Source organism: Nocardioides zhouii (assembly GCF_004137345.1).
Classification (GTDB): domain Bacteria; phylum Actinomycetota; class Actinomycetes; order Propionibacteriales; family Nocardioidaceae; genus Nocardioides; species Nocardioides zhouii.
Map to the genome: position 1 here is coordinate 115,344 of NZ_SDWV01000007.1, position 56,797 is coordinate 172,140.

Consider the following 56,797-nt stretch of genomic DNA (forward strand, 5'->3'; position numbering starts at 1 on the left):
GCGACGTCGTCGGTGAGGTTGGTGGCCATCACGCCCGAACCGACGACGGTGGCGACGAGCAGCGCCGTGCCCACCAGCTCTGCGGTCGCGCGGGCAGCCAGGGACGGGGTCATACGCCCCCACCGATGAGGGCGGCCACGTCGGCCAGCACCTCGCGGCGTACGGCGTAGTAGACCCACACGCCACGCTTGGTGCGGTCGAGCAGGCCGGCGTCGTGCAGCACCTTGAGGTGGTGGCTGATGGTCGGCTGCGAGAGGTCGAAGGCGTCGTTGAGGTCGCACACACACGCCTCGCCGCCCTCGCTCGCCGCGACGATGGACACGAGCCGGAGGCGGACCGGGTCGGCGAGGGCCTTGAGCAGCGGGGCGACGCGCTCGGCCTGGTCGGTGGACAGCGGCTCGCGCAGCAGAGGCGAGCAGCAGGCGGCCGTCTCGACCGGGGTGAGGGTGAGCTGAGACTTCGACACAGATCAATATTGACAGATGTCGATGTCTGGTGCAATCTCAACACATCGACAACCATCGATATGGCCATCCTGATGAACGGAGCAACCCATGTCCCGCCTGCAGCTCGCCCTCAACGTCGACGACCTCGAGGCGTCGATCGCGTTCTACTCCGCACTCTTCGGCGCCGAGCCCCACAAGCTCCGCCCGGGCTACGCCAACTTCGCGATCGCCCAGCCGCCGCTCAAGCTCGTGCTGATCGAGAACCCCGGCAAGGGCGGCAGCGTCAACCACCTCGGCGTCGAGGTCGAGGACGTGGACACCGTCGACACCGAGCTCACCCGCCTGGCCGCGGCCGGCTTCGCGACGACCGAGGAGCGCGACACCACGTGCTGCTACGCCAAGCAGGACAAGTTCTGGGTGCAGGGCACGCCCGACGGCGAGCGCTGGGAGGTCTACACGATCACCGACGACCTGACCGACGTGGTGATCGAGGAGTCCCGCGAGCACCTGACGGGCCCCTGAGTCCGGGCTCACACTGCAAAGGATTCACCGGAACACCACCCGTCCCGCTAGTGTTGACGCAGAAGTCGCCCGGCCGGTCTTGCCCCGGGCGCAGGTCGTCGCTCGAGCAGTGACACCCTTCCTCAGTTCCTTGAGGCACGTACGCCGCAGCACATACAGCGGCTCACGGTGGCGAGACGCCAACCGAAAGCTACTCACATGAACTTCGCCGAACTCGGCGTGCCCGCTTCGCTTGCCCAGATCCTGGAGCAGCAGGGCATCACCACTCCCACTCCCATCCAGGCCGCGACGCTGCCCGACAGCCTCGCCGGCCGCGACGTCCTCGGCCGTGGCCGCACCGGCTCCGGCAAGACGTACGCCTTCCTCCTTCCGCTGGTCGCCCGCCTCGACGCGAGCAAGATGCCGGCCATGCCGCGCAAGCCGCGCGCGCTGATCCTGGCGCCGACCCGCGAGCTCGTCGGCCAGATCCACGCCGCGCTGCAGCCGCTGGCTCGCGCTGCCGGTCTGTCGTCCGTCGTCATCTACGGCGGCGTCGGCCAGAACCCGCAGACGACCGCGCTCAAGAAGGGCGTCGACATCGTCATCGCCTGCCCCGGCCGGCTCGAGGACCTCATGGGCCAGGGCTACGCCGACCTGTCCGCCATCGAGGTCACCATCCTCGACGAGGCCGACCACATGGCCGACCTCGGCTTCCTGCCCGGCGTACGCCGGATCATGGACAAGACGCCCCGTCAGGGCCAGCGGATGCTGTTCTCCGCGACCCTCGACAAGGCGATCGACGTCCTGGTCAAGCGCTACCTCGACCAGCCGAAGACCCACGAGGCCGACTCGGCCCAGTCGCCGGTCGCGACCATGCACCACCACGTGCTGCACCTCAGCCGCGAGCAGCGCGTCCCCGTGCTCGTCGACCTGACCAGCGCTCCCGGCCGTACGGTCGTCTTCACCCGCACCAAGCACGGCGCCAAGGCCCTGGCCCGCCAGCTCAACAAGAGCGGCGTGCCGACCGTTGACCTGCACGGCAACCTGTCGCAGAACGCGCGCACCCGCAACATGGAGGCGTTCCACTCCGGCACCGCCACCACGCTGGTCGCGACCGACATCGCCGCCCGCGGCATCCATGTCGACGACGTCGCGCTCGTGATCCACGCCGACCCGCCGACCGAGCACAAGGCCTATCTGCACCGCTCCGGACGTACGGCCCGCGCGGGCAACGAGGGCACCGTCATCACCCTCATGACCGACGAGCAGGTCCGCGACGTGCGCGACCTGACCCGTCTGGCCGGCATCAAGCCGACCACCACCAAGGTCAGCGGTCCCGGCCACGCGATGCTCGAGCAGCTCGCCCCCGGTGAGCGCAGCACGCCCGGCGGCCTCACGATCGACGTCCCGACGTCGACCGGCGGCGGTGGCCGCTCGAACGGCGCCAACGCCCAGCGCAAGCGCGCCCGCAGCACCGGCCAGACCAACGGCCAGTCGCGTCGGGGCAACCCGACCAGCTACACCAGCGAGACCCCCGGCTCCGGCTCGGGCTCGACCGGTGGCGGCCAGCGTCGTCGCTCCGGCGGCGGCTCGACCGGCGGCGGTCAGGGCGGTGCCCAGGGTGGCGGCCAGGGCCAGGGCGGTGGCGGCAACCGCCGGCGTCGCTCCGGTGGCGGCGGCCAGTCGGCCGGCACCTCGACCGGCGGTCGCGCGCACAGCGCGTCGTCGTTCAGCCGCGGTCGCTGACACTTCTCGAACGAGTCCTTGCCCTTGAGTCTCCTGGAGACTCAAGGGCAAGTCTCGTTCCAGGGCTGCCGTCGGAATGCCTCGCGATCCTCGGTGGTTCACCCTTCAACCACCTGAAGGAGCGCCATGACTGACCTCGACGGCACGTTCGACCACACCGTGCTCGGCACCCGCGAGCACCCCTCGCTCGGCCTCGACACGTTCGGCGACGCGCCCCTCGACGGGGCCCCGGGCAACCACGCGGCGACGCTGCGCGAGGTGGTCGCCGAGGCCGTCCTGGCCGACCGCGTCGGCATCGACTACATCGGGCTCGGTGAGCACCACCGCGCCGACTACGCGATCTCCGCGCCCGACATCGTGCTCGCCGCGATCGCCGGGCAGACCGAGCGCATCCGTCTCGGCACGGGTGTCACCGTCCTCTCCTCCGACGACCCGATCAGGGTGTACGAGCGGTTCGCGACGCTCGACGCGGTGAGCAACGGCCGCGCCGAGGTGCAGCTGGGCCGCGGCTCGTTCATCGAGTCGTTCGGCCTGTTCGGCCTCGACCTCGGCGACTACGACCGGCTCTTCGAGGAGAAGCTCGACCTCTTCGCCGCGCTCCAGCACGAGCAGCCGGTCTCGTGGGAGGGCAGCATCCGTACGCCTCTCGTCGACCAGCCGGTCTACCCGACCACGACCGCCGGCAAGCTGCCCGCCTGGATCGGCGTCGGCGGGACGCCGCAGTCGGTTGTCCGCGCGGCCCGCTACGGCATGCCGCTGATGCTTGCCGTGATCGGCGGATCGCCCTCGGCGTTCGTCCCGTTCGCCGAGCTCTACCGCGAGGCGCTGGGCCAGCTCGACCTGCCCGAGCTGCCCATCGGCATGCACTCACCGGGGCACATCGCGGCCACCGACGAGGAGGCGCGCGAGCAGCTCTTCCCGCACCAGGCCGAGCTCGTCACCCGCATCGGCCGCGAGCGCGGCTGGGGTCCGTACAGCCGGATCGCCTTCGAGCAGAGCGCAGCCCCGCAGGGGGCGCTGTTCGTCGGCTCGCCCGAGACCGTCGCCCAGAAGATCGCGTGGGCGGCGCGCACGCTCGGCCTCTCGAGGTTCCAGCTGAAGTACTCCGTGGGTGCGCTCCCGCACGACCAGCGGCTGGAGTCGATCCGGCTCTACGGCGAGGAAGTCATCCCGCGCGTCCGTGAGCTCATGGCCGCCTCCTAGGCTTGGTGACATGCGCACCTTCATCCAGCGATCGCTGTGGGACGTCGTCCCGCGCGACCAGCGCGACAGCGACGCCGCCTTCCGGCGCCGCCAGGTCGTTGCCGCGATCGTGGTGCTCGTCGGAGCCGGCGTCCTGGGCTGGTCGCTGCGCCTCGAGCCGGGCGGCAACACCTTCTACGTCGCTGCGATCGTGCTGGCCGGGGTCTGGGCGGCAGGCGCGTTCCTGTCCGGTCGTCTCCACCTCGGTCGGATGGCCCGCAGCAACGAGGTCTTCGTCCGCCCGATCCTGGCGCCGATCATGCTCGGGCTGCTGCTGGTCGGGGTCTTCGTCCTCGGCGCGCTCGTCGTGCGCGAGATCCCACCGCTGGCGACGTACGTCAGCTCCGTCCTGGAGTACGCCGACGAGGGCTCGCTGACCCTGCTCGCGATCATCACGTTCTTCAACGGCATCGCCGAGGAGCTGTTCTTCCGGGGCGCGATGTACGCCGCGATCCCGAAGCACCCGGTCTTCTGGACGACCCTCGCCTACGTCGTCGCGACGCTCGCCACCGGCAACGTGATGCTGGCCTTCGCGGCCATCCTGCTCGGCGTGGTCTGCGGCCTCGAGCGCAGGGCCAGCGGCGGCATCCTCGCGCCGATCCTGACCCACATCACGTGGTCGCTGTCGATGCTCTTCCTGCTACCGCTTCTCTTTGCCTAGGGCCGCCGCCCGCTCGGCCAGCGCACGGCGTACGGCCTCCTCGTAGGTCTGCGGCTCGCCCGGCACGACCTCGCGGATCGAGGTGTCTCGGACCACGACCTCGGTGGACATCGAGTCGATGAGGTTGCGCCCGGTGGTGACGTCGACGTCGGTGACCAGCGCGAGCCAGCGCGACGAGAGGCCGGGCGTGAGGAGCGGGACGACGACGATCGGGAGCTTGCGGCCGTTCATCGCGAGCGCGACGCCCTGCAGCATCTCGCGGTAGGTCAGGGTGTCCGGGCCGCCGATCTCGAAGACCCGGTCCAGCGCCTCGTCCTGGCCGACCACGCCGGCGAGGTAGCGGACCACGTCGTCGATCGAGATCGGCTGGGTGCGGGTGCCGACCCACTTGGGCACGACCATCGCGGGCAGGTTCTTGACCAGCTGGCGGGTGAGCTCCCACGAGATGCCGCCGTGGCCGACCACGATCGCGGCGCGCAGCACGGTGACCGGCACGCCGTCGGTGCCGAGCAGCCCCTCGACCTCGCGGCGCGAGCGCAGGTGGGCCGAGAGCTCCTGGCCCTCGTCGCCGAGCCCGCCCATGTAGACGATCTGGCTGAGCCCGGCCGCCTTCGCTGCGGCGCTGAAGTTGCGCGCCGCCTGCGCGTCCTTGCGCTCGAAGTCGGGGTCGTCGAGCGAGTGCACGAGGTAGATCGCGACATCCACGCCGTCGAGCGCCGGCCGCAGCGAGTCGGCGTCCATCACGTCCGCGCCGACCGGCTCACCCGGGCCGTCGTACGTCTCCGGGTGCCGCGTCATCGCGCGTACGTCGTGCCCGGCGTCGATCAGTGCAGGGACGAGGCGGCGGCCGATGAAGCCTGTCGCGCCGGTGACGAGGACGGTGGTCATGGGTCCATGCTGTCAGCCGCGCCCAGCGGGCTGCCTCATCCTGCGGGGGAAGTCCGTCCGCGACGGGCGTCGAGCCGCGCCATCGCCGGTGTCGCGGTGATGCCGTGGAGCAGCACCGACACGATCACGGTGAAGGCCACCGTCGACCACAGCCACGACTCGTCGGCCAGCTGCTCGTGGCTCGCGGCGTACGCGAGGTAGAACAGCGACCCGACGCCGCGGACCCCGAAGAACGCGACCGCCATCATCTCGCCGCGGTCGAGTCCGCCCTCGCTCCGCTCGTCGCGGGGGAGCACGGCCAGCGCGACCCAGCCGGCCAGCGGGCGTACGACGAGCACGAGGGCGAGCGCGACGACGACGCCGCGCCAGTCGAGGTGCTCGAGCAGGCCCTGGGTCATCGCCATGCCCAGCACCAGCAGGACGAGGAGCGTCATCAGTCGCTCGAGGCGCTCGACGACGGCGTGCATCGCGCGCTGGTAGGAGTGGCCCCGCTCGGACGCGCGGAGCCGCATCGCGCAGGCGAAGACCGCGAGGAAGCCGTAGCCGCCGACCAGCTCCGCGGCGCCGTACGACGCCAGCAGCGCCGCGAGCGCCAGGAGCGGCTCGCCGTGGTCGGCCAGCCGCAGGTTGTCGCTGCGGGAGTGGAAGGCCTGCCGACCGAGCAACCAGCCCACGCCGAGCCCGACGGCGACGCCGAGCGCGATCTTGCCCAGGACGTACCACCCGACCCAGGCGCCGGCGTCCAGCGCCGTGAAGCCGCCCGCCAGGAGCAGGAGCGCGAGGTGGACGAACGGGAAGGCGAGGCCGTCGTTGAGGCCGGCCTCGGCCGTCAGCGAGAACCGGATGTCGTCGTCCTCCTGCTGCCGGTCCTCCTCGCCGTCGGGATCGTCGACGTCGTCGGTCAGCGGCTCGCCGACCTGGACGTCGGAGGCGAGCACGGGGTCGGTCGGGGCGAGGACGGCGCCCAGCAGCAGCGCGACAGCCGGCGCGAGACCGGCCACCCACCACCCGATGACCGTGACGCCGAGGATCGTGAGTGGCATCGCGACCAGCAGCAGCCGCCACACCGGCGACCACGCGCGCCAGCAGGCCCACCTCCGGAGGTCGAGGGGTCGGTCGATGGCGAGGCCGACGCCCATCAGCGAGACGAGCACGGTGAACTCGGTGACGTGCGTGATCAGGTCGCGGTGGTCCTGCGGCTCCATGCTGACGTCGCCGGCGAGGGGGAGCAGCCCCATCGCCATGCCCACCGCGACCAGCACCATCGGCGGCGACAGCGCGATGCGTCGCGTCGCCTGCGGCAGGACGATCGCGAGCAGGAGGGACAGACCGAGCAGGAAGTAGACCGCGGCTGCAGTCATCGGGCCCGCGGGGCAGGGGTCTGGGCGTCGGGCACGCGCCCACTCTCGCAGCGCACGGAGGCTGCTGTCGTCCGGTGACCACCCGGATGGGCGCGGTCGCGCCTGTCGCGTCGATCCGGGCCCGACCCCGATGATGAGTCTGTGCACTCGCCGCGACCTCCGACCGCGGTCCTGCTCGTCGCCGCGGCGGTGCTGCAGCTCCTCGGCCAGCTGCTCCTCCGGCTCCCGTCGGCGCACGCGCCCGGTGCGGACGAAGCCTCTGGCGCGTGGGTCGTCGCCCACGTCGTCCTCGTGCTGGCCGCGCTCTCCCTGCTGGCCGCCATGGTCCTCGTCGCCCGGGTGGTCGGGTCCGGCCCGCTCACCTGGCTGGGCCTCTGCCTGGCCGCCGTCGGCCAGGCGCTGACGCTCGCGGTGCTCGGCATCGACCTCGGGCTGGGGTCCGCGCCGGTCGACGTGATCCGCGCGCTGGACACGTGGGACTTCCTCGCGGTCGCGGGTGCCGTGGTGCTGCTGCTCGAGCTCCGCCGGCGTGGGCGAGTCGGGCCGGGCGTCGAGCCGGCACTCATCGCGCTGGCCGTTCCGTCCATCGAGGGGCTGGTCCTTGTCGCAGCGGTGGCCGTCGTCCTGGGGTTCGGTGCGCTCGCGGTCGACCTCGTCCGCGGGCGCGGGCGCAGGCACCGGGCGTACGCGTGGCCGCCCGTCGTGACCGTCGTCGCGTACGCCGTGGCAGGGTCGGTGAGCTGGCAGCGTGCGGCGCTCGCCGTCGTCGTGCTCGTGTGGACCGTGGTGGCCCTCAGGTCGCAGCGCCCGGCGGCCGAGGTCTAGCGGGGGCGCTTCCCGTCGTACGTCGCCTGGCTCTCGTCGATCGCCTGCTCGTAGGCCGTCACGAGACCGGCGATGGTGAGCGGCTTGAGCCGGTGGATGAACTCACGCAGCTGCTCGGCGGTGTAGCCGGCCTCGCGGAACTGCGGCCACACCATCGCGCGGACGATCTCCGACAGTTCCTCGGCGACCTGGCGCCCGTGCTCGGCGTACACCTCGATGACGGCCTGCGCCGCCTCGGGCGAGATGCCCATGCCGGAGAGGCCGCCGGGGACGTCGACGTCGCGGTCGCCGGTGATCGGCGCCAGCAGCGAGAGGTGCCGCGCGATGTCGGACGGCGTCGCCGAGTCCGGGATGCGCTCGACGTACTTCTCGATCGCGGAGAGCGTGAAGCCGTGGCCCTGGAGCTCGCGCACGAGCTCGAGGCGGGCGACGTGGTCGGGGCCGTAGTAGCCCGACCGACCGCGGCGTACGGGCGGGGGGACCAGGCCGCGCGAGGCGTAGAAGCGCACGTTGCGCGCGCTGACGCCCGTACGCTCCGTCAGCTCGTCGAGCGTGAGCAGCTCGGCCTCCACCTCGACCTCCACTGGTCCCTCCTCCGTGACGCCCGACACACCTGTTGGACTGTGACAGTAATGGTGTCACAATCGCTGGCATGGCAGAAGCATTCGTCTACGACCACATCCGGACTCCTCGTGGCCGCGGCAAGGCCGTCGGCTCGCTGCACGAGGTCAAGCCGGTCGACCTGGTCGTCGGACTCCTCGACGAGCTCAAGACCCGCAACCCCACGCTCGACACCGGCCGCGTCGACGACGTCGTGCTCGGCGTTGTGACCCCCATCGGCGACCAGGGCGGCGACATCGCCAAGACCGCGGCCCTCAAGGCCGGCTACCCCGAGACCGTCGCTGGCGTGCAGCTCAACCGGTTCTGCGCCTCCGGCCTCGAGGCCGTCAACCAGGCGGCGCAGCGCGTGCGCTCGGGCTTCGAGGACCTCATCATCGCCGGTGGCGTCGAGTCGATGAGCCGCGTGCAGATGGGCAGCGACGGCGGCGCCTGGGCGATGGACCCGGCCACCGCGCTGCAGACCGGCTTCGTGCCGCAGGGCATCGGCGCCGACCTGATCGCCACGATCGAGGGCTGGAACCGCGAGGACGTCGACGCGTACGCCGCCGAGTCCCACCACCGCGCCGCGAAGGCGTGGGCCAACGGCTACTTCGACGGAGCCGTCATCCCGGTCAAGGACCTCAGCGGCGTGACCGTGCTCGACCGCGACGAGACCGTTCGACCCGACACCTCGGTCGAGGGCCTCGCCGGCCTCAAGCCCTCGTTCGCCGGGATCGGCAAGGACGCCGGCTTCGACGACGTCGCGCTGGAGAAGTACCACTGGATCCCCGCGATCGACCACGTCCACCACGCCGGCAACTCCTCGGGCATCGTCGACGGCGCTGCCGTGATGGCGATCGGCACCGAGGAGGTCGGCACGTCGCTGGGGCTGACCCCGCGGGCCCGGATCATCTCGACCGCCGTGTCGGGCGCCGACCCCACGATCATGCTCACCGGCCCGGCCCCCGCCGCGCGCAAGGCCCTCGCCCGCGCCGGCCTCGAGGTCGAGGACATCGACCTCTTCGAGATCAACGAGGCCTTCGCCGCCGTCGCCATGCGCTTCATGCGCGACCTCGGCATCAGCCACGAGATCACCAACGTCAACGGCGGCGCGATCGCGATGGGCCACCCCCTCGGCGCCACCGGCGCGATGATCCTCGGCACCCTCGTCGACGAGCTCGCCCGCCGCGACCTCAAGCGCGGCCTCGCCACGCTCTGCGTCGGCGGCGGCATGGGGATTGCGACGATCGTCGAGCTCGTCTGACCTTCCTCTCGGCCCGGGGTAGTCCAGTGAGAATTGGCTGCCCCGGAGCCGCGAGCACGACCACTTGCCACTGGACTACCCCGGCAGACAGGACCTCCGCATGAGCACGACCCAGACCCAGACCGCCGTCCGCTACGACCGCGACGCCGACGGCATCGTCACGCTGACCCTCGACGACCCGAACACCAGCGCCAACACCATGAACGAGCTCTACCTCTCGTCCATGGAGGCGGCCGTCCGGCGCCTGTACGACGAGCAGGACGACGTCACCGGTGTGGTCCTGGCGAGCGCCAAGAAGACTTTCTTCGCCGGAGGCAACCTCAAGAGCATGGTCACCGCGACCCCGGACGACGCCGACGAGATCTTCGCGATGGGCGAGGCCGTGAAGTCCAGCCTGCGCCGGCTCGAGACCTTCCCGCGGCCCGTCGTCGCGGCGATCAACGGCGCCGCCCTCGGTGGCGGCCTGGAGATCGCACTGGCTGCCAACCGCCGCATCGCCGTCGACGACCGCTCGGTGAAGATCGGGCTGCCCGAGTCGACGCTCGGCCTGCTGCCCGGGGGCGGCGGGGTCACCCGCGTCGTACGCATGCTGGGGTTGCAGTCCGCGCTGATGGACGTGCTGATGCCGGGCACGCAGTTCGACCCGCAGGGTGCGCTGGCGAAGGGCCTCATCGACGAGGTGCTTCCGACGCGTGAGGAGCTCGTGCCGGCCGCCAAGGCATGGATCCTGTCGCACCAGGGCGACGAGGACGCGGCGAAGAACCCGTGGGACCGCGCCGGCTACAAGATGCCCGGCGGCACCCCGAAGACCCCGGCGCTGGCACAGTTCCTGCCGGCGTTCCCCGCGCTGCTGCGCAAGCAGACCAAGGGCGCCATCTACCCCGCGCCGCGCGCGATCATGAGCGCAGCGGTCGAGGGCGCGCAGGTCGACTTCGACACCGCGTCGCGCATCGAGAGCCGCTACTTCACCAACCTGGTCGTCAGCCAGCAGTCGAAGAACATGATCCAGGCGTTCTTCTTCGACCTCCAGGCGATCAACTCCGGATCCCTGCGTCCGCAGGGCATCGAGCGCTGGCATGCCACCAAGGTCGGCGTGCTCGGCGCCGGGATGATGGGTGCCGGCATCGCGTACTCGTGCGCCCGCGCCGGCATGCAGGTCGTGCTCAAGGACGTCTCGCTCGAGTCGGCCGAGAAGGGCAAGGCGTACACCGGGAAGCTCAACGCCAAGGGCATCGAGCGCGGCAAGCTGACGCAGGAGAAGGCCGACGAGCTGCTCGGCCGGATCACCGCCACCGCCGACCCTGCGGACCTCGCCGGCTGCGACCTAGTCATCGAGGCCGTCTTCGAGGACCCGTCGCTGAAGGCCAAGGTCTTCGCGGAGGTGGCGCCGTTCGTGAACGACGACGCGCTGCTGTGCTCGAACACCTCCACGCTGCCGATCACCGAGCTCGCGGGCGGCATCGACCGTCCCGCCGACTTCATCGGCCTGCACTTCTTCAGCCCCGTCGACAAGATGCCGCTGGTCGAGATCATCCGCGGCAAGGAGACCTCCGACGTGGCGCTGGCCAAGGCGTACGACGTCGTCCAGCAGATCCGCAAGACGCCGATCGTGGTCAACGACGCCCGCGGTTTCTACACCTCGCGGGTCATCGGCACCCAGATCAACGAGGGCCTGACGATGCTCGCCGAGGGCGTGCACCCGGTCTCGCTGGAGCGCGCCGCGACGTCAGCCGGCTTCCCGGTGGGGCCGCTGCAGATCAGCGACGAGCTCAACATGGAGCTGATGGCCAAGATCCGCAAGGCCACCGAGGACGCCGCCGCACGCGACGGCGTCGACCTGGGCGACTACCGCGCCGGTGACGTGATCGCGACGATGATCGGGCTCGGTCGGCCCTCCCGGCTCAAGGGCGCGGGCTTCTACGACTACGACGACAACGGCCGGCGTACGACCCTGTGGCCCGGGCTCGCCGAGACGTTCCCCACGGCTGGCGCTGGAGGGGGCGAGCAGCAGGTCCCGATCCGCGACGTACGCGACCGGATGCTCTTCATCGAGGCGATCGAGACCGCGAAGTGCTTCGAGGAGGGCGTCATCACCTCCGCCGCCGCGGCCAACATCGGCTCGATCATGGGCATCGGCTTCCCCGCGCTGACCGGTGGTGCCGCCCAGTTCATGACCGGCTGGCAGGCGCTCGACGAGACCGGCCACGGCGTCGGCCCCATCGGGCTCGCCGCGTTCCTGGCTCGCGCCGACGAGCTCGCCGAGGCGTACGGCGACCGCTTCCGCCCCACGGCGTACCTCCGCGACCTGGCAGCGAAGGGCGAGTCCTTCCCCGCCTGACCGGGCACTTCCTCGCGCTGAGGGACGCTGACCGGGCACTTCCTTGCGCTGCTACCGCGAGGAAGTGCCCGGTCGCTGCATTTCACCGCGAGGAAGTGCCCGGTCGGCGAGAATGTATGGGTGAGCCAGCCCCCGCCCCCCGCGGTCCTCGTCCGCGACCTCCACGTCCGCTTCGGCGACGTCGAGGCCGTCTCGGGTGTCGACCTGAGCGCCGACAGCGGGCAGGCGACCGCGCTGCTCGGCCGCAACGGCGCAGGCAAGTCGACCACGATGAAGGTCCTCGCCGGAGTGGTGCCGCCGACCGCCGGTGAGGTCACCGTGGGCGGCCACGACGCCGCCTCCGACGCCCTCGGCGTGAAGCGGGTCGTCGGCTACTGCCCCGACGTGGGCGGCCTGGTCCCGCGGGCGACGCCGTGGGAGCACCTGCAGCTCAGCGCCCGGCTGCGTCGGATGGACGACTGGGAGGAGCGCGGCCGCGACATGCTCGAGCGCTTCGAGCTCGGCGATGTCGCGCACCGGGTCGTCGGCGGGTTCAGCCACGGCATGAGCCGCCGGCTCAGCGTGGTGCTAGCCGCCCTGCACGAGCCCTCGGTCCTGTTGCTCGACGAGCCGTTCGACGGCGTCGACCCGCTCGGCGTCGAGGCCACCCTGGAGGTCGTGGCCGACGCGCGCGCCCGCGGTGCCTGCGTCCTGCTCTCCACCCACTTGCGCGACCTCGCCCTCGAGGCCTGCAGCACGGCGGTCGTGCTGCGCGGCGGCAACCGCGTCGCCGCCATGCAGGCCGGCGAGCTCACCGGCGAGGCCTACCGTGCGCTCCTCGACTGACGGCTGGGCCGATGCGCTTCGCGACACCGGCCACCTGGTCGCCTTCCGCGCCCGGACCGTACGCCGCCGCAGGGCCTCGGCCGTCGGCCTGGTCGTGGTCCTGCTGCTGACCGCGGGCTTCGCGGTCGGGCCGAGCTCCTTCGACCTGCACACCTCGGGGTCCTCCGCACTCGACCGGGCGGTCTCTGCGCTGGAGGGCAACCTCGGCGGCACCTTCGCCGGCTTCCTGCTGCTGGCCATCAGCGCGGCGATGGGCAGCGGCGGCGGTCGCGAGCTGCTGTCGCGCAGCGAGGTCGCGATCCATCCCGTCAGCCCGGTCACCGAGCACCTCGGCGCCCTCCTGCTCGCGCCGCTCAACCTCGCCTGGCTCGTCCAGATGTGGAGCCTGCTCGCGATTACCGCGCTCGTCACCCCGCCCGAGCGGCTGCTCGGCGCCCAGCTGGTGGTGCTCGCGTGGGTGCTTGCCGCGACGGGCATCGGCCAGGCGATCGGCTGGACGGCGGAGGGAGTGCGGCGTACGACCCATGGCGTCGTCGTGGTCCGCGTCGTCAGCGGCGTGGTCGTGGTCGTCCTCGCCGGACTGCACCTCGCCGGGGCCCTCGGCCCACTGGTCCGCTCGCTCCCGACGACGTGGATGGCCGAGACGGCCCAGACCACGAGCTGGCCCGTGGCAGCGCTGCTCCTGCTGGCGCTCGCAGTGGTCGGCGTCGTCGTCGGCGCCCGCCCGGCGGCCTGGGCCCTCGGGCTGCAGCCGCGCGAAGAGCTGCGCGTCCAGTCCGGGGTGCACGAGGCGCGCCACGCGCCCGCGCCGCGGTGGGGCTCGCCCGACCGTGCCCTCCTGCGTCGGCTCGACCGAGGCTCGGTCTGGCGCTCGGTCGGCATGCGTCGCGGACTCCTGGTCCTCGGCATCGGTCCCGGCCTGGTGGCGCTCGTCGCCGGACTCCAGTGGAGCTCGGTGATGTTGCTGCCCGGCCTGACCGCGAGCGGCGCAGCGCTGCTGTTCGGCGTCAACGCCTGGTGCCTCGACGGCAAGGGCATGGTCTGGCGCGAGACGCTCCCGGTGTCCGCGGCCGACGTGTTCGACGTACGAGCGCTCGTCGTCGCCGAGTGCATGGCGATGGTGTCCGGCGTGACCGTCGTGCTCGCGCTGCTCCGCAACGGGCTGCCGCCTCTCGTCGTCGGCGCGGCCGTCCTCTCGTGCTGGCTCGTTGTGCTTGTCCAGGTCCTCGCGATCGTGATGTCGTGGTCGATCCGCGCGCCCTTCTCCGTCGACCTCTCCTCGCCCCGCGCGACGCCGGCGCCGCACGCGTCGATGGCGGCGTACGCCGGCAAGCTCTCGCTCGTCACCACGCTCACCGGCATGGTCTTCACGACCATCTCGACCGGGCCGTGGGCCTGGCTCCCTCCCGCCATGGCCGTCCCGTTCCTCGCCTGGTCGACCGTCCGCCTCGTCCGCGCCCGCCGTCGCTGGCTCGCCCCCGCCGAGCGGGCCCGGGTCGTCCTCACGGTCGCGGCCGTCTGAGGGCTGCCCGCTTGCAGGAGTCACCGCTGAAGCGGTGACTCCGTCGCGGGTAGGCCGTTGCAACGGCACAGCAGCGCAAGACTTCCCCCAACCGCCCCTCGGCGGAGGGATGCTCAACGGCATGCATACGTGGTATACATACCCGGTATCCACTGCTCACGGGGGGCGGCGGAGGGTGACCACGGAGGCGCGGATGTCGATCCGGCAGGCGATGCTGGCGATCCTGGAGCAGGGGCCGATGTACGGCTACCAGCTGCGGGCCGAGTTCGAGCAGCGCACGGGGGAGACCTGGCCGCTCAACATCGGGCAGGTCTACACGACCCTGACGCGCCTGGAGCGTGACGGACTGGTCGAGGTCGTCGTTGAGGAGGCAGCGAGCGGGAACGCCGGGCACGGGGGTGCCGGCGAACCGCTCGGATCCGACCGTACGCACGTCTACCGCGCCACCGAGGCCGGACGGAGCGAGGTGTCGGCGTGGTTCGCCACGCCGGTGCCTCGCTCCCAGCCGCCGCGCGACGAGCTGGCCATCAAGCTCGCGATCGCCGTGACGCTGCCCGGCGTCGACGTCGGCTCGATCATCCAGCGCCAGCGCAGCGCCACGATGACCTCGCTCCAGGACTACACCCGCCTCAAGCGCACCGGCCGCGCCGCGACGCCCCAGGATTCCGCCGACCTGGCCTGGAGCCTGGTTCTCGACTCGCTCGTCTTCGACGCCGAGGCCGAGGTGCGGTGGCTCGACCACTGCGAGGCCCGGCTGCGGCGCGCGGCGGTGGAGCGTGGAGACGTACGCACGGGCGCCGCGAGCGCGAACAGGACCGAGGGGGCTCCCCGATGAACGCCGTCCTCCACCTCGCCGCCGTCTCGCGCGTCCACGGCCAGGGCGCGACCGAGGTCCACGCCCTGCGCAGCGTCACGTTCCGGGCACGCCCCGGCGAGCTCGTCGCCGTGATGGGTCCGTCGGGTTCGGGCAAGTCGACCCTGCTGACCCTGGCCGGCGGCCTCGACGCCCCGACGTCGGGCTCGGTCTGGATCGAGGGCACCGACCTGGCCTCGCTCGACAACGCCGGCCGCGCGCGCATCCGGCGTACGTCCGTGGGCTACGTCTTCCAGGACTTCAACCTGATCCCCGCGCTCACGGCCGCCGAGAACGTCGCCCTGCCCCGCGAGCTCGACGGCGAGAAGTCGAAGATCGCGCGCCGGCTCGCGCTCGTCGCGCTGGAGGAGGTCGGCATCGTCGACCTCGTCGACCGGTTCCCGGACGAGATGTCGGGCGGCCAGCAGCAGCGGGTCGCGATCGCCCGCGCCATCGTCGGCGAGCGCCGGCTGATCCTGGCCGACGAGCCGACCGGGGCCCTCGACACCGACACCGGCGAGGAGATCCTGCGACTCCTCCGGGCCCGCTGCGACGCCGGCGCGGCCGGGGTGATGGTGACCCACGAGGCCCGGCACGCGGCCTGGGCCGACCGGGTGGTCTTCCTGCGCGACGGCGTCATCGTCGACGAGACCGGCGCCGACGAGCCGGAGACCCTGCTGGCAGGGGAGACGAGGTGACGGGCTGGCGCCCGGCCCTCCTCATCGCCTGGCGCGACGCGCTGCGCCACAAGGGCCGCAGCGTCCTGGTGCTGGTGATGATCAGCCTGCCCGTGCTCGCTGTCAGTGCGGCCGCAGTGGTCATCAAGACCGGCGAGGTCAGCGGCATCGAGGGCGCCGAACGCCGTCTCGGAGCGGCCGACGCGCGCATCCTCACGGAGGGCCGTGGACGGATCGTGCAGGCGCCCGACGTCAGCAACGGCGAGTGGAGCTTCATCGGCGAGGCCGACTACGACAACCCCGCGACGGAGGACGACGTACGCGGTGTGCTGGGCGCCGACACCCGACTGCTCCCGATCACGAGCGGCTGGTCGCGGGCGCGGCTCGGTGATCGGGTGATCGACTTCTCGACGACCGGCGTCGACCTGTCCGACCCGCTCACCCGCGGGCTCTTCGACCTCGAGACCGGCCACCTGCCCCAGGCGCCCGGCGAGGTCGTCGTCAACGACGCGATGATCACGAAGGGCTTCGCTGTCGGGGACGAGCTCGAGGTCGGCGGCACGACCCTCACCATCACGGGGGGAGGCCGCGACGCGACGGACCGTACGCAACCGATCGTCATCGGCTCCGTGGAGGACCTCGTCGACGAGTCGACCAACCGCCGGGAGTGGCTCGTGGATGCCGGCGGTCCGGTGTCGTGGTCGACGGTGCAGGAGCTCAACGAGATCGGCGGCGTCGTCACCTCACGCGCCGTGCTGGCGGACCCGCCCGACGTCGCGTCGATGGCCGAGCAGATGGGCTACGACACCGGGCAGGACGAGATCTTCGCGATCGTCGCCCTGATCGTCGTGATGGCGCTGATCGAGGTCGTCCTGCTGGCCGGGCCGGCGTTCGCGGTCGGGGCCCGACGCCACGCCCGCACCCTCGCGCTGATCGCCGCGTCTGGCGGTACGCCCGCGCAGTCGCGGCGCGTCATCCTCGGCAGTGGCGTCGTGCTCGGGCTCGTCGCCTCGGGCATCGGGCTGGTGCTCGGCATCGTGGCCGGCTGGGCACTCCTGCCGCTGGTCCAACGGTTCAACGGCGAGTGGTTCGGCCCGTTCGAGCTGCCCTGGCTCTACCTCCTCGCCATCGTCGCCTTCGGGCTCCTCTCCGCCCTCCTCGCCTCGGCCGTGCCCGCCTGGCTCGCCAGTCGCCAGGACGTCGTGGCGGTGCTGGCCGGACGTCGCGGCGACCGCAGTCCGCGCGCGTCGACGCCGGTGGTCGGCCTGGTGCTCCTCGGCGTCGGCATCGCCGCGTCGGCGTACGGCGCGGTCACCTCCGACAGCGGCAACGGCGCCCTCTGGATCGCCGGCTCGGCCGTGGTGTCGGTGCTCGGGATGATCCTGGTCGTGCCGGTGGTGGTGTCCGCCGTCGCGCGCGTCTCCGGTCGGCTCCCGCTCACCGCGAGGTACGCCGCCCGCGACGCGGCGCGCCACCGTACGCGGACCGTGCCGGCCGTGGCCGCCGTCGCCGCGACGGTCGCCGGGGTTGTCGCGCTCGGCATCGCGAACGCCAGCGACGAGCGGCAGAACGAGATGACGTACACGCCGCAGGCCCAGATGGGCGCCGGCTTCATCTCCTGGGGCCCCGACCTCCTCCCGGGCGAGGAGCTCGCCGACGCCGCCACCACCTGGACGCGGTTGGAGGAGGTCGCCCGCGCGGCCGCCCCCGGCGTCGAGGTGACCGCCGTGCAGGGGCTCAACGACGTCTACGACCCCAACGGCTACACCACGACGTTCATCGAACCGGCCCGCGGCATGCAGGACACGTGCTGCCTGTCGGTCTACGGCCCGACCGTCACCGTGGCCGACAGCGCTGCCGACCTCGGCATCACCGGAGCGACCGCCGAGGTGGTGGACCGTACGCTCGCGGCCGGCCGCGCGATCGTCTTCACCGGCTCCCTCGACGGCGAGACCGAGGCGACCGTGCGTCGCGAGACCTGGCGCCCGAACAGCGACGAGTCGGACGTCGAGACCACGCCCGGTGTGGCGGCCCAGCTGGTGCGATGGGACCCCGCGGACTCCTCGCCGGCACCGACCAGCGCGATCCTGCCGACCGCGCTCGCCGACGAGCTCGGCCTCGACGTCACGACGGTCAGCCTGCGCCTGACCGGCGACCTCGACGAGGCGAGCGAGACCCGGATCCGCGAGGACGTGCGGGGCGCCGTCGACGGGACCTACCTCTACGTCGAGCGCGGCTACGAACGCCCCGACGAGGCGGTGATCATCCTCCTGGTGCTCGGTGCGCTCGGCGGCGTGCTCATGCTCGGCGGCACCCTCACCGCGACGTTCCTCGCGCTCTCCGACGCCAAGCCCGACCTGGCCACGCTGTCCGCGGTCGGCGCGGCACCGCGGGCGCGGCGGCGGGTCGCGGCGGCGTACGCCCTGGTCATCGGCGTCGTCGGCGCGATCCTCGGGGCGGGGGTGGGCTTCATCCCGGGCATCGCGATCTCGCGTCCGCTGACCGCCGGGTCGGGCAGCAACAGCGCGGCGCCCGACGGTCCGTTCCTCGCGATCCCGTGGCTGCTGATCATCACCATCGTGGTGGCGCTCCCGCTGCTGACCGCCGCCGTTGTCGGGCTGACCGCCCGCTCGCGGCTGCCTCTGGTCGCCCGCCTCGACTGACCTCCCTCGCTTGTGCGCTGGGTATCTAGGGACAATCTGGTAGGTGAAACGGGGGTTCTGCCCACCAGATTGTCCCTAGATACCCAGCCGGGTGAGAAAAAGTCAGGCTTGACTGTTTGTTTGTACGACGGCAGGCTGGGGTCGTGACCTCACAGGCCCAGGCGACCCGGGTGCCCCAGGCGGACCGGACCCGCGCGATGCGGGCCCGGCTGCTGGAGGCGACGGTGGAGGTGCTGGTCGAGCGGGGGTTCGCCGGCACGTCGACCACACTTGTCTCCGAGCGGGCGGGCGTGAGCAGGGGAGCGCAGCTGCACCACTTCCCGACGAAGAACGATCTCGTCGTCGCGGCCGTCGAGCACCTCACCGAGCGCCGGGGCGCCGAGCTGGCGGAGGCCGTGGCGCAGCTGCCGGCCGGCGGCCGCCGTACGCGCGCCGTCGTCACGATGCTCGGTGACCACTTCGCCTCCCCGGTCTTCGCCGCCGCGCTCGAGCTCTGGGTCGCGGCCCGCACCGACGAGGCGCTGCTCGCTGCCGTCGCGCCGCTGGAGCAGCGGGTCGGGCGCGAGGCGCACCGGATGACCGCCGCCGCCCTCGGTGCCGACGAGTCCAGGCCCGGCGTACGCGAGCTCGTGCAGGCGACCCTCGACCTGGTCCGCGGGCTGGGCCTGGCCTCCACCATCTCCGATGACTCCGCCCGCCGGCGCAGGATCCTGCGCGAGTGGGCCGACGTCCTGGACCGCGAAATGACGAGGAACTGAACGATGACTGATGTGCTCACCCAGGTCCTCGACGACCTCGCCGCCGAGGGCGACCGGCTCGACGCCCTCGTCGCCGGCCTCGACGACGCCGGCTGGCACACCGCCACGCCGGCGCCCGGTTGGGACGTCGCCGCGCAGGTCGCCCACCTCGCCTGGACCGACGACGTGGCGCTGAAGGCCGCGACCGACAAGGACGCCTGGGACGCCGTGGTCCTCGACGCGATCGCCGACCCGGAGGGCTACGTGGACCGGGAGGCCCTCGCGATCGCCCGGGACGCCGACCTCCTCGGTCGCTGGCGCCGCGCCCGCACCGACCTGCGCGCCGCGCTGGCGGCGTACCCACGCGCTGAGAAGATGCCGTGGTTCGGCCCGCCCATGTCGGCCACGTCGATGGCGACCGCGCGGCTGATGGAGACCTGGGCCCACAGCCTCGACGTCCACGAGGGGCTCGGCGCGCCCGTCGAGGACACCGACCGGATCCGGCACGTCGCGCACCTCGGCGTGCGTACGCGCAACTTCGCCTTCGGAGTGCACGGCCTCGACGTCCCGACCGAGGAGTTCCGGATCGACCTCGTCGCTCCGTCCGACGACGTGTGGAGCTGGGGTCCGGACGACGCCGCCCAGACCCTGACCGGCAGCGCCGCCGACTTCTGCCGCCTCGTCACCCAGCGCGTCCACCGCGCCGACACCGACCTCGTCGCGACCGGCCCCGACGTCGACCGCTGGCTCGGCATCGCCCAGGCCTTCGCCGGCCAACCGGGCGAGGGGCGGGCGCCGCAGTGACCGCGCGGCATCCCGAGAAATCGGCACTGAGGATCGGCAACTGCTCCGGCTTCTACGGCGACCGCCTCTCGGCGATGCGCGAGATGCTCGAGGGAGGCGAGCTGGACGTCCTCACCGGCGACTACCTCGCCGAGCTCACGATGCTCATCCTCGGCAAGGACCAGCTCAAGGACCCCTCGCTCGGCTACGCCCGCACCTTCGTCCGCCAGGCTGAGGACTGCCTCGGCCTCGCCCTCGAGCGCGGCGTGAAGATCGTCAGCAACGCCGGTGGCCTCAACCCCGCCGGCCTCGCTGATCGGATCCGCGAGGTCGCGACCGGCCTCGGGCTCGACCCGCAGGTCGCCCACGTCGAGGGCGACGACGTCCGCGACCTCACCGCTTCGATGGGAGTTGGCACGGGCGCCCTCACCGCCAACGCCTACCTCGGCGGCTTCGGCATCGCCGCCGCGCTCACGGCCGGCGCCGACGTCGTCGTCACCGGGCGCGTCACCGACGCCTCGCTGGTCGTCGGCCCGGCCGTCGCGCACCACGGCTGGAGCGCGACGTCGTACGACGAGCTGGCGGGCGCGGTCGTCGCGGGCCACGTCATCGAGTGCGGCACCCAGGCGACAGGCGGCAACTTCAGCGGCTTCCTGAGCCTGCCGGATCGACAGAAGCCGCTGGGATTTCCTCTGGCCGAGGTCGCAGCCGACGGCTCGAGCGTCATCACGAAGCACGCCGGCACCGGCGGCGCGGTCACGGTCGACACGGTCACCGCGCAGCTGGTCTACGAGATCCAGTCGACCCGCTACCTCGGGCCCGACGTCACCGTCCACCTCGACAGCGTCCGGCTCGAGCAGGTCGGCGAGGACCGCGTCGCGATCGGGCCCGTTGTCGGCGAGGCACCGCCCGAGCGGCTCAAGGTCTGCGTCAACGAGCTCGGCGGCTGGCGCAACAGCGCCGAGTTCGTCCTCACCGGGCTCGACGTCGAGGCCAAGGCGGAGTGGGTGCGCGAGCAACTGGGCGCGCGACTCACGGCCGCGGAGATCGTCTGGTCCGACGTCACGATCCCGCCGGCCGACGCCGGGACCGAGGAGTCCGCGTCGACGCTGCTGCGCTGCACCGTGAAGGACCCCTCGCCCGACCCCGTCGGTCGCGCCTTCACCGCAGCGGCCGTCGAGCTCGCGCTCGGGTCCTACCCCGGCTTCACGATGACCGCCCCGCCCGCCCCCGCGACGCCGTTCGGCATCTACCGACCCGCGTACGTCGACCGCGCCGACGTCACGCACACCGTCGTCCACGCCGACGGCCGCCGCGAGGTCGTCGCGGACCCGGGGCCGTACACGCCGCTCGACGAAGCACCGGGCGCCCGCCCCTCGCCGTACCCCGGCCGCGCCGACGTGCTCACCCGCCGCCTTCCGCTCGGCACCTTCGTCCACGCGCGCTCCGGCGACAAGGGCGGCGACGCCAACGTCGGGCTCTGGGTCGCGCACGACGGCGTCGACCACGAGACGTACGACGCCCGCGTGCAGTGGCTCTTCAAGCTGATGTCGCCGCGCGGCATCCCGGTGCTGCTGCCGGAGGCGGCCGACCTCGACGTCGACGTGTGGCTGCTGCCCCACCTCGGCGCGGTCAACGTCGTCATCCACGGCCTCCTCGGCGAGGGTGTTGCGGCCTCGCCGCGCTTCGACCCGCAGGCCAAAGGGCTGGGCGAGTGGCTCCGCTCGCGGCACGTCTCGATCGAGGACAGCCTCATATGAACGCAGAGCGAGAGGCGCTCCGCTCGACCGCGACGGAGTTCACCCGTCGCGAGGTCGTGCCGCACCTCCAGGAGTGGGAGGACGCGGGCGAGATCCCGCGCGCCCTGCACCGGACCGCGGGCGATCTCGGGCTGATCGGCATCGCCTTCCCCGAGTCCGTCGGCGGCAGCGGCGGCGACCTGCTCGACTCGGTCGCGATGCAGGAGGCGATGTTCGACGCCGGTGCATCGAGCGGGCTGATGGCCGGCCTCTTCACCAGCGGCATCGCGTTGCCGCACCTCGCGGCGAGCGGCGACGCCGACCTCGTCGACCGCTTCGTCCGGCCCACGTTGGCCGGCGAGCTGATCGGCTCGCTGGCGATCACCGAGCCCGGAGGCGGCTCCGACGTCGCCCGCATCACCACGCGGGCAGAGCGCGACGGCGACCACTACGTCGTCAACGGCGCGAAGACCTTCATCACCTCCGGCGTCCGTGCCGACTTCGTGACCACCGCCGTCCGCACCGGCGGCCCGGGCCACGCCGGCATCTCGCTGCTCGTCGTCGAGAAGGGCACGCCCGGCTTCACCGTCGACCGCTCGCTGCGCAAGATGGGCTGGCACTGCTCCGACACCGCCGAGCTGTCGTACGTCGACGTCCGCGTGCCGGTCGCGAACCTCGTCGGCGCGGAGGGCTCGGGCTTCGGCCAGATCGCCGACCAGTTCGTCGTCGAGCGGATCGCGCTCGCCGTGCACGGCTACGGCATCGCTGCCCGTTCGCTCGACCTCGCGGCGGCGTACGCCCGGGACCGGCAAGCGTTCGGCCGCGCCCTGATCGGCAACCAGAGTGTCCAGCACCTGCTGGTCGAGATGCGCCGGCAGGTCGAGGTGGCGCGCACCTACACGCACGCCGTGGCCGCCCGTCATGTCGCCGGCGAGTTCGTCGTCGCGGAGGCATGCCTGGCCAAGCAGACCGCGGTGGACTGCGCGGCGTACGTCTGCGACCGGGCCGTCCAGCTCTTCGGTGGCAGCGGCTACATGCACGGCACCGAGGTGGAGCGGCACTACCGCGACGCCCGGCTCCTGCCGATCGGCGGCGGTGCCGACGAGGTGCTGCGCGACCTGACGGCCAAGTTGATGGGGTACGCCTCATGACCACAAGAGAGAAGGACTTTCGATGATCAAGCTTCCGTCCCTGGGCGACGAGGTGTCCGTCTGGATGGACGCCCCGCCCGCCGAGGTGTGGGACCTCGTCAGCGACGTGACGCGCATCGGCGAGTTCAGCCCCGAGACCTTCGAGGCCAAGTGGACCCGCGGGTCGACCGGCCCGGAGGTCGGGGCCTACTTCGCCGGCCACGTGAAGCGCAACGGCGTCGGCCCGACCTACTGGTCGCCGTGCAAGGTCACCGAGTGCCAGGTCGAGAAGGTCTTCGAGTTCTCCGTCGGCACCGACGCGGTCACCGTCAACAACTGGGGCTACCGGCTCGAGCCGAAGGACGGCGGAACCCTCGTCACGGAGTACTTCCGGATGGAGCCCTCGCTGCCCACCCGCCTCTACTGGCTGGTCCTCGGCGGCCTGCGCGGACGCACCAACCGCAACGGCATGCGTACGACGCTGGAGCGGATGAAGGCGGTGCTGGAGCCATGACCAATCGTGAGGCGATGCTCGAGAAGCTCGCCGACCTCGACACGCAGCACGCGGTCGCGGTGGCCGGCGGCGGTCAGAAGTACGTCGACCGTCATCACGCGCGCGGCAAGCTGACGGCGCGCGAGCGGATCGAGCTGCTCGTCGACCCCGGGTCGGCCTTCCTCGAGCTCTCACCGCTGGCGGGCTGGGGGTCCGACTTCACCGTCGGTGCCTCGCTGGTGACCGGCATCGGCGTGGTCGAGGGCGTCGAGTGCCTGGTCACCGCCAACGACCCGACCGTGAAGGGCGGCGCGAGCAACCCGTGGACGGTGAAGAAGGCCTTCCGGGCGGCGCAGATCGCGGAGGAGAACAACCTCCCGACGATCTCGCTCGTCGAGTCCGGCGGCGCCGACCTGCCGACGCAGAAGGAGATCTTCATCCCCGGCGGCCGGCTCTTCCGCGACCTCACCCGCTCCTCCGCGCGCAAGCAGCCGACGATCGCACTGGTCTTCGGGAACTCGACCGCCGGCGGGGCGTACGTCCCCGGCATGAGCGACTACACGGTGTTCGTCCGCGGCGGCGCGAAGGTCTTCCTCGGCGGCCCTCCCCTGGTGAAGATGGCGACCGGTGAGGAGTCCGACGACGAGTCGCTCGGTGGTGCCGAGATGCACGCCAGGGTCAGCGGCCTCGCCGACTACCTCGCCGAGGACGAGCACGACGCGATCCGCATCGGCCGGCGGATCGTGGCCCGCCTGAACCGGCGCCACGGCGGGGGTCGAGCGGACCATGGTCCGCTCGACGCACGCCACGGCGTGCGTCCAGCGTCCACGAGAGGGTCCCAGTCCTCCTTCGCCGAGCCCGACGCCGACCCCGGCACCCTCCTCGACCTCATCCCGACCGACCTCAAGGAGCCGTTCGACCCACGCGAGGTGATCGTCCGGATCGTCGACGGCACGAGCGCGCACAACGGCAAGCCCTTCGACGAGTTCAAGCCGCTCTACGGCACGTCGCTCGTGACCGGCTGGGCGCAGCTGCACGGCCACCCGATCGGGATCCTGGCCAACGCGCAGGGGGTGCTGTTCTCCGAGGAGGCGCAGAAGGCGACGCAGTTCATCCAGCTCGCCAACCAGGCCGACACCCCGCTGCTCTTCCTTCACAACACGACCGGCTACATGGTCGGCAAGGAGTACGAGCAGGGCGGGATCATCAAGCACGGCGCGCAGATGATCAACGCCGTGTCCAACTCCACCGTCCCGCACCTCAGCGTGATCATGGGCGCGTCCTACGGCGCCGGCAACTACGGCATGAACGGCCGTGCGTTCGACCCGCGCTTCCTCTTCACCTGGCCCAGCGCGAAGAGTGCGGTGATGGGCCCTGCGCAGCTCGCCGGCGTGCTCGAGATCGTCGCCCAGCAGTCCGCGGAGTCTAAGGGCGAGACCTTCGACGCCGAGGGGTTCAAGGGCATCAAGGACTACGTCGAGGCGTCCGTCGAGGAGCAGTCGCTGCCCTACTTCCTGTCCGGGATGTTGTACGACGACGGCGTCATCGACCCGCGCGACACCAGGACGGTGCTGGCGATCTGCCTCAGCGTCATCGCCAACACCCCGATCCGCGGGGCCGAGGGATACGGGGTGTTCCGCACGTGAGCTCACTCATCCAGCGAGTTGCCGTCGCCAACCGTGGCGAGATCGCCAGCCGGGTCTTCGCCACCTGCCGCCGCCTCGGTATCGAGAGCCAGGCGCTCTACTCCGATCCCGATGCCGGCCTGCCCTACGTCGACGACGCCGACGTGGCGACCCGGCTGCCGGGCAGCACGCCCGCCGAGACCTACCTCGATGCCGAGCGGGTGATCCACTCGATCCGCGCCGTGGGAGGTCAGTCCGTGCACCCGGGCTACGGCTTCCTCAGCGAGAACGCCGACTTCGCCCGTGCCGTCCAGGACGCCGGACTGCTCTGGCTCGGACCGCCACCCGACGCGATCGAGGCGATGGGCTCGAAGATCCGCGCCAAGGACCTCATGCGCGCCGCCGGCGTACCCGTCCTGGAGGCGCCCGAGCAGCCGACCGAGGCCGACTTGCCGCTGCTCGTCAAGGCGAGCGCCGGCGGCGGCGGGCGCGGCATGCGGGTCGTACGTCGCCTCGGGGACCTCGACGCGGAGGTCGAGAGCGCCCGGGCCGAGGCGGCCTCGGCCTTCGGTGACGGCACCGTCTTCGTCGAGCCGTACGTCGAGTCCGGCCGCCACGTCGAGGTGCAGATCCTGTTCGACACCCACGGCACCGGCATCGCCGTCGGCGACCGTGACTGCTCGCTGCAGCGCCGCCACCAGAAGGTGCTCGAGGAGGCGCCCGCGCCGGGTCTGCCCGACGCGGTGCGTGCCGCGATGCACAAGGCGGCCGTCGCGGCCGGCCGTGCGGTGGGCTACGTCAGCGCCGGCACGGTCGAGTTCCTCTACGACCCCGCCGGTGAGCGGTTCTGGTTCCTCGAGATGAACACCCGCCTCCAGGTCGAGCACCCGGTCACCGAGTGCGTCACCGGCATCGACCTCGTCGCCGCCCAGATCGGGATCGCCGAGGGGCGCACGCTGCTCGAGGTGCTCGGCACCGACACGACCCCGGAGCCGCGCGGCCACGCGATCGAGGTCCGGCTCTACGCCGAGACCCCGGACGCGGCCGCCACCCCGCAGAGCGGTCGCTTCTCGCGGCTGCAGATCCCGCACGACATGGCCTTCGACCTCCTGCCCCGCCACGGCGTACGCGTCGACGCGGGGTACGCCGACGGCAGCGAGGTCTCGACCCACTACGACGCGATGCTCGCGAAGGTCATCGTGTGGGCGGCGGACCGGCCGTCCGCGCTGCGTGCCCTCGGCCGCGCGCTGCGCCGGTCCCGGCTGCACGGCCCGGTCACCAACCGCGACCTGCTCGAGACGATGCTGCAGGTGGACGAGGTGGTCGCGGGCACCATGACGACCACGACGCTCGAGCAGCAGCTCTCCGGCGAGCACCCCATCGGTGGCGTCCCCGCGGGCGACACCGAGCTCGGCCCGTACGTCGCCGCCGTCGCCATCGCCGTACGCGACGCCGCGGCCCGCCGCGTACAGCACGGCATCCAGCCGGGCTGGCGCAACGTGGCGTCGCAGCCGCAGCGCACGTCGTTCGAGGTGCCCGGACGCGACGAGCCCGTGGTGGCCGAGTGGTACGCCGGTCGCGACGGCTTCCGCCACCCGACCGAGGACTGGACGGTCGTCTCCGCGACGCCCGACCTCGTCGTGCTGATGGTCAACGGCCACCGGATGCGCTTCGAGGTGCACGTCGACGAGTCCGGCGAGATGTTCCTCGACAACGACGGCACCATCCGCGAGCGGTTGCGCCCGTTGCCCCGGTTCACCGACCCCGCGGACGCGGTCGCCAGCGGCTCGCTGCTCGCGCCGATGCCCGGCACCGTCGTGAAGGTCGCGGTCGTGGCCGGGGCGCAGGTCGCCGCCGGCGACGTCGTCCTCGTCCTGGAAGCCATGAAGATGCAGCACACCGTGACCGCGCCGCACGCCGGCACGGTCACCGAGATCAACGTCGAGCCCGGCACGCAGGTCGCGTCCGGGGAAGTCCTGGCAGTAGTCGAGGAGAACTCATGACCACCTTCACCGAGACCGACGAGCGCATCGAGCTGCGCCGACAGGTGTCCAAGCTCGCCAAGGGCTACGGCCGTGCGTGGTTCACCGAGCGCGCCCGCGCCGGCGAGAAGACCACCGACCTCTGGATGGAGATCGCCAAGGCGGGCTACCTCGGCGTCAACATCCCCGAGGAGTACGGCGGCGGTGGCGGCGGCATCGGCGACGTGGCCGCGGTGTGCGAGGAGCTCGCTGCGCAGGGCTGCCCGCTGCTGATGATGGTCGTCAGCCCCGCGATCTGCGGCACGGTGATCGCCCGCTACGGCACCGAGGTGCAGAAGCAGAAGTGGCTCCCCGGCATCTGCGACGGCACCGGCACGATGGCGTTCGCGATCACCGAGCCCGACGCCGGCACCAACTCCCACAACATCACCACCACGGCCCGCCGCGACGGCGACGAGTGGGTGCTCAAGGGCCAGAAGATCTACATCTCCGGCGTCGACGAGGCAACCAACGTCCTGGTCGTCGCGCGAGTCCAGGACGCACCGGATTCATCGGGAGGGGCGGGCAAGCTCAAGCCCTGCCTCTTCGTGGTCCCGACGGACTCCGCGGGCTTCGAGTTCACCGCGATCCCCATGGAGATCGTCAGCCCGGAGAGCCAGTTCCAGGTCTTCATCGACGACGTCCGGCTCCCGGCCGACGCGATCGTCGGCGACGAGGACGGCGGCCTCGTCCAGTTGTTCGCCGGGCTCAACCCCGAGCGGATCATGGCGGCCTCGTTCTCGACCGGGCTGGCGCGCCACGCCCTCGAGAAGGCGTCGGCGTACGCCCAGGAGCGCACGGTCTTCAAGGCCCCGATCGGCTCCCACCAGGCGATCGCCCACCCGCTCGCGATGGCGCACATCGAGAACGAGCTCGCCCGCCTGATGACCCAGAAGGCGTCCGCACTCGTCGACGCCGGCGACGACATGGCCGCCGGCGAGGCCGCGAACATGGCGAAGTACGCCGCCGCCGAAGCCGCGGTCCACGCCGTCGACGCTGCTGTCCAGACCCACGGCGGGAACGGCATCACGCAGGAGTACGGCATGGCCGGCATGCTCGTCGCCGCCCGCGCCGGCCGGATCGCGCCGGTCAGCCGGGAGATGATCCTCAACTTCGTCGCGATGCACAGCCTGGGGCTGCCGAAGTCCTACTGAGATACCTGAGGACGTGGTGAACGGGAATCGGCCGAGAATCCGTACGCCACGTCCTCAGGTATCACTCGCAGGTGTCGATGCGGGCTACCCGCCACTGGACCGGGCCCTCCACGACGACGCTCCTGATCAGCTCGCCGTCGGCGTCGTAGCCGCGGTAGGTCACGGTGTGGAAGCCCTTGGCGTCGCTCGATTCCTCGGTCACCTGCGCGGCATCGTCGAGCCGATCGCCGAGGGCGTCGTCTGCCGTCGGGCTCAGAGGCCCGCCCTCGGGGATGCCGGACAGGGTGCTACCCGGGCAGCTCAGGTCGGGTCCGCTCGCCCATGCGTTGATCCCGACAGCGCCCGCGACGAGGAGCGCGAGGACGACGAGCCACTTCACGAGCACACCCACGACCGGCCCTCGTACCAGCGGCCGTCCTCGGCCTGCCAGATCTCGATCTTCTTCAGCAGGTGCTCGTCCTGGTCGTAGCCGCGGAACACGACGACGGCCTGCTGGCCCTCGGAGCGGGTCTCCTGGTCACGCGTGATCTCCGCCGCGTCGTCGAGCAGTGACCCCAGAGCCTCCTCTGGGCTTGCCGGCCCGCGGACGTCCGCGTCGCGGAAGCCGCCGGGCGAGAACGCGACTCCGCCCTCGCACCCCGGCTCCCGGTCCGAGAGCAGCGCCGGGACGCCGATCGCGCCGGCGGCCACGAGGAGCAGCGCCACCCACTTCATGGCCGGAACCTACTCCGCTGCGAGCACTACGAAGGCAGTTCGGCGATCCAGGGGCGCGGCTGAGCGTGGGAGCGGTGGTCACAGGAGCGAACTGCCTGCATGGTGTCGGCGGGTGGTGGCAGGCTGATGCCGTGGCCCTCGCAGACCGTCCGCTCGTCCCCGAGGAGTGGGTACGCCGCATCGACGCGGTGCTCGGCGCGCTGCCGCGGTGCGAACAGGAGGCCGCATGGACCGGCACCCGCTGGCGGGTCGGCAGCGCCACGGTCGCCCACGTCTTCGGTGGCGAGGACCAGGTCTTCCGGATCACCTTCCGCGGGGAGCCCGACGAGGTCGCGGCCTTCGAGCACATGGGCGAGCCCTACTTCCGCTCCGGCTGGGGCGGAAACGTCATCGGGATGGTGCTCGACGACGAGACGGACTGGGCCGAGCTGGCCGAGCTGCTCACCGACTCCTACTGCCTCCAGGCGCCGCAGACCCTCGCCGCCCGGGTCGATCGCCCTCGGTCCTGACGCGGCAAGGCCTCATGGGTCGCCCGGCAGGATGACCGCATGACCAGGACGACCGAGGGCCGCCTCGTCGGGCTGGACGTCGCCCGATGCCTCGCACTGCTGGGCATGGTCGCCACGCACGTCCTCGACGCACGCACCCCCGCGGGGGACCTCACCACCGGTCAGTGGCTGGCCGGCGGACGGGCATCGGCACTCTTCGCCGTGCTGGCCGGAGTGAGCCTGGGGCTGATGACCCGCGCACCGCTGCGAGGTCGCGCTCTCGCGAGGCGATCCGCCGGGATCGCCGGCCGGGCACTGCTCATCGCCGTCCTGGGACTGCTGCTGGGTGGCCTCGACAGCGGCATCGCGATCATCCTCACCTACTACGGGGTGCTCTTCGTTCTGGGCCTGCCCTTCACGCTCCTCGGCGTCCGGACGCTGCTGCCGCTCACCGTCGTGTGGGTCGCGGTCGCGCCGGTGGCCTCGCACCTCGTGCGACCGCACCTGCCGGACCGCGGGTTCGAGAGCCCGACCTTCGACCAGCTGGCGGACCCCGCGCAGCTGGCCAGCGAGCTGCTCCTGACCGGCTACTACCCCGTCGTGCCGTGGCTGGCCTACCTGCTCGCCGGGCTCGTCCTGGCGCGCATCGACCTGAGGGCCGTCTCGCTGCTGGGTGCCATGGCCTTCGGCGGCCTCGGGACGGCGGTGTTGGCGACCCGCGTCTCCCGCACGCTGGTCGACCCGGCAGTGGCCTCCGAGAACGCCGCCGGGATGTTCGGCACCACCCCGGCCGACGGCGACTGGGACTGGCTTCTCCTCGTCGCGCCGCACTCGGCGACACCGTTCGACCTCGCCCAGACCATCGGCAGCGCGGTGCTCGTGATCTCCTGCTGCCTCCTCCTCGAGCGCCTGCTACCTCGCGCAGCGACCGTGGCGCTCGCCGTCGTCTTCGGCGCCGGCACGATGACGCTCAGCCTCTACTCGCTGCACGTCCTGATGCGTACACCGGGTGTGTGGCCGCCGGAGGAGCCCTCTGCCTACCTCTCGCACGTCGTCGTCCTGCTCGGCCTCGGCGCGGGCATGCGGTTGCTCCGGCTGCGCGGGCCCCTCGAGGTCGTGGCCGGACTGCCGGTCCGACGGGCGCGGCGGGCAGCCTCCGACGCCGAGTCGCGCCGGCCTCAGCGCAGCGGCACGAACCGGTAGTGGCCGTGCTTCACGGGGGGTTCAGGGCGGCTTCAGCACCGGGGGCGCATGGTGGCGAGTGTTCCCGATCTTGCGGGGCACCTACCAAGGAGCGGACATGGACACACCTCGAACCAAGAAGCACACTCCAGCGGCCGTGGTCTCGGCGGCGGTGGCGTTCGGCGCCATGGTGTGCAGCGCTCAGTCAGGCAACGCCGTCGCCTCCGGCCCGGTCGGTGGCCCCGTGGCCGCTGCCAAGGGGCCGGAGATCATTCCACTGCCGGGGCCGGGCAGCTTCGTGAGGAAGATCGACAACCCCTACTCGCCCTTCGCGCCTGGGATGAGGTGGGTCTATGGGGGCGGGACGCGGGAGCAGCGCGAGCGGATCGTGGTCAAGGTCCTGAACCGAACCAAGCTGATCGAAGGCATCACCGCGACCGTGGTCCGCGACACCGTGAAGGTCAACGATGAGGTCATCGAGGACACCTTCGACTGGTACGCCCAGGACCTCGAGGGCAGGGTGTGGTATCTCGGTGAGGCCACCAAGGAGTACGAGAACGGGCAGGTGGTCTCGACCGAGGGCTCGTGGGAGGCCGGCGTGGACGGCGCCAAGGCAGGCATCATCATGTTCGCCCAACCGGAGGTCGGCGAGGCGTATCGGCAGGAGTTCTACGCCGGTCATGCCGAGGACCAGGGAAGGTTCCTGACATTGGACACCCGGGTAGCCACGAAGGCGGGTGTCTTCAAGCGCGTGCGGATGACCGAGGACACCACGTCGCTGCACCCCGAGATCGCAGAGCTCAAGTTCTATGCACCGGGCGTGGGAATCGTGCTGGAGTTCGACCTGGCACCCGAGGCCGGGCGCACCGAACTGCTCCGCTTCACGGCCGGGTGAAACCCTCCCGAGCTCCCGAGGACATGAGTCAGGAAGGCGGGTGCGTCGGCAACCAGATGCACACCGTCGCCGGTGCACCCACCCTCACGGTTGACCGTCCGCCGTGGGCATCGACGATGGCGTGCACGATGGCCAGACCGATCCCAGATCCGGTGCTGCGGTCGGCTGGGTGCGCCCGGGACAACCGTTCGAAGGCACGAGGGGCGAACCAGGTCGCAAAGCCGTCGCCCTGGTCGCGAACCTCGATGGTGACTCCGTCGCTGTCGGCTCGGGCCGACAGTGTGATGTCCCCCGCGCCGTGGCGCAGCGCGTTGTCGACCAGGTTCGTCAGTACCTGCCGCAGCCGGTCCTCGTCGGCAAGGACCACCAGCCCGGGATTCGCGAAGACCGTGATGGTGCGTCCAGACACGTTTGCAACGGGCGCGAACCGGCAGCGAGCCCACGTCAGGACGTCGCCGACCTCCATCGGTCGGGCTGCGATCGGAAGCTGGCCACCCGCAGCTCGAGCGAGCACCAGTAGATCCTCCGCGACACGAACCAGTCGGTGGGTCTCGTCCAAGGCGCTCACCAGTGCGGCACTGACCCCCTCGGAGTGGCCGCCGGCCAGCAGCGCACCTTCGAGATCGGTCTGGATCACAGCCAGTGGCGTCCTGAGCTCGTGACTGGCGTCGTCGACGAACCGCCGCTCGCGCTCATAGGAGTCTCCCAGCCGCCCGAGCATGTCGTTCAGCGTCTCGCCAAGTCGCCTGATCTGGTCGTTGGCCACAGGCAGCGGCAGCCTGGCATCTACGTCGCTCGCCGAGATCTCGCTTGCCCGTGACCGCATCGCCTCGACCGGCGCCAAGCCCGACCGGGCGAGCGCATAGCCCGCCAGTGACGCGGCCACCAGCGCGCCGATCCCACCGACCAGGAATGAGGTGACCACGCTCGAGAGCGCCTCGTCGCGATCGCGAAGCGACTGGCCGACCGCGATGACCATGGGCCCGGTGCCCGACTCGTGACGTACGGCAAGGATACGTGCGACGCCATCGATCCCGGGCAGCTCGCGCTCAACGACCAGATCACGTCGCAGGGCCTCGGCCACCTGGTCGCTGTCGATCACGGCGCCGATCGGGGAGCCCGCTGTCTGGAGAACCTCCGATGTCGACAGGACCTGGGCGAAGCTCTCTTCCGGATCCTCGACAGCAACGCTCCCGACGTCGGTCCCCGCGCTGAGCGCAGTCGTAGCCGCGGCGCTGCGAGCGTGCAGGTTGGCGTCGACCCGGTCGTCGAGATCGTGGCGCAACCGCACATAGACGAACGCGGCAGCCGCGGCGAGCATGAACAAGGTGGCGGCCGCAAAGGCAGCGGTGAGCTTGACCAGGATCGGGAGGCGGGTCACGCGCCACCATCCTCACGCAGGCGGTACCCGACCCCGCGAACCGTCTCGATCGAAGCGACTCCGAAAGGCCTGTCGATCTTCGCGCGCAGGTAGCGGACATAGACCTCCACGACATTGGATCGATGTTCGTAGCCGAAGTCCCACGCGGCATCCAGCAGCTGCAGATGGCTGAGGACCTGGCCCGGTCGCCTCATCAACGCTTCCAACAAGGTGAACTCGCGAGCGGTCAGCGAGACCTCGCTCTCCCCTCTCCACACCCGCCGCCCAGCAGGATCCAGTCGAAGAGACCCGACGCTGACCATGGCGGGGCGGTCGACCACGTCACGACGAGCCAACGCCCGCAACCTTGCCAGCAGCTCACCCAGGGAGAACGGTTTCGTCAGGTAGTCGTCGGCACCCACGTCGAGACCCCGGATCCGATCCGCCACCGCGTCGCGCGCGGTGACCATGATGATGGGGGTCCACACACGCGCCAGCCGCAGTTGCTCGCACACCTCGAAGCCATCGACGTCCGGCAACATCACGTCGAGCACGATCACGTCGTACGGCGCAGCCTGCGCCATCCACAAGGCGTCGTCCCCCGACCCGGCGATGTCGGCCACCACACCCGCCGTGTGCAACGCGCGGTTGAGTGCAGCCGCCATCGCCACATCGTCCTCCACCACCAGGATCCGCACTCCAGCACAGTACGAGTCGCCACATGAGACGAGCATGAGAAGCGCGTTGCGCGATCACGGTTCAGTCGGGCCACCGGGCTTCTCACCGTCCCCTCATTCCAGATCTCTAGCGTCCGTAACGTCGCTGGGACCCGCCCGGCACGGACGGAACGAGGCCTTCATGAACACTCGACCCCTCAACCGGATGCGGCGTCGCCGCCTCCCGACGCTCCTGACAGCCGCCGCCGCGGTGGCGCTGGGTATGCCGCTGGCGGTCGCCGTACAGCCCCTCCCGAGCAGTGGCGTCACGAACGTCTCTGCCACCGGCGACTCCGCAAGCAGGACTCGCGCCGAGTGCCAACTTCCGAGGGGGCACGAGCACGCCGACCTCGACCCGGCGGACTTCACGACCAAGATCGACAACCCCTACTTCCCGATGCGTCCTGGAGACCGGAAGGTGTGGCGGGAAACGGCTCCGGACGGCACCCGGCAGAAGATCGTGGACCTGGTCACCCACCGGACCAGGCTGATCGCCAACGGCGTCACTGCACGGGTGGTCATCGCCCGGGTCAGCGACGAGCGTGGCCGACTGGTCGAGCGCACCGAGGAGTGGTTCGCCCAGGACCGTGTCGGCTGCGTGTGGTACTTCGGCGAGGACACCTACAAGATCGAAGACGGCACCATCAACACCGAGGGCTCCTTCGAGGCCGGCGTGAACGGCGCTGAGCCCGGCGTGCAGATGCCGGCACACCCGAGGGCCGGAATGATCTTCCGGCTGGAGGGCGGCTACCGGACCGGCGCCGCCGACCACACCGAGATCCTCAGTGTGGGCACGGAGCAGATCGAGGTGCCCTACGGGCACTTCGACAACGTGGTCTTCAACCGGGACACCACTCCGCTGCACCCCAAGGCCGCCGAGCTCTGGTTCTACGCCAAGGGAGTCGGCGGCGTGCTGGCCATCGACATCTCCGACGGCGACAGCCGCGAGGAGCTGGTGAGGTTCACGCGCGAGTGATGCGGGTCGACTCACCGCAGCGGCACGAACCGGTAGTGTCCGTGCTCGGTCACGACCGCGCCCGGATGGGTCACCCGCAGCATCGTGCCGGCCACCGGGATCACGAGGACGCCATCGTCCGCGAGCTGGTCGACCAGCGACATGGGGAGCGAGGCGGGCATCGCGGACACCAAGATCCGGTCGTACGGCGCTCCGGCGGGGTCGCCCAACACGCCGGGTGTCGCGAGCCGGATGCCCGCCCAGGTTCGGGCGAACGCGGCGAGGTTGCGCGCACCGATGGTGACGAGGGACGGCTCGAGCTCCACTCCGGTCACCGTGCCCGTCGCACCGACGAGGTGCGCCAGCAGTGCGGCCGTCCAGCCCGAGCCGGAGCCGACGTCGAGTACCCGCTGCCCAGGACGTACGTCGAGCAGTCGCAGCATGTCATCGACGGTGCGCGGCTGGGAGTTCGTCTGGCCGGCCGCGATCGCGAGCGGACCGTCGTACGCCGCCCGCCGCCCGCCGCCGGACGCCGCGCGGGAGGAAGTCCCGTCGCGGGGTCTCGGCGAACGCCATCCCTACTGCGTCGACGGGGTCGCTCACAGCCAGGTGTTGTCGTGCTCGCGCATGAACCGGTCGTACGCGTCGCCGTCGAGGTGGCCCATCCCGGCGGCGAGGCCCTCGAAGTAGGCCTCGCGGGGAGCGCCGGGCGCGAAGTGGAGCAGCATCTTGGCGGCGCCGTCCTCGTTGCGGAAGCCGTGGATCCCGCCGGCCGGGACGTGGGCGAAGTCGCCGGCGTGGCACCGCACCCAGTCGGTGCCGTCATAGATCGTGACGGTGCCCTCGAGGACGTAGAACGACTCCGTGATCGTCCGGTGGAAGTGGGCATCCGGTCCGCTCTGCGGGCCGGCGAACTCCCAGCGGTAGAGCCCGAACGTCCCCTGCGTCTCGGTGCCCTGCGCGAGGTAGAACACCTTGTTGCCGTTGGGGTAGACGACCGCCGGCTCGATCCCCGCCCGCACCACGTGGGCGGAGACCTCACCGGAGTCGCCGTCGTAGAGCAGCGGCGGGTAGCTCACTGTGCGGAGGCCTCGTAGGCGTCCTGCACCTGGGCCGGTGTGGCGGTGTTGGGCTGGCTGATCCGGACGTGGTTGCCGAACGGGTCGCGGATGCCGAAGTCGGTGCCGTAGGGCTGCTCGACCGGCTCCTGGGTGACCTCGACGCCGGCGTCGCGGAGGGCGGCGTACGTCGCGTGCACGTCGCTGCTCTGGAGGAAGAGCCCGCCGAGCGCGCCCTTCGTGACGAGCTCTCGGACCTGGGTCGCGGTGGACTCGTCGTGCTGCGGCCCGCCGACGAGCTCGAGGAGCAGCGAGGTGTCCTGGCCGGGGACGCCGACGGTCAGCCAGCGCATGAAGCCGAGGTCGATGTCGTCGCGGGCCTCGAAGCCGAGGTGGGTCGTGTAGAAGTCGAGCGCCTCGTCCTGGTCGAGGACGGGCACGGAGCGGATGTGGAGGCTGGTGATGTGGTTGGAGTTCATGACGAGGACGCTAACGAGCGTCGACCTCCTCACGCTTCTCCGAAACCGCTGTCTCCGCAAGCGCTGTCTCTGGGGCAGCTGTCTCCGGGGCGGCGCTCTCGCGTGGTCGGGTCCACGCCGCGATGAAGCAGGAGGGCACGGCGACCGGCTGGTGTGCGGTGCGGAACTCGGTCGGGGAGATGCCGACGATGTTGCTGAAGGTCCGGCTGAACGTGCCGAGGCTCGCGAATCCGACGTCCCACGCCACGTCGGTGACGGGCCGGTCGGTCTGGCGCAGCAGCGTCATCGCGCGCTCGACGCGGCGGCGCTGCAGGTAGCGGTGCGGGGTCTCGCCGTAGACCTCCTTGAACACCCGCCCGAACTGCGACGCCGACAGGTGTGCAACGGCCGCCAGCGTGGGTAGGTCGAGGGGCTCGGCGTAGCGGCGGTCCATCTCGTCGCGGGCGCGCAGCATCCGCCGGTTGGTGTCCTCCTGCGCGGAGAGGGGCGTGCTGGCCATGATCCGAACCTAGCCGCCGGCGCGGACAGCCGCGGGAGATGGACAGCGGCACGGCCCCGGGGGGAAGCCGTGCCGCTGTGGTGCGTTGTGGGCCTTGGCCATCGCGCTGTGGTGCGGGGGAACCCGTACTCGATGCGGGGGTGTGAATACGGTTGCGATGGTCGTGGGCCCGCGGAACGCGGCCGCTCCGATCCCGAGAATCGGACACTCAGGGTTTCCGGCCGCCCCCCTGGTCCGTCGGGGACGGCTTGTCGGTGGGCGTGCCGGGCGCGGTGCTCGGCTTGCCGGTGGGCTGGGTCGTCGGAGTCGGCAGCTGCGACGGCTTGCCGGTTGGCCGATCGGTGGGCTTCACCGGGGTCGGCTTGCTGGTGGGAGTCGGCCTGGCCGTCGGCGTCGGCAGGACGGACGGCTTGCCGGTCTCCTGCGGCTCGCCGATGAGCGCTACGCACCATGTCGCGATGCTGTCGCCGCCACCAGCCGCGGCGGAGAGCGCGGCGAAGGCTGCGCTGTCGAGGGACGAGCCGTTGGCTGAGCGGTCGACGGCCTGGAAGGCGCGGCACAGGCCTTCGTAGTTCGGCGTCGGCGCCGAGGACGCCGACGGCGACGACTCCGTGGATCTGCTCGGCGTCCCACTGGGGTCCGTGGCCGAGGTGGACGTCGACGGGGCGGTCGAGGCGGACGTCGAGGTGGCGGTCGGCCTCGGGGTCTTCGTCACCGACTCCGTCGCCTGGTCGGAGGCCTGGCCCGGCAGGCCGGGCAGGTGGGCGGTGTTCGCGAGCGCGAACCCGCCGGTGGTGACGGCGACGACGGCACCGGTGGCGATCACGGCGCGGGCGGCGGCCCGGCTGGCGAGGCGACGAGGCGAGACGAAGCCGGCGCCCCTGGTGGTCGACGGCGTGAGGCGCGCCCGGTGGAACGCCGCGACCTCCGCGTCCTCGCGCCTGAGCTCGCCCGGCAGGGCCGGCGCCGAGGCGGCCGAGAGCAGCGAGCCGAGCGCGCTGCCGTGCGCCGCGGGGTCGTCGAGCAGCTGCTCGGCCTCGCGGCGCGTCGGGTGGTCGTCGGGGGTGCGCATCTCACTCCGTTCAGCGCCGCGGCGGCGCCGGCTGTTACGGGTTCGGGTCGATCTTCTTCGAGAGCTGCCGGAGCCCGCGGAACGCGGCTGCCCGCACGGCACCGGGGGACTTGCCGAGGATGCGGCCGCAGGTGGCCGCGTCGAAGCCCAGCACGGTGCGCAGCATGATCGCCTCGGCCTGGTCCTGCGGGAGCGCCGCGACGAGGGCCAGCGCGGCCTGCGACTGCACGCGCCCGAGCGTGTCGCCCTCGACGTCGGACTCGTCGGGCAGGTCGACCAGCTCCTCGACCGTACGGTCGTCCGTGGGTCGCCGGCGGGAGTGGCGCAGGTGGTCGAGCGCACGGTTGCGCCCGATCGTGGTGATCCACCCGCGGAAGCCGTCGGCGTCGCCGCTGAACCGGTCGAGGTCGCGGAACGCCTGCGCCCAGGCCTCGCTGGCGACGTCCTCGGCGTCCGCGCTGCCGACCAGCACGGTCAGGTAGCGCAGCAGCGGAGGCTGGATCGCGCGGTAGACCGTCCGGAACGCGCCCTCGTCGCCCGCGAGCATCTGCTCGACGGCAGCGTCGAGGGCGTCGGGAGCGGGCACTCGCTGTGTCTACCCCAGCCGGGCGCAGGATCACAGCCCGGATCTGTGGTGTGTTGCGCCGTCAGCGCCGCGGCGGGCGCGGGACGAACAGCGGGACGCGGGCGGCGTACGCGTCCCAGCCGGGTCGCTGCGACATGGTCTTCTCGAGCAGCTTGGCGCCGGTCACGTTGCGGATGAAGTACGTCATGGCGACGGGCGCGAACACGGTCGCGAGCCCCGGCAGCCAGCCGAGCGAGAGCGCCCCGGCGAGCCAGAGGCCCCACCAGACGCAGGCGTCGCCGAAGTAGTTGGGGTGCCTCGTCCAGCCCCACAGGCCGGTGTCGAGCACGGGCGGGCGCTGGTCGCGGGGACGCGAGCGGTACGCCGCGAGCTGGGCGTCGCCAACGACCTCGAAGAAGATGCCGAGCGCCCACACCGCCACCCCGACCCACACGAGCGGCCACCAGCGGACGTCGTACGCCGCCGCGACGATGAGCGGGAACGAGATGATCCAGGCGACGAGGGCCTGCGTCCCGAAGACCCGCAGCAGCACCTTCGCGGCGCCGGCGTGCCAGCCGGGCCCGCCGAGCATGGCCTCGTAGCGCGGGTCCTCGCCATGGCCCTTCGAGCGCTTCGCGATGTGCCAGGCCAGCCGGCCGCCCCAAAAGGTGACGAGCGCGGCGAGCAACCACGAGTGCCGGTCGGGCCACACGAGCGCCAGGACGAGCGCGATGGCGACGAAGACCGAGCCCCACGCCACGTCGACGACCGCGACCCGGTCGACCTTCTTGCTGACGGCGGCGGTGACCCCCATGACGACGAGGGCCGCCAGGAGGGCGACCAGCGCCTGGGTCACCACGACCGTACGGCCGGAAGGGTGTGCGGAGCGCCGGGGCGGACGGCGAGGATCTGGTCGACGCCCATCCGGCCGTCGCGGAAGGCGAGGGCGCCGCCGACGAGGTAGAGGCGCCACACGCGGACGACCTCCTCGCCGACGAGCTCGCGCAGTCGCGGGAGGTTGGCCTCGAACCGGTCGATCCACCCCGCGACGGTCAGCACGTAGTGCTCGCGCATCCCGTGCACGTCGCGGACCTCGAGGCCGCCGGCCTCGATGAGGCCGACCGTCTCGCCGACCGGTCGCATGGTCATGTCGGGGGCGATGAACGACTCGATGAAGGGCCCACCGCCCGGGTGCTTGCCGCCGCCCGTGCCCTGGCGCGACATCTGCTGCACCAGCACCCGGCCGCCGGGCCGCACCGCGCGGCGCAGCACCTCGACGTAGGTCGGGTAGTTGGTGGCGCCGACGTGCTCGCCCATCTCGAGGGAGCCGACGGCGTCGTAGTGGTCGCGTTCGGGGACCTCGCGGTAGTCCTGGAGCCGGATCTCGACCCGGTCCTGCAGGCCGCGCTCGGCGATCCGGGCGTCGATGAACTTCTTCTGCTCCGCCGCGATCGTTACCCCGGTGACCTGCGCGCCGAAGTACTGCGCGGCGTGCAGCGAGAGCGAGCCCCAGCCGCAGCCGACGTCCAGCATCCGCAAGCGACGACCGCCGCTCGCTCCACGCTGGACGTCACCGTCCAGGCTCCCCGGAACGCCCTCGGTGAGCCCGAGCTTGGTGCAGACGAGGTCGAGCTTGGCGCGCTGCGCCTCCTCGAGCGGGGTGTCCGGGGTCGCGTGGTAGCCGCAGCTGTAGGCCATCTGCGGCTCGAGGATGAGGGAGTAGAACTCGTTGGAGAGGTCGTAGTGGTGGCTGATCGACGACCGGTCGCGGGCCAGGCTGTGCAGCCGGCCCTTGATGCGTGCCTGCGACGACGGGGCAGCAGGAGGACGGCCCAGGGCGCCGAGATCGGCGGCGGTGCGGATCGCGTCGACCATGGCGCGCGGCGAGAGGCGTACGCCGGACAGGCCGCGCTCGGCGCCGACGGCGAAGGCGTGGGTGAGCGTGGACTCGAGGTCCCAGCCGTCCTGCGCGGGCACGTCGAGCTCGCCGGTGACGTAGGCCTGGGCGGCGCCGAGCTCGCCCGGGTGCCACAGCAGGCGCCGCAGGGCGTCGGGGGAGCGCAGCACGACCAGGGGCGCGTCCACGGGTCCGGCGACGGAGCCGTCCCACGCCTCCAGCCGGACCGGCAGGTCGCCGCCGATGAAGGGGCGTACGGCCTCGGCGAGCCGGTCCGCGACCCCGGCCGTGGTGATGGTCGGGCGGGGTGCGGTCTGGGTCACTGGTGCTCCCTCGTGAAGGTCAGCTGCGAGACGTTGATGTAGCCACTGGCGAACCCAGCCTGCGAGTAGGCGAGGTAGAAGTGCCACACCCGCATGAACAGGTCGTCGAAGCCGAGCGCCACTACGGCGTCGCGCTGCGACAGGAACCGGCGGTCCCACCGGCGCAGCGTCGCGGCGTAGTGGCTGCCCATCTCGAGCTGGCCGGTCAGCCGCAGGCCGGTCTCGTCGCGGGTGATCTGGTCGATCACCTCGACGCTGGGCAGGAAGCCGCCGGGGAAGATGTACTTGTTGATCCAGGTCTGGCCGTCGCGGGTGGCGAGCATCCGGTCGTGGGGCATCGTGATCGCCTGGATGGCGACCCGGCCGCCGGGGGCGAGGACCAGGTCGATCGTCTGGAAGTAGGTGCCCCAGAACTCGTGGCCGACCGCCTCGATCATCTCGACGGACAACACCGCGTCATACGTCGCACCGGTGGTCGCGAGCGCGCGGTAGTCCATCAGCTCGACGGTCACGCGGTCGGCGAAGCCGGCCGCGGCGATCCGCTCCTCGGCGAGCTCGAGCTGCTCGACCGACAGGGTGATCGAGTGCACAGTCGCGCCGCGGCGAGCGGCCCGGATCGCGAGCTCGCCCCAGCCGGTGCCGATCTCGAGCACGCGCGTGCCGTCGGTGACGCCGGCCTCGTCGAGCAGCCGCTCTATCTTGCGGCCCTGCGCCTCGGCGAAGTCGGGGCTGTGGACGACCGGGTCGGCACTGTCCCCCCTCCCTGAACCGGGCTCCGGTGGAGTGGCCACCAGGTGGTCACCGACGGAGCCGGGTCCCTTCCCGGCCGACGAGAGGGAGGTGTCGAACAACGCGGACGAATAGCTGAGCGTCTCGTCGAGGAACAGGTCGAAGAGGTCGTTGGACAGGTCGTAGTGGTGCGAGATGTTGGCCTGGCTGTTGGCCTCGGTGCTGCGCTGGTGGCCGGGCAGCCGCGGCGTCACGAAGGCGCGCAGCTTCTGCAACGGCTCCGGGATCAGCGTGGCGATCCGGGCAGCCGGGACGGTGAGGAAGCCGGCCAGGTCCTCGGCGTCCCACGCGCCGGTCAGGTAGGCCTCGCCGAAGCCGATCAGGCCGTCGCGGCCCAGGCGTGCGTAGAACTCGTCGGGACGGTGCAGGCGCATGACCGGCCCGCCCTGGCCGAGCCGGCGACCCGTGGGCTCCTCGACGACCGTCACCGCGAGGCGGCCGACCGCGGAGCGGAAGAGGCGTCGCGCGACGGCGGAGGAGATGGCGGTGCGGGGACCGCGGGCGATCTGCTCGAGCGGGGGGACGCCCTGGCTCGGGTTCGGGTCGGCGCGGTGGGTCGGCTGGGGCTGGTTCTTCTCGAGGGTCATCGGACGCCCTCCTGACGGTGAGTGGGACGGGGACGGATCGGCAGTCGGCGCGCCCAGAGCCAGATGCCGTGGGCACGGATCAGTGCGCTGCCGCGCAGCGCGGCGCCGAGGGTCTTGCGGACGGGGAGGTCGCTGCGGGCGCCGGTGAGGCTGGCGCTGAAGGGGGACGACACGCCCTGCTCGTGCCCCCGGAGCGTCACGGCTATGTGCAGCCGGTCGGTCGGGATCGGCACGGCGACGTCGTACGTGCCGTCGACGCCGTGGAACGGCGAGACGTACATCGCCTTCTCGGTCTGGGCGCGGCCCTGCTCGTCTGGGTGCACGAGGTAGGCGTGGCGGTCGCCGTAGGTGTTGTGCACCTCGACGACGACGCCGGCCTGCTCGGCCTGGTCGTCGAAGCACCAGAAGACGCTGATCGGGTTGAAGCTGTGGCCCATCGACCGCGGGTTGGTGGCCATCAGGATCGTCCCGGGCCGCTCTCCGTCACCGAGGGTGACGTCGTGGGCGGCCAGGAACGCCTCGACGTTGGCGCGCAGCGTGCGGTCCGGCGAGCCGAGGTGGTCACGCGCCTCGAACCGGGCGAGCAGGCCGTGGTCGGGCAGGGCGTCGAGGTCGACGAGCCAGAAGGTCGAGGAGTGCTCGAACGACCGCTTGATGGGCGTACGTCGGGTGTGGCGGATCGTCGTCGCGAAGCGGCCGGGCTGCGGCAGGACCCGCGCGGTGTGGGTCCACGGCAGGCCGAGGTGCGTGGCGGCCGCCAGCCCGGAGCGTGCGCCGTCCTCGTGGAAGCCCCAGCCGTGGTAGGCGCCGGCGAAGGCGATGCGCTCGGTGTTGATCTCCGGCAGGCGTCGCGAGGCCGCCACCGACTCGGGGGTGTAGAGCGGGTGCTCGTACTCCATCCGGTCGATCACCGTGGCCGGGTCGACCAGGTCCTCGCCGCCGAGGGTGACGAGGTAGTGGGTGTCGGTGGGGAGCCGCTGCAGGCGGGTGAGGTCGTAGGTGACCGTCACCGCACCGGTCTCGTCGGCCGGGCGGAAGAAGTTCCAGGACGCGCGGGCATCGACCGCGTCGGGCAGCAGCGAGGCGTCGGTGTGGAGGAGGGCCGGGTTGCTGCTGTAGGGCATCGCCGACAGGAGCTCGCGCTGGAGGTCGGTGGGTGCCTCGAGCATGCCGAGCGCCTGGGCGGGGTGCGTGGCGATCACGACGGCGTCGAAGGTCGTCGTGGCGCCGCTGCCGTCGGTGATCTCGACTCCGCCGGGCACCTCGCGGACCGAGGTCACCTTCGTCTCGAGGCGTACGTCGTCGAGCTGGGCGCCGACGGCGGCGACGTACGTGCCGGACCCGCCGGTCACGGTGCGCCACTCGGGCGAGCCGAAGACGCCGAGCATGCCGTGGTGCTCGAGGAAGGTGAAGAGGTAGCGCGCGGGGTAGTCGAGGGAGGTCGCCGGGTCGCAGGACCAGACGGCCGCCACCAGCGGCTCCATGAAGTGCCGGACGAACCCGGGGGTGAAGCCGCCCTCGTCGAGGAACTCCCGCAGGGTCTGGTCGGAGTCGGCGGACTCGTCGGTCGCGAGCACGGCACGCGCCCGGCGGTGGAACCGTGGGATCTCGAGCAGCATCCTCCAGTGGGACCGCGAGCGCAGCGACGAGCGCTGCGCGAACAGGCCACGCGCGCCGAGCGCACCGGCGTACTCCACCCCGGTGCCGGCGTCGCTGACGGACAGCGACATCTCGGACGGCTGGGTCTCGATGCCGAGCTCGGCGAAGAGCCGCAGCAGGGTCGGGTAGGTGCGGCGGTTGTGCACGATGAAGCCGGTGTCGATCGCCAGCTCGCCCTCGGGGGTCGCCACGCGGTGGGTGTCGGCGTGGCCGCCGAGCCGGGCGTCGGCCTCGAAGAGCGTGACGTGCGCAGTGCGGGAGGCGACGTGGGCAGCCGTCAGCCCGGCGACACCGGAGCCGACGATGGCGACCCGGCGCTGGTGCGCGGTGGTCATGTCGTCTCAGTGAGGTCGAACAGGGCGATGGGCTCGGTGGTGGGCTTGTCGGAGCCACCCTCGGGCTCGACGGTGATGCCGACGGCGGCGGCCTCGGCGGCAGATCCGTCGAGGACGACCGTCTGGTCGGCCTCGTTGGGCATCAGCCCGGCCGAGGTGAACTCGTCATCGGTGATGAACCACAGCTCGAAGGCCTTGCCGTCGGGGGCGGAGGCCATGCCCTCTGTGCGGATGACCGCGCGGTCCTCCGACTTCGAACGCACGACCGTGGCCTGGCCGGCATCGCCGAGGTCGACGAAGACCTCTTCGGCGTCGGGGGCCTGCAGGACCTGCTCGGCCGCGGTCAGTCGGGGCACCTCAGTGGACCAGGGGCTCCACGCGGAGACACCCACGCCGGCGACCACGATCAGGGCCGCGGCGACCAGAAACGTCGTCCAGACGGGACGCCTCCTGTGGGCGCGGGTCGACGAGATGTTGGTGGGGGCCGCGACGGTGACCTCGGGAGGCAGCGGTCGGACCTGGGAGATGCCGGCCAGCACGGAGGCGCGCAGCGAGGCAGGAGGCGTGGCCGAGACGGAGTCGGTGAGCAGGGATGCGGTCTCCCGCAGCTCGGCCACCTCGGCCCGGCAGTCCTCGCAACCTGCGAGGTGCTGCTCGAAGCGGGCGCGTTCGATGTCGTCGAGGGCGTCGACGGCATAAGCGCCAGTGAGCTTGTGCAGATCGCTCATGTCGCAACTCCCATCAGGTCTCGCAGGCGGATCAGTCCGTCGCGGATGCGTGTCTTGGCTGTGCCCAACGGAACGTCGAGCAGGACGGCTACTTCTGTGTGGGTGTAGCCGCCGAAGTAGGTGAGCTCCACTGCCCGACGCTGGACGTCGGTCAGGGTGGCGACCGCGTTGCGGACGCGGGTGGCGTCGAGCGCGGCGTGTGCCGACTCGGCGGTCTGGTCGTGGTCGACCGGTGCGGTCTCGCGGTTCCAGGTCTCGTCTCGGGCGGTGGCCGCCTCGACCGAACGGATCCGGTCGACGGCCTTGCGGTGGACGATGGTGAGGAGCCAGCCGGCTGCGCTGCCTCGCTGGGAGTCGAATCTGGCACTGGATCGCCAGGCGTCGAGGTAGGCCTCCTGGGTGACCTCCTCGGCATGCGCCGGGTTGCGTACGACCCGCAGAGCCAGGCCGTAGGCCCGGGCCGAGGTCGCGTCGTAGAACTGGGCGAAGGCGGCCTGGTCGCCCTGCGCCGCCTGGCCGAGGAGCTCGGCCAGGCGACGCGGGTCGCCCGGGGACGGGGCGCCGCCAATCGGGGCACTGTCGCCCCCAGACGGGGCGCCCTTGGGCGCCCCGTCCGGAACGGGCCTTACGTGGTTCACGTCAGCATCCTTGCGCAGTCATCGTCGGTTGACGATCACATCTCCGGCATCAGGACCTGGTCGACGACGTACACGGTGGCGTTGGCGGTCTGCACGTTGCCGCAGACGACGGTGGCGTCACCGATGGTGAAGTTCTCACCCTCGCCCTCGACGGTCAGCATGTCGCCGGCCAGCGTCTCGTGGTCGCCCGCGACGTCCTCGGGGCTGAGGCGCTCCCCGATCACGTGGTGGGTCAGGACCGTGGTGAGGGCCTTCTTGTCCTTCAGGAGGGCGTTGAGGTCCTTCTTCGGAATGGCGGCGAACGCGTCGTCGGTGGGCGCGAAGACCGTCAGGTTCTCGGCCGAGTTGAGCGTGTCGACGAGACCGGCGGCGGTCACGGCGGCAACCAGCGTCTTGAGGAGCGGGTTGTTCGACGCGGCGGTGGCGACCGGGTCGTCGGCCATGCCCTCGACGGAGCCCTCACCGGAGGTGGGGACGCCCGCGCAGCCGGGGCCGAACGGACCGTCGGCCATGGGCTCCTCGGACTCGGTCGGCGTCTCGGAAGGCGTCTCCGAGGGGGTGGCCGAGCTGGTGGTGTCGTCGGCCGCGGTGTCGGAACCCTCGTCGCTGCCACAGGCAGCCAGGCTCATCGACGCGGTCAGCGCGAGGGCGGCGAGGCCCAGGGTGCGGGTGCGGAGCTTGGTGTTCATGGCACTGCCTTTCGGTTGATTCAGATGTTCGGTGGGGGCCGGGAGGCCCGCTGTCGGGAGGTGTTCGGTGCGGGTCGTGCGGTGGATGGGTGCCGGATCGAGAAAGTCGGGGAATTTCGAGGGAGAAATGTCGCCGGGGCAGAAATGTCCTCGAGCGGTGAGTGGCGCAGGTTCCGGAGGCAACAGAACCTGCGCCACACCGCTCGAGGAGTTGGCTGGGCTGGTGTGGCGTCAGCCGACGGAGACCGAGATCTCCTGGAGGCCGCTGGAGCCCTCCGGGAACGGTCGCGCGCGTACGTCGGTCTGGACGTCGCCGTCCTTGTTGGTCGCGCGGCAGGCGATGAAGTGCTGGCCGGGCTTCGCGTCCCACTCGAGGTACCACTGGCGCCAGTAGTCGTCAGTCACCTGCGGCCCGAGCGTGGCGGGCTGCCACGCCTCGCCGTCGATGCGGACCTCGACCTTGTCGATGCCCACGTGCTGGGCCCAGGCGATGCCGCCGACGATGACCGTCCCGGTCTTGCTGGTGGAGAGCGGCTTGGGGGTGTCGATCCGGCTCGAGAGCTTGATCGGGGCGTCGATCGCCCAGTCCCGCTCGGTCCAGTAGGCCTGCTCGGCGTCGTACGTGGTCAGGGTCATCTTCGTGATCCACTTGCAGGCGCTGACGAAGCCGTAGAGCCCGGGCACGACCATGCGTGCCGGGAAGCCGTGCTCGCGGGGCAGCGCCTCGCCGTTCATGCCGATGGCGATGATCGCGTCGCGGCCGTCGAGCGCCACGTCGAGCGGGGTCGAGATGGTCATGCCGTCGACGTCGGTCGACAGGATCTGGTCGGCCTTGGTGGCGTCGATGCCGGCCTTGGCCAGGACGTCCTTGAGGGGTACGCCGAGCCAGCGGGCGCTGCCGATGTAGGGACCGCCCACCTCGTTGGAGACGCAGGTGAGCGTGATGTCGCGCTCGACCGTGTTCATCGCGGCGAGCTCGTCGAAGGTGAGCGTGATCTCCTGCTCGACGTCGCCGTCGATGGTCAGCGTCCACGAGTCGACGTCGACGGCCGGGACCGTCAGGCGGGTGTCCACGCGGTAGAAGTCGGCGTTCGGGGTGCGCAGCGGGCTGATGCCGCTGTACTTGCCTTCCAACCCCTGGGGGAAGGAAGGCGCGGGGTCGGTGGCAACCGGCAGCGCGATGTCGGTCCCGCCGAGGCGGTACGACGTCACCCACCGACCGAGCGCCCCCATGGCCACTGCGGCCGCGGCGAGGCCGCCGGTTGCCAGCACGACCCCGCGCCGGCTCGGACCGTCGACCCCACTCGACGACCGATCGGGACCCTGGTCCGAGACCCGGTGCAGCCACCACAACGAGGTGGCGGCGACGACTGCGGTGACCAGGGCAGGAACGATGTCCAGCGGCCCGGAACCCGGGCGCAGGACCGCGAGCACGCCGGCGACGCCGGCGAGGCCCACGAGGATGAGCAGGCCCACCGTCTCGCGACGGTCGGCGACGACCCCGGCGATGGCGGCGAGCAGCAGGACAACCACGATCACCGAGCCGACGAGGATGACCTTGTCGGCACTGCCGAACTGCCGGATCGCCCACTCCTTGAGCGGGGTCGGCGTCAGGTCGATGACGGTGGAGCCGACCGCAAGAACGGGTGAGGCGGCGGGCACGGTCAGGGCGGCGACCAGGTGGCCGGCTGCGAGGCCGACGACCGTCGCGAGCACGCCGTAGGCTGCATGGAGCAGCGTGCGGCGGCGCGGGTTCGGGGCGGTTGTCTGCATGGCCGGTGTTCGGAGCGGGCGGGCCGGCGGATGGGGTCTCGGCTCGGGGTAGTCCAGTGAGAACTGGCTGTCGATCGGCCCCCTGGGCAGCCATCCCTCACTGGACTACCCGGAACCAACAGCCATCCGTCACTGGACTATCCCCGGCGAGGGAGATGGCACGGTGCGGCAGGATGGCCGACATGATCGATGCGGCCACTGACCCGTCCCCCGAGCTGGTCCACTACGCCGTCGACGGTGCCGTCGCGACGATCACCCTCGACAACCCCGCGAACCGCAACGCGCTCAGCCGCCGGCTGGTGACCGAACTGTTCGCGCGCCTCGAGCGGGCCGGTGCCGACGACGACGTACGCGTGGTGCTGGTCGAGAGCAGCGGCAAGGTCTTCTGCTCGGGCGCGGACCTGTCCGAGGCGACGACGGAGGGCATGGAGGTCGGTGCGCGACGGATCGTCGACCTCCAGCGGCTGATCGCGACCCTCGACAAGCCGGTCGTCACCAAGAACCTCGGCGCCGTCCGGGCCGGTGGCATCGGCATCGTCGCCGCGGCCGACATCGCGATCAGCGCCGACGACGCGACCTTCGCGCTCACCGAGGTCAAGCTCGGGCTGGCCGCCGCGATCATCAGCCTCACCGTCCACCACCGGATGAACCCCCGGGCGGCCGCCCTCACCACCCTCGGCGGCGAGGTGTTCACCGGCGCGGAGGCGGCGGCGTACGGCCTCGTGACGAAGGCGGTGCCGGCCGATCGCCTCGACGAGGAGGTGGCCGCGACCTGCGCGAGCCTGGCCACCGGTGCGGCGCAGGGGCTGCGCGAGTCCAAGCGGATCCTCAACCGCGACCTCGTGGCCGGCATCGACGCCCTCGGCGACGAGATGGCGACCACCAGCGCCCGCCTCTTCGCCAGCGACGAGGCGCGCGAGGCGATGACCGCCTTCCTCAGCCGCAAGAAGTAGCGCTCCGACTGCATCCGCAGGGGCTCCCGCGCCGGAGAGACAGTCGAGCACCGACGAAGGAGACCCGATGGCACCGTCCACCACTGGCCGCGAGCTGTCCGGCGCCCGGATCGCGGTGGTCGGGGCCAGTGGTGCCCTCGGCTCGCTCGTCGCCGCCGAGCTCGAGCGTCGTGGCGCCCGGCTGCTCGTGGTCGGCCGCGACGCCGACCGGCTGACCGCACTCGGGACCGGCGTCCCGGTGGTGGCCGACCTCGGCGACGCGGGCGCCGGTGACGCGGTCGTCGCCGCGGCGCGCGAGCACCTCGGTGGTCTCGACGGACTGGTCAACGCTGCCGGCGTCGTGGCCTTCGGCGCCCTCGTCGACACCCCGGACGAGGTGGTCGAGGAGCTGTTCCTCACCAACGTCGTCGGTCCGCTCTTCCTGCTGCGCCGGGTCGTGCCGCTGCTCGAGGAGTCGCGGGGCTTCGTGCTGCAGATCAGTGCCGTGGTCGCCGATCGCCCGATGCCGCGGATGGCGGCGTACTCCGCCAGCAAGGCGGCCCAGAGCGCGGTCGCGACGGCGCTCCGCACCGAGCTGCGCCGCAGCCGCGTGGACGTGTACGACGTACGCCCGCCGCACACCGAGACGGGTCTGGCCACCAGACCGCTGTCCGGCGAGGCGCCCGGCCTGCCGCCGGGGAAGGACCCCGCCGACGTCGCCCGACGCATCGTCGACGCGCTGGCCGCGGGCGAGCAGGACCTGCCTGCCGAGGCCTTCTGATGAGGCGCCGGTGAGCCTGGCCGATCCTGCGCCGTGGTTGCTCCTGGTCGCCGGTGCGCACCTGGGCTTCCAGCTGACCGTCGACCTGGTCGTCTATCCCGCCCTCGGCGACGTGACGCACGACCGGTGGGCCGTCGCCCACGAGCGCCACTCGCGCCGCGTGACGCCGGTCGTGGCCGCGATCTATCCACCGCTCGTGCTGCTGCTCGTCTGGAGCGCGGTCGAGCTGCCGACAGAGGTGGGCACGTGGGTCGCGGTGGCAGGCGGCCTGCTGGCCGTCGTCACCACGGCGGCCGTCGCCGCCCCGACCCACGGCCGGCTGTCGTCCGCCACGGCCGACGAGCGATCGGCCCTGCTGCGCCGGCTCGACCGGGCCGACCGGGTCCGCAGCCTCGGCGCGCTCGTCTGCGTGGTGGGAGCCCTGGTGCTCGTGGCGTGAACGGGCAGGCGACCGGCTCACGGATTGCCGGGAAGTCGGCGAGCGGGACCACTCGGCGGTAGGCTCCTCGGTCTGTCCTGAGCGTGGGCAGTGATTCATCGGGGGATGAGGAGCAGGACTTGAGCGAGGAGCTCGCGGCGGGTTCGATCGAGGACAGGGAGATCGCGACGGAGCAGGACTACGTCGACGAGGTCTACGTCCAGCTCGACGCGTCCACCCAGAACGCCAAGGCGCTGGCCGCCGAGGGGCACCAGCGCGGCAAGCTGGAGCACGAGGGCGGTCTCGTCGAGCGCGACGCGATGGTGTTCCAGGCCGCCAAGCGGATCGCCCAGCTCGACGCCGCGCACGAGGGCCTGGTCTTCGGCCGGCTCGACATCGACCCGTCGATCGACGTGCTCCCGCGCTACATCGGGCGCATCGGCGTCCGCAACGCCGAGCGCGACGTGCTGCTCATCGACTGGCGTGCCCCGGCCGCCGCGGTGTTCTACCAGGCGACCGCCGCGACCCCGCAGGGCGTCGTACGCCGCCGGGTGCTGCGCTCGCTGCACCGCACGGTCATCGGCGTCGAGGACGAGCTGCTCGACGACCAGGCCGAGACCGACCTGCCGATCATCGGCGAGGGCGCGCTGATGGCGCAGCTCTCCCGCGCCCGCGACCGCTCGATGCACTCGATCGTCGCCACCATCCAGGCCGAGCAGGACCAGGCGATCCGCGCGCCGGGCAAGGGCGTCGTGTCGATCTCCGGCGGCCCCGGCACCGGCAAAACCGTCGTCGCGCTGCACCGCGCGGCCTTCCTGCTCTTCTCCGACCGTCGTCGCTACGAGGGCGGCGGCGTGCTCGTCGTCGGCCCGAGCGGCGTCTTCATGCGCTACATCGAGCGGGTGCTCCCGAGCCTCGGCGAGACCGCCGTCGCCCTGCGCTCGCTCGGCGAGGTCGTCGGCGGCCTCCGCGCGACCCGGCACGACGAGCCCGCGGTCGCCGACATCAAGGGCGCCACGCGGATGTCCGAGCTGATGCGGCGTACGTCGCGCCAGCACGCGCCCGGTGCGCCCACCAGCTTCCGGATCTACTGGCGCGACGACGTCATCGTGCTCGACCCGGGCGTGCTCGGGCGCCTGCGTCGCCAGCTGATGTCGCAGGGCCGCCGCAACCGCCAGCTGCCGCGGGTCGCGCGCACGCTGCTCGACGCCATGTGGCGCCAGGTGCAGGGCGAGCGCGGTCGCGAGCGCGGCCGGGAGGCCTTCGACGACGACATGCTCGGCCACGCCGGCTTCGTCGAGTTCGCGTCGGCCTGGTGGCCGCCGCTCGACGCGAAGACGGTCTTCGGCTGGCTGCGCGACCCCGAGTTCCTGTCCCGGGTGGGCGAGGGCGTCGTGACCCGCGAGGAGCAGCTGCTGCTCGCCAAGTCGTGGGCCGCGGGCGACATCTCGATCGAGGACGTGCCGCTGCTCGACGAGCTGCGCTACGCCCTCGGCGACGTGCCGCAGCGCACCGACGACGAGCGTGACCTCGACGAGACCGGCCTCCTCGAGGGCGGCGTCGACCTGCAGGAGCTCACCACGATCTCCGAGCGCGAGTACGCCCCGGGCGGGCTGGCCTGGTCGGCCCCGACCCACCGCATCGAGGACGACGGCTACGCCCACGTCCTCATCGACGAGGCCCAGGACCTGACGCCGATGCAGTGGCGGATGGTCGGGCGTCGCGGCCGGGCCGCGAGCTGGACGATCGTCGGCGACCCGGCACAGTCCTCGTGGCCCGATGCCCCCGAGGCCGCCACGGCGCGCGCCGAGGCGCTGGAGGGCAAGGAGCTCGACGAGTTCCACCTCTCCACCAACTACCGCAACTCCGCCGAGATCTATGCCTTCGCCGCGGCCTACGCCGGCCGCGTGGGCCTCGACGCCGACCTGCCCGACGCCGTACGCCGTACGGGCGAGGAGCCGGCCGTGGTCGGCCCGGTCGACGACCTCGAGGCCGCCGTGCGCGAGGCCGTCGTGACGACCGCCGGCCGGGTGCAGGGCACCGTCGGCGTCGTGGTGCCGGTCGCCCGTCGCTCGGAGGTCAACGCCTGGCTGGCCTCGTGGCCCGAGCTCGCCGACGATGCCGCCGGCGCCCGCGCGGCGGTCGACTCCAGCGTCACGCCGAGCGGCGAGGACCGCGTCGTCGTGCTCACCGGGCTCGACACCAAGGGCCTCGAGTTCGACGGCATCGTCGTGGTCTCGCCGCAGGAGATCGAGGACGAGTCCGCCACCGGCCGCTCGACGCTCTACGTCGTGCTGACCCGCGCCACGCAGCTCCTGACGACCGTCGGCTGACCCGCTCCGGTCGGTTGTCGGTCCGGCCGCGTAGCATCCCCGGCTCGGGCTCGACGACCACCACGACCCTCGACGGAGGCTGATGTCCGCCCACGCCCGCCGCCGCACCGCCCGGTGCGCGACCGCCCTCGCCGGCACGGTCGTGCTGGTCGCGGCCGTGTGCGCAGGTCCCTTCGTCGCACCCGCCCACACCCCTCCCGGCGCCAAGGCCGCACCCGTCCCGGACGACCCGTCGCCCCCGGCGACGCCCGAGCCGACGCCGGCGCCCGCTCCGGAGTGGCAGACCGTCTTCATCGACCACTTCGACGGTCCGGCCGGCACCTGGCCCGACCAGTGGCACCACATGACCGGCTGGAACGCGGCCGCGCAGAACGGCCTGGGCCAGCTCGTCGTCGGTCATGTCGGCCAGATCCGCTCGACACCCGGATGGGCACTGCCCGTCGGTACGCAGGTGCGGGTCTCGGCCAGCCTGATCATGCCCAACACCGGCAGCAACTACGCCGCCCTCTGGGTCCAGCACCCCGATGCCGCCGAGCCCCGGGAGATCGACGTGATCGAGAGCTACGGCCCGCTCAAGTCCGCGGGCGCCCAGCTGGGCTCGCACGTTTGCTACGACGAGACGGTCGACAACGGCGTCAACGAGTGCGATGTCGCCGGCCTGCCCGCACAGCTGTGGCCGGTGACCGAGGCCTTCCCCGACGGCGCCAAACCGTGGGAGTCCTTCTGGGAGTACCACGCCGAGTTCACCGTCGGCGGCGAGAGCGTCCTGTTCGAGGCCCGGGACGGGTCGGGCAACCAGGCGTACGCGGTGACCTCGGACCCGGACCTCCGACGGGTCCCCGGCAACGCCGTCCCGTTCCACCTGAGGCTCTCCAACAAGGACGTCGAGCCCGGCAACGCCGTGCCCGGCGGTGACCGCTACAGCATGCTCGTGGACTGGGTCGCCGTGCAGGTGATGTACCCCACGGCAGCCGGTTAGGCCTGGATCCGGGCTAGGCCTCCGGCAGCACCGGCCCCGCCGCCGTGGACGGATGCCCCAGGCCGGCGACCGCGACGAGCACGAGCAGGATCCCGACGACCGCGACCGGCCCGAGCGCCTCGCCGAGCACGACGGCCGCGACGACCGCGGCGGTGACCGGCTCCACGAGACTGGCGGTGACGGCCGTGCTGGGCGCCACCACGCGCAGGCCGGAGTAGAGCAGGACGTAGGCGAGCGCCATCGTCAGCACGCCGAGGTAGGCCAGCCACGCGATCGCGACCGGGTCGCCCGGCAGGCGCGGCCCGTCGACGAGCGCGACGCACGGCAGCAGCACCGCGGCCCCGACGAGGGTCATCGCGCTGGTCAGCGCCAGTGGCGACGCACTCCGGCTCACCGAGCCGCCGGCCACCGTCGTGAGGGCGTACGTCGTCCCGGACGCGATCGCGAGCAGCACTCCGGCGACCGGGGCCGGGCCCGTCGACGACGCGTGCCCGGCGACGCTGACCAGGACGAGACCGACGAGCGCGGCGACCAGCACGCCCAGCCGGCCCGCGGCGGGCGCCTGACGGTGGCGTACGGACTCCGCGATCGTGAGCAGCACGGGCGCCAGGCCCAGGCTCACGACTGTCGAGACGGCGACGCCGACCTGGGTGACGGAAACGAAGTAGAACCCCTGGTAGGCCGCCGTGCCGACGCCGACCACGAGCACCTGGCGCGGGTGGCTGCGGACCAGCGCGACGAGCTCGCCGCCGCGGCGCAGTGCGAGGAGCGCGACCAGCAGGACGGCGGCCGCGACGGCCATCCGCCACGCGCTGATCGTGACCGGGGAGAGGTCCTCCTGCTCGCGGATCAGCTGGACGGCCAGGCCGCCGGTGCCCCACAGGACGCTGGCCAGGCCCACCTCGACGAGGCCGCGCACGTGCGACCTCGACCCCTGGCTCATGGCGGGAGTCTGTCAGCGGAGGGCGGGCGCGACATCCGCGTTTCGCTCCTCGACTCCTAGGCTGTGGCCCATGTCGACATCGCATCAGGCAGGAGGTCGCGTCCTCGTCACGGGCGGCGCCGGCTTCATCGGTACGACGCTCGCCCGCGAGCTCGCGGACTCCGCCGAGCAGTGGGTCGTGCTCGACAACCTGCACCCGCAGGTCCACCCCGGCTCGCAGCCGCCGGACGACCTGCCGGCCTCGGTCGACCTCCGCGTCGGCGACGTGACCAGCGCCGACGACCTCGACGCGGTCGTCGCCGACCTGCGCCCCGACACCGTGGTCCACCTCGCGGCCGAGACCGGCACCGCGCAGTCGCTGTCGGAGAGCACCCGCCACGGCATGGTCAACGTCGTCGGCACCACCCAGCTGCTCGACGCCCTCACCCGGGCCGGCCACGTGCCCGAACACTTCGTGCTGACCAGCTCGCGCGCCGTCTACGGCGAGGGTGTGTGGCGCAACGCCGACGGCTCCACCTTCCAGCCCGGCCTGCGTACGCACGCGCAGCTCGAGGCCGGGAAATGGGACCACGGCGACGGCGCGGCCCACGTGCCCAACACCGTCGCCGGCACCCACCCGAACCCGATCAACGTCTACGGCGCCACCAAGCTCGCCCAGGAGCAGATCCTCTCCGCGTGGACCGGCTCGCACGACACCCGGCTGTCGGTGCTGCGCCTGCAGAACGTGTACGGACCACGCCAGTCGCTCTCCAACCCCTACACCGGCATCGTGTCGCTCTTCTCGCGGCTGGCGCGCGAGGGGGAGTCGATCCCGCTCTACGAGGACGGCGACATCACCCGCGACTTCATCTACATCGACGACGTCGTGAGCGCCCTCGTCGCGGCGATTGCCCACCAGCCCGCCGATCACATGCGCACCGTCGACGTCGGCAGCGGCGTACGCACCACGATCGGGGACCTGGCCCGCGAGATCGCCCGCTACCACTCGGCGCCCGCGCCCCACGTCACCGGCCAGTACCGCGACGGCGACGTCCGGCACGCGTCCTGCACGGTCGAGACCACGCTGCGGCACCTCGACTGGCAGCCGCGGGTGAGCCTGCGCGACGGGGTCGCCGGGCTGCAGGAGTGGATCGCCACCCAGCTGGACTGAGGGGCCTCCGGGGGTTCGTCGTCCACGATCCGCCTCGGCTATCCTGCGGGCTGCTGCCGCCGGGGTAACGGAGCTCGTTGATGGTCGTGTTCGGAGTGTCGTTGGTCTGTGCGGCGACGGCTGTCGGCATCCTGATCCCCGCCCTTCGCAGGTGGCAGATCATCGACGTGCCCAACGCCCGCTCGTCGCACGATGCTCCCGTGCCACGCGGTGGCGGGATCGGCGTGCTGGTCGGGGTCGCCGCAGGCGTCCTGGCCGCGAGCCTGGCCGACAGCACCGGGGCGACGGACGGGGCAGGAGCCCTGGCCTGGGTGCCGCTGCTCGTCGCCCTGGTGATGGGCGTGCTGGGACTGGTCGACGACATGTCCTCGCTGGCCGGAGGCGTACGCCTGGCGGTGCAGGCAGTGGTGTTCGTCGTGGCGGCCTGGATCGTGGCCGGTGCGATGTCGGACCCGCCCGTCGCCGCGTGGGTCTTCGTCCCCTGTGCTGCCTTCGTGTGCGTGGGATTCGTCAACGCGTTCAACTTCATGGACGGCGTCAACGGCATCTCGTCGCTCAACGCCATCGTCTCGGGACTGTGGTTCGCGTGGATCGGGACCTCCCAGGACGTCGCCGGCCTGCTCGTCCCGGGCCTGGCGCTGGCGGGAGCGTCGCTGGGATTCCTGCCGTGGAACGCCCCGCGTGCCCGTGTGTTCCTCGGCGACGTCGGCAGCTACGCGATCGGTGCCCTGATCGCGATGATGGCCGTCGTCGGCTGGTCCCAGGACGTGCCGCTCGCGCTGTGCGTCGCACCGTTGGCCATCTACGTCGCCGACACCGCCTGGGCGATCGTGAAGCGGGCACGGGGTGGCCGTGCGCTGATGGATGCCCACCGCGAGCACGTCTACCAGCGGTTGGTCGACGGCGGGTGGTCGCACCTGGCCGCCGGTCTCACGACTGCCGGTGCCTCCGTCCTGTGCGTCCTCGCCGCGGTCCTGCTCCAGCACCAGCCCGCGCTCGTCGCCCTGGCGGCCATGGCCCTGGTGGCCGCGCTCTACCTGTCCCTGCCACACTTCGTCCCCGACCACGACAGGGTCAACCAGTCATGAGAATTGCCTTCCTGACCCAGTGGTTCGACCCGGAGACAGGGTCTGCCGCGATCCCCGGCGCCATCGCTCGGGCGCTGAAGGACCGGGGCCACGATGTGACCGTGATCACGGGATATCCCAACTACCCCACTGGCCGGCTCCATGACGGCTACCGCGTCAAGCTGCTCCAACGTGAGCGGTTGCGCGGCCTCCGGGTGTTCAGGGTGCCGCTGTACCCCTCGCACGACTCGTCGCCCGTCCGCCGGGCACTCAACTTCCTGTCGTTCATGGCGAGCGCCTCCTCGCTGGGTGCGCTCATCGCCCGCCGCTCCCCGGTGACGCTCGTCTACTCGACCTCCGTCACGGTGGGGATGGCCGGGTGGGTCCTTCGACGTGTCCTGCGCAAGCCATTCGTCCTGCTCGTCCAGGACCTGTGGCCGGACACTGTCATCGCGACCGGCATGGTCCCGGACCGCCTCGCTCGGCCCGCCGAGCTCATCATCGGCGCGTTCTGCCAGCGCATCTACGCCGCCGCGTCGGTCATCCTTGTCATCTCCCCCGGCCTGAAGGACCTGCTGGTCGACCGGGGGATCCCGGAGGAGAAGATCCGGGTCGTCTACAACTGGGTCGACGAGGACATGTTCCGACCCGTCGAGCCTCCGGCTCGCGACGGCAGCACCTTCGACGTCATGTACGCAG

The 56,797-nt window shown here is 71.8% G+C and carries 56 protein-coding genes (2 of these 56 only partly in view); 32 read left to right on the top strand and 24 right to left on the bottom strand.

Annotation, left to right across the window (positions count from 1 at the left end; genetic code table 11):
* Positions 1–113, bottom strand: partial view of an aquaporin gene (locus EUA94_RS08925; RefSeq protein WP_129426520.1) — the beginning only. It extends 583 nt beyond the left edge of the window; the window shows 113 of its 696 coding nt (coding positions 1–113); its start codon is at positions 111–113; its stop codon lies off the left edge, out of view.
* Entirely contained in the window at positions 110–466 is a 357-nt protein-coding gene (locus EUA94_RS08930; RefSeq protein ID WP_207210470.1) for an ArsR/SmtB family transcription factor, read from the bottom strand. Before EUA94_RS08930 ends, EUA94_RS08925 begins: the two co-directional genes overlap by 4 nt.
* Before the next feature lie 88 nt (positions 467–554).
* On the opposite strand from EUA94_RS08930, the gene EUA94_RS08935 reads away from it, so the two are divergent.
* The 4 genes from EUA94_RS08935 (at position 555) to EUA94_RS08950 (ending at position 4,596) form a co-directional block, all read left to right on the top strand.
* A complete protein-coding gene (locus tag EUA94_RS08935; RefSeq protein WP_129426521.1) occupies positions 555–968 on the top strand; it encodes an ArsI/CadI family heavy metal resistance metalloenzyme in 414 nt (137 codons plus the stop codon).
* Between the two features lie 198 nt (positions 969–1,166).
* The gene (locus EUA94_RS08940; protein ID WP_129426522.1) at positions 1,167–2,693 is read left to right on the top strand and encodes a DEAD/DEAH box helicase; all 1,527 of its coding nucleotides are present in this window, start codon (positions 1,167–1,169) and stop codon (positions 2,691–2,693) included.
* 126 nt (positions 2,694–2,819) lie between these two features.
* Entirely contained in the window at positions 2,820–3,896 is a 1,077-nt protein-coding gene (locus tag EUA94_RS08945; protein WP_129426523.1) for an LLM class flavin-dependent oxidoreductase, read from the top strand.
* A 10-nt stretch (positions 3,897–3,906) separates the two neighbouring features.
* The gene (locus tag EUA94_RS08950; protein WP_129426524.1) at positions 3,907–4,596 is read left to right on the top strand and encodes a CPBP family intramembrane glutamic endopeptidase; all 690 of its coding nucleotides are present in this window, start codon (positions 3,907–3,909) and stop codon (positions 4,594–4,596) included.
* On the opposite strand, the gene EUA94_RS08955 is transcribed toward EUA94_RS08950, so the two are convergent.
* Positions 4,576–5,484, bottom strand: a complete 909-nt coding sequence (locus EUA94_RS08955; RefSeq protein ID WP_129426525.1) for an NAD(P)H-binding protein — start codon at positions 5,482–5,484, stop codon at positions 4,576–4,578. The genes EUA94_RS08950 and EUA94_RS08955 overlap by 21 nt on opposite strands.
* Before the next feature lie 35 nt (positions 5,485–5,519).
* Entirely contained in the window at positions 5,520–6,845 is a 1,326-nt protein-coding gene (locus EUA94_RS08960; protein ID WP_129426526.1) for a cation:proton antiporter, read from the bottom strand.
* A 141-nt stretch (positions 6,846–6,986) separates the two neighbouring features.
* Between EUA94_RS08960 and EUA94_RS08965 the strand changes: the two genes are divergently transcribed.
* Positions 6,987–7,670 carry a hypothetical protein gene (locus tag EUA94_RS08965; RefSeq protein ID WP_129426527.1) on the top strand — a complete coding sequence of 228 codons (684 nt, stop codon included), beginning with the start codon at positions 6,987–6,989 and terminating at the stop codon, positions 7,668–7,670.
* Here the strand turns inward: EUA94_RS08965 and EUA94_RS08970 are convergent.
* Complete coding sequence (locus EUA94_RS08970) at positions 7,667–8,254, bottom strand: helix-turn-helix domain-containing protein (protein WP_242494758.1); 588 nt, start codon at positions 8,252–8,254, stop codon at positions 7,667–7,669. The two genes, EUA94_RS08965 and EUA94_RS08970, sit on opposite strands and share 4 nt — an antisense overlap.
* 68 nt (positions 8,255–8,322) lie before the next feature.
* On the opposite strand from EUA94_RS08970, the gene EUA94_RS08975 reads away from it, so the two are divergent.
* The 15 genes from EUA94_RS08975 to EUA94_RS09045 all read left to right on the top strand — a co-directional run bounded on the left by EUA94_RS08975 (position 8,323) and on the right by EUA94_RS09045 (position 28,094).
* On the top strand, positions 8,323–9,534 hold the full coding sequence (locus EUA94_RS08975; protein ID WP_129426528.1) for an acetyl-CoA C-acetyltransferase: 1,212 nt from the start codon (positions 8,323–8,325) through the stop codon (positions 9,532–9,534).
* A gap of 100 nt (positions 9,535–9,634) precedes the next feature.
* Positions 9,635–11,872 (top strand): 3-hydroxyacyl-CoA dehydrogenase NAD-binding domain-containing protein, encoded by a 2,238-nt coding sequence (locus tag EUA94_RS08980; RefSeq protein ID WP_129426529.1) that lies wholly within the window; start codon positions 9,635–9,637, stop codon positions 11,870–11,872.
* Positions 11,873–11,992: 120 nt separating this feature from the next.
* Positions 11,993–12,697 carry an ABC transporter ATP-binding protein gene (locus EUA94_RS08985; RefSeq protein WP_129426530.1) on the top strand — a complete coding sequence of 235 codons (705 nt, stop codon included), beginning with the start codon at positions 11,993–11,995 and terminating at the stop codon, positions 12,695–12,697.
* The gene (locus EUA94_RS08990) at positions 12,681–14,219 is read left to right on the top strand and encodes a hypothetical protein (protein ID WP_129426531.1); all 1,539 of its coding nucleotides are present in this window, start codon (positions 12,681–12,683) and stop codon (positions 14,217–14,219) included. The genes EUA94_RS08985 and EUA94_RS08990 overlap by 17 nt, the downstream gene beginning before the upstream one ends.
* Before the next feature lie 193 nt (positions 14,220–14,412).
* Positions 14,413–15,054, top strand: a complete 642-nt coding sequence (locus EUA94_RS08995; protein ID WP_129426532.1) for a PadR family transcriptional regulator — start codon at positions 14,413–14,415, stop codon at positions 15,052–15,054.
* Positions 15,051–15,770, top strand: a complete 720-nt coding sequence (locus EUA94_RS09000) for an ABC transporter ATP-binding protein (protein WP_129426533.1) — start codon at positions 15,051–15,053, stop codon at positions 15,768–15,770. The genes EUA94_RS08995 and EUA94_RS09000 overlap by 4 nt, the downstream gene beginning before the upstream one ends.
* The gene (locus EUA94_RS09005; protein WP_129426534.1) at positions 15,767–18,412 is read left to right on the top strand and encodes an ABC transporter permease; all 2,646 of its coding nucleotides are present in this window, start codon (positions 15,767–15,769) and stop codon (positions 18,410–18,412) included. Before EUA94_RS09000 ends, EUA94_RS09005 begins: the two co-directional genes overlap by 4 nt.
* 143 nt (positions 18,413–18,555) lie before the next feature.
* Positions 18,556–19,170: a TetR/AcrR family transcriptional regulator gene (locus EUA94_RS09010; RefSeq protein WP_340640855.1), complete on the top strand. Its 615-nt coding sequence runs from the start codon at positions 18,556–18,558 to the stop codon at positions 19,168–19,170.
* A gap of 3 nt (positions 19,171–19,173) precedes the next feature.
* On the top strand, positions 19,174–19,953 hold the full coding sequence (locus EUA94_RS09015) for a TIGR03084 family metal-binding protein (RefSeq protein ID WP_129426535.1): 780 nt from the start codon (positions 19,174–19,176) through the stop codon (positions 19,951–19,953).
* The gene (locus tag EUA94_RS09020; RefSeq protein WP_242494759.1) at positions 19,950–21,692 is read left to right on the top strand and encodes an acyclic terpene utilization AtuA family protein; all 1,743 of its coding nucleotides are present in this window, start codon (positions 19,950–19,952) and stop codon (positions 21,690–21,692) included. Before EUA94_RS09015 ends, EUA94_RS09020 begins: the two co-directional genes overlap by 4 nt.
* A complete protein-coding gene (locus tag EUA94_RS09025) occupies positions 21,689–22,822 on the top strand; it encodes an acyl-CoA dehydrogenase family protein (RefSeq protein ID WP_129426536.1) in 1,134 nt (377 codons plus the stop codon). The genes EUA94_RS09020 and EUA94_RS09025 overlap by 4 nt, the downstream gene beginning before the upstream one ends.
* Before the next feature lie 22 nt (positions 22,823–22,844).
* Positions 22,845–23,315 carry an SRPBCC family protein gene (locus EUA94_RS09030; RefSeq protein ID WP_129426537.1) on the top strand — a complete coding sequence of 157 codons (471 nt, stop codon included), beginning with the start codon at positions 22,845–22,847 and terminating at the stop codon, positions 23,313–23,315.
* Complete coding sequence (locus EUA94_RS09035) at positions 23,312–24,940, top strand: acyl-CoA carboxylase subunit beta (protein WP_129426538.1); 1,629 nt, start codon at positions 23,312–23,314, stop codon at positions 24,938–24,940. Before EUA94_RS09030 ends, EUA94_RS09035 begins: the two co-directional genes overlap by 4 nt.
* Positions 24,937–26,922, top strand: coding sequence for an ATP-binding protein (locus EUA94_RS09040; protein ID WP_129426539.1), 1,986 nt, complete (start codon positions 24,937–24,939; stop codon positions 26,920–26,922). The genes EUA94_RS09035 and EUA94_RS09040 overlap by 4 nt, the downstream gene beginning before the upstream one ends.
* A complete protein-coding gene (locus EUA94_RS09045) occupies positions 26,919–28,094 on the top strand; it encodes an acyl-CoA dehydrogenase family protein (RefSeq protein WP_129426540.1) in 1,176 nt (391 codons plus the stop codon). Before EUA94_RS09040 ends, EUA94_RS09045 begins: the two co-directional genes overlap by 4 nt.
* 61 nt (positions 28,095–28,155) lie before the next feature.
* On the opposite strand, the gene EUA94_RS09050 is transcribed toward EUA94_RS09045, so the two are convergent.
* Both EUA94_RS09050 and EUA94_RS09055 read right to left on the bottom strand, forming a co-directional pair.
* Positions 28,156–28,485, bottom strand: a complete 330-nt coding sequence (locus EUA94_RS09050) for a DUF5011/hyalin repeat domain-containing protein (protein WP_129426541.1) — start codon at positions 28,483–28,485, stop codon at positions 28,156–28,158.
* Positions 28,470–28,808, bottom strand: a complete 339-nt coding sequence (locus EUA94_RS09055; RefSeq protein WP_129426542.1) for a hypothetical protein — start codon at positions 28,806–28,808, stop codon at positions 28,470–28,472. Before EUA94_RS09055 ends, EUA94_RS09050 begins: the two co-directional genes overlap by 16 nt.
* Before the next feature lie 131 nt (positions 28,809–28,939).
* On the opposite strand from EUA94_RS09055, the gene EUA94_RS09060 reads away from it, so the two are divergent.
* The 3 genes from EUA94_RS09060 (at position 28,940) to EUA94_RS09070 (ending at position 31,373) form a co-directional block, all read left to right on the top strand.
* Positions 28,940–29,317 (top strand): MmcQ/YjbR family DNA-binding protein, encoded by a 378-nt coding sequence (locus EUA94_RS09060; RefSeq protein WP_129426543.1) that lies wholly within the window; start codon positions 28,940–28,942, stop codon positions 29,315–29,317.
* 39 nt (positions 29,318–29,356) lie between these two features.
* On the top strand, positions 29,357–30,499 hold the full coding sequence (locus tag EUA94_RS09065; RefSeq protein ID WP_129426544.1) for a heparan-alpha-glucosaminide N-acetyltransferase domain-containing protein: 1,143 nt from the start codon (positions 29,357–29,359) through the stop codon (positions 30,497–30,499).
* A 97-nt stretch (positions 30,500–30,596) separates the two neighbouring features.
* Complete coding sequence (locus EUA94_RS09070) at positions 30,597–31,373, top strand: hypothetical protein (protein WP_129426545.1); 777 nt, start codon at positions 30,597–30,599, stop codon at positions 31,371–31,373.
* Between the two features lie 28 nt (positions 31,374–31,401).
* Here the strand turns inward: EUA94_RS09070 and EUA94_RS09075 are convergent, their stop codons facing one another.
* Entirely contained in the window at positions 31,402–32,754 is a 1,353-nt protein-coding gene (locus EUA94_RS09075) for a HAMP domain-containing sensor histidine kinase (protein WP_129426546.1), read from the bottom strand.
* A complete protein-coding gene (locus tag EUA94_RS09080; protein WP_207210472.1) occupies positions 32,751–33,431 on the bottom strand; it encodes a response regulator transcription factor in 681 nt (226 codons plus the stop codon). The genes EUA94_RS09075 and EUA94_RS09080 overlap by 4 nt, the downstream gene beginning before the upstream one ends.
* Before the next feature lie 160 nt (positions 33,432–33,591).
* Here EUA94_RS09080 and EUA94_RS09085 point away from each other — a divergent pair, with 160 nt between their 5' ends.
* The gene (locus EUA94_RS09085) at positions 33,592–34,425 is read left to right on the top strand and encodes a hypothetical protein (protein ID WP_129426548.1); all 834 of its coding nucleotides are present in this window, start codon (positions 33,592–33,594) and stop codon (positions 34,423–34,425) included.
* Positions 34,426–34,436: 11 nt separating this feature from the next.
* Here EUA94_RS09085 and EUA94_RS09090 read toward each other — a convergent pair whose 3' ends face one another.
* The 14 genes from EUA94_RS09090 to EUA94_RS09155 all read right to left on the bottom strand — a co-directional run bounded on the left by EUA94_RS09090 (position 34,437) and on the right by EUA94_RS09155 (position 47,495).
* Positions 34,437–34,892, bottom strand: coding sequence for a protein-L-isoaspartate O-methyltransferase family protein (locus EUA94_RS09090; protein WP_129426549.1), 456 nt, complete (start codon positions 34,890–34,892; stop codon positions 34,437–34,439).
* 111 nt (positions 34,893–35,003) lie between these two features.
* Positions 35,004–35,483 carry a cupin domain-containing protein gene (locus tag EUA94_RS09095; RefSeq protein ID WP_129426550.1) on the bottom strand — a complete coding sequence of 160 codons (480 nt, stop codon included), beginning with the start codon at positions 35,481–35,483 and terminating at the stop codon, positions 35,004–35,006.
* Positions 35,480–35,941: a VOC family protein gene (locus tag EUA94_RS09100; RefSeq protein WP_129426551.1), complete on the bottom strand. Its 462-nt coding sequence runs from the start codon at positions 35,939–35,941 to the stop codon at positions 35,480–35,482. The genes EUA94_RS09095 and EUA94_RS09100 overlap by 4 nt, the downstream gene beginning before the upstream one ends.
* A 10-nt stretch (positions 35,942–35,951) precedes the next feature.
* Positions 35,952–36,440 carry a helix-turn-helix domain-containing protein gene (locus tag EUA94_RS09105; protein WP_129426552.1) on the bottom strand — a complete coding sequence of 163 codons (489 nt, stop codon included), beginning with the start codon at positions 36,438–36,440 and terminating at the stop codon, positions 35,952–35,954.
* 208 nt (positions 36,441–36,648) lie between these two features.
* Positions 36,649–37,512: a hypothetical protein gene (locus EUA94_RS09110; protein ID WP_129426553.1), complete on the bottom strand. Its 864-nt coding sequence runs from the start codon at positions 37,510–37,512 to the stop codon at positions 36,649–36,651.
* A gap of 34 nt (positions 37,513–37,546) precedes the next feature.
* On the bottom strand, positions 37,547–38,098 hold the full coding sequence (locus EUA94_RS09115) for an RNA polymerase sigma factor (protein WP_207210473.1): 552 nt from the start codon (positions 38,096–38,098) through the stop codon (positions 37,547–37,549).
* Between the two features lie 61 nt (positions 38,099–38,159).
* The gene (locus tag EUA94_RS09120) at positions 38,160–38,933 is read right to left on the bottom strand and encodes a DUF1295 domain-containing protein (RefSeq protein ID WP_242494760.1); all 774 of its coding nucleotides are present in this window, start codon (positions 38,931–38,933) and stop codon (positions 38,160–38,162) included.
* On the bottom strand, positions 38,930–40,297 hold the full coding sequence (locus tag EUA94_RS09125) for an SAM-dependent methyltransferase (RefSeq protein WP_207210474.1): 1,368 nt from the start codon (positions 40,295–40,297) through the stop codon (positions 38,930–38,932). Before EUA94_RS09125 ends, EUA94_RS09120 begins: the two co-directional genes overlap by 4 nt.
* On the bottom strand, positions 40,294–41,673 hold the full coding sequence (locus EUA94_RS09130; protein ID WP_129426554.1) for an SAM-dependent methyltransferase: 1,380 nt from the start codon (positions 41,671–41,673) through the stop codon (positions 40,294–40,296). Before EUA94_RS09130 ends, EUA94_RS09125 begins: the two co-directional genes overlap by 4 nt.
* Positions 41,670–43,667, bottom strand: a complete 1,998-nt coding sequence (locus EUA94_RS09135; protein ID WP_129426555.1) for an FAD-dependent oxidoreductase — start codon at positions 43,665–43,667, stop codon at positions 41,670–41,672. Before EUA94_RS09135 ends, EUA94_RS09130 begins: the two co-directional genes overlap by 4 nt.
* The gene (locus tag EUA94_RS09140) at positions 43,664–44,395 is read right to left on the bottom strand and encodes an anti-sigma factor (RefSeq protein ID WP_129426556.1); all 732 of its coding nucleotides are present in this window, start codon (positions 44,393–44,395) and stop codon (positions 43,664–43,666) included. Before EUA94_RS09140 ends, EUA94_RS09135 begins: the two co-directional genes overlap by 4 nt.
* Positions 44,392–45,033, bottom strand: a complete 642-nt coding sequence (gene sigK, locus EUA94_RS09145; protein ID WP_129426557.1) for an ECF RNA polymerase sigma factor SigK — start codon at positions 45,031–45,033, stop codon at positions 44,392–44,394. The genes EUA94_RS09140 and sigK overlap by 4 nt, the downstream gene beginning before the upstream one ends.
* Positions 45,034–45,068: 35 nt before the next feature.
* On the bottom strand, positions 45,069–45,722 hold the full coding sequence (locus EUA94_RS09150; protein WP_129426558.1) for a fasciclin domain-containing protein: 654 nt from the start codon (positions 45,720–45,722) through the stop codon (positions 45,069–45,071).
* 231 nt (positions 45,723–45,953) lie between these two features.
* Positions 45,954–47,495, bottom strand: a complete 1,542-nt coding sequence (locus EUA94_RS09155) for a molybdopterin-dependent oxidoreductase (RefSeq protein ID WP_129426559.1) — start codon at positions 47,493–47,495, stop codon at positions 45,954–45,956.
* A gap of 182 nt (positions 47,496–47,677) precedes the next feature.
* Between EUA94_RS09155 and EUA94_RS09160 the strand changes: the two genes are divergently transcribed.
* The 5 genes from EUA94_RS09160 to EUA94_RS09180 all read left to right on the top strand — a co-directional run bounded on the left by EUA94_RS09160 (position 47,678) and on the right by EUA94_RS09180 (position 52,938).
* A complete protein-coding gene (locus EUA94_RS09160) occupies positions 47,678–48,448 on the top strand; it encodes an enoyl-CoA hydratase-related protein (RefSeq protein ID WP_129426560.1) in 771 nt (256 codons plus the stop codon).
* Between the two features lie 67 nt (positions 48,449–48,515).
* Positions 48,516–49,208: an SDR family NAD(P)-dependent oxidoreductase gene (locus EUA94_RS09165; RefSeq protein WP_165356845.1), complete on the top strand. Its 693-nt coding sequence runs from the start codon at positions 48,516–48,518 to the stop codon at positions 49,206–49,208.
* Between the two features lie 10 nt (positions 49,209–49,218).
* A complete protein-coding gene (locus EUA94_RS09170; protein WP_129426561.1) occupies positions 49,219–49,647 on the top strand; it encodes a hypothetical protein in 429 nt (142 codons plus the stop codon).
* Positions 49,648–49,766: 119 nt separating this feature from the next.
* Entirely contained in the window at positions 49,767–51,959 is a 2,193-nt protein-coding gene (locus EUA94_RS09175) for a HelD family protein (protein ID WP_129426562.1), read from the top strand.
* Positions 51,960–52,041: 82 nt separating this feature from the next.
* Positions 52,042–52,938, top strand: coding sequence for a hypothetical protein (locus EUA94_RS09180; protein ID WP_129426563.1), 897 nt, complete (start codon positions 52,042–52,044; stop codon positions 52,936–52,938).
* A 13-nt stretch (positions 52,939–52,951) separates the two neighbouring features.
* On the opposite strand, the gene EUA94_RS09185 is transcribed toward EUA94_RS09180, so the two are convergent.
* Positions 52,952–53,881: a DMT family transporter gene (locus EUA94_RS09185; protein WP_129426564.1), complete on the bottom strand. Its 930-nt coding sequence runs from the start codon at positions 53,879–53,881 to the stop codon at positions 52,952–52,954.
* 70 nt (positions 53,882–53,951) lie between these two features.
* Here EUA94_RS09185 and EUA94_RS09190 point away from each other — a divergent pair, with 70 nt between their 5' ends.
* From EUA94_RS09190 to EUA94_RS09200, 3 genes are all read left to right on the top strand, one after another.
* Entirely contained in the window at positions 53,952–55,031 is a 1,080-nt protein-coding gene (locus tag EUA94_RS09190; RefSeq protein ID WP_129426565.1) for an NAD-dependent epimerase/dehydratase family protein, read from the top strand.
* 80 nt (positions 55,032–55,111) lie between these two features.
* The gene (locus EUA94_RS09195) at positions 55,112–56,119 is read left to right on the top strand and encodes a glycosyltransferase family 4 protein (protein WP_129426566.1); all 1,008 of its coding nucleotides are present in this window, start codon (positions 55,112–55,114) and stop codon (positions 56,117–56,119) included.
* Positions 56,116–56,797, top strand: partial view of a glycosyltransferase family 4 protein gene (locus EUA94_RS09200; protein ID WP_129426567.1) — the 5' portion only. It continues 548 nt past the right edge of the window; 682 of the gene's 1,230 nt are visible here — the first part of the coding sequence; its start codon is at positions 56,116–56,118; its stop codon lies off the right edge, out of view. The genes EUA94_RS09195 and EUA94_RS09200 overlap by 4 nt, the downstream gene beginning before the upstream one ends.

Coding starts and splice junctions, on each gene's coding strand:
- EUA94_RS08935 (WP_129426521.1), top strand. CDS start 555: ATGTCCCGCCTGCAGCTCGCCCTCAACGTCGACGACCTCGAGGCGTCG.
- EUA94_RS08940 (WP_129426522.1), top strand. CDS start 1,167: ATGAACTTCGCCGAACTCGGCGTGCCCGCTTCGCTTGCCCAGATCCTG.
- EUA94_RS08945 (WP_129426523.1), top strand. CDS start 2,820: ATGACTGACCTCGACGGCACGTTCGACCACACCGTGCTCGGCACCCGC.
- EUA94_RS08950 (WP_129426524.1), top strand. CDS start 3,907: ATGCGCACCTTCATCCAGCGATCGCTGTGGGACGTCGTCCCGCGCGAC.
- EUA94_RS08955 (WP_129426525.1), bottom strand. CDS start 5,484: ATGACCACCGTCCTCGTCACCGGCGCGACAGGCTTCATCGGCCGCCGC.
- EUA94_RS08960 (WP_129426526.1), bottom strand. CDS start 6,845: ATGACTGCAGCCGCGGTCTACTTCCTGCTCGGTCTGTCCCTCCTGCTC.
- EUA94_RS08975 (WP_129426528.1), top strand. CDS start 8,323: ATGGCAGAAGCATTCGTCTACGACCACATCCGGACTCCTCGTGGCCGC.
- EUA94_RS08980 (WP_129426529.1), top strand. CDS start 9,635: ATGAGCACGACCCAGACCCAGACCGCCGTCCGCTACGACCGCGACGCC.
- EUA94_RS08995 (WP_129426532.1), top strand. CDS start 14,413: ATGTCGATCCGGCAGGCGATGCTGGCGATCCTGGAGCAGGGGCCGATG.
- EUA94_RS09000 (WP_129426533.1), top strand. CDS start 15,051: ATGAACGCCGTCCTCCACCTCGCCGCCGTCTCGCGCGTCCACGGCCAG.
- EUA94_RS09015 (WP_129426535.1), top strand. CDS start 19,174: ATGACTGATGTGCTCACCCAGGTCCTCGACGACCTCGCCGCCGAGGGC.
- EUA94_RS09025 (WP_129426536.1), top strand. CDS start 21,689: ATGAACGCAGAGCGAGAGGCGCTCCGCTCGACCGCGACGGAGTTCACC.
- EUA94_RS09030 (WP_129426537.1), top strand. CDS start 22,845: ATGATCAAGCTTCCGTCCCTGGGCGACGAGGTGTCCGTCTGGATGGAC.
- EUA94_RS09035 (WP_129426538.1), top strand. CDS start 23,312: ATGACCAATCGTGAGGCGATGCTCGAGAAGCTCGCCGACCTCGACACG.
- EUA94_RS09045 (WP_129426540.1), top strand. CDS start 26,919: ATGACCACCTTCACCGAGACCGACGAGCGCATCGAGCTGCGCCGACAG.
- EUA94_RS09055 (WP_129426542.1), bottom strand. CDS start 28,808: ATGAAGTGGGTGGCGCTGCTCCTCGTGGCCGCCGGCGCGATCGGCGTC.
- EUA94_RS09065 (WP_129426544.1), top strand. CDS start 29,357: ATGACCAGGACGACCGAGGGCCGCCTCGTCGGGCTGGACGTCGCCCGA.
- EUA94_RS09070 (WP_129426545.1), top strand. CDS start 30,597: ATGGACACACCTCGAACCAAGAAGCACACTCCAGCGGCCGTGGTCTCG.
- EUA94_RS09085 (WP_129426548.1), top strand. CDS start 33,592: ATGAACACTCGACCCCTCAACCGGATGCGGCGTCGCCGCCTCCCGACG.
- EUA94_RS09100 (WP_129426551.1), bottom strand. CDS start 35,941: ATGAACTCCAACCACATCACCAGCCTCCACATCCGCTCCGTGCCCGTC.
- EUA94_RS09105 (WP_129426552.1), bottom strand. CDS start 36,440: ATGGCCAGCACGCCCCTCTCCGCGCAGGAGGACACCAACCGGCGGATG.
- EUA94_RS09110 (WP_129426553.1), bottom strand. CDS start 37,512: ATGCGCACCCCCGACGACCACCCGACGCGCCGCGAGGCCGAGCAGCTG.
- EUA94_RS09130 (WP_129426554.1), bottom strand. CDS start 41,673: ATGACCCTCGAGAAGAACCAGCCCCAGCCGACCCACCGCGCCGACCCG.
- EUA94_RS09135 (WP_129426555.1), bottom strand. CDS start 43,667: ATGACCACCGCGCACCAGCGCCGGGTCGCCATCGTCGGCTCCGGTGTC.
- EUA94_RS09140 (WP_129426556.1), bottom strand. CDS start 44,395: ATGAGCGATCTGCACAAGCTCACTGGCGCTTATGCCGTCGACGCCCTC.
- EUA94_RS09150 (WP_129426558.1), bottom strand. CDS start 45,722: ATGAACACCAAGCTCCGCACCCGCACCCTGGGCCTCGCCGCCCTCGCG.
- EUA94_RS09155 (WP_129426559.1), bottom strand. CDS start 47,495: ATGCAGACAACCGCCCCGAACCCGCGCCGCCGCACGCTGCTCCATGCA.
- EUA94_RS09160 (WP_129426560.1), top strand. CDS start 47,678: ATGATCGATGCGGCCACTGACCCGTCCCCCGAGCTGGTCCACTACGCC.
- EUA94_RS09165 (WP_165356845.1), top strand. CDS start 48,516: ATGGCACCGTCCACCACTGGCCGCGAGCTGTCCGGCGCCCGGATCGCG.
- EUA94_RS09180 (WP_129426563.1), top strand. CDS start 52,042: ATGTCCGCCCACGCCCGCCGCCGCACCGCCCGGTGCGCGACCGCCCTC.
- EUA94_RS09185 (WP_129426564.1), bottom strand. CDS start 53,881: ATGAGCCAGGGGTCGAGGTCGCACGTGCGCGGCCTCGTCGAGGTGGGC.
- EUA94_RS09190 (WP_129426565.1), top strand. CDS start 53,952: ATGTCGACATCGCATCAGGCAGGAGGTCGCGTCCTCGTCACGGGCGGC.
- EUA94_RS09195 (WP_129426566.1), top strand. CDS start 55,112: ATGGTCGTGTTCGGAGTGTCGTTGGTCTGTGCGGCGACGGCTGTCGGC.